The sequence below is a fragment of the Affinundibacterium danionis genome (genome assembly GCF_042432465.1).
Lineage (GTDB): Bacteria > Pseudomonadota > Gammaproteobacteria > Burkholderiales > Burkholderiaceae_D > Undibacterium > Undibacterium danionis.
In genome coordinates this window covers 113590-171260 of the sequence record NZ_JBHLXJ010000008.1, presented here as the reverse complement: position 1 = coordinate 171260, position 57671 = coordinate 113590, and the positions used below count along the sequence as shown (strand labels likewise).

Sequence of the window (57671 nt, the reverse complement as noted above, 5' to 3'; positions counted from 1 at the left end):
GGGCGCAAAACAAGGTCTACAAACATCAAGTGATCAACCGTAATCAATACCTCGAAACCTCGGCCCCCAAACTGTGGGACTATGTGTTGACGCAAATCGATATTGCAACCGACAAGGGTTGGTTACAAATAGAATAAAAACTATCTACGCTGATTTTAAATTCGGTAAGGCGCTATCTTTTGTTATAGCGCCCACCGCATCAATACTAATGCTAATATCAACAACATCAGCAACGTCAACAACATCAACCTCAATTCCCAAAAATACTTTTGAGTAAATCTGTTGCTTTAGATTTTTTCTCTTCCTTCTGTGGCTTAGACTTCCCGCCCATATCGCCCATACCGCCAAGCATGGAGCCGTAGATAGACTTAACTCTCACCTTCGTTTGCCATTCTGGTTCCCAAGCGATTTTGGGATCTTCTGGTCGCGGCGGGTAAGCAAAATACGCATCTGAACCGTAAGCAATCATGCGCAACATACCTGCACCGTTTTCTCCAAAGATACCCTTAGGAACCACGCATTGCGTCGCGTTGGCCGGCAAAATCACCTGTTCTTTAATCCATTTATCGATGTCTTGATTCGATTGATAATCCATTAAACCAAATCCAAAGTCAGGCAACTCACTCGACGTCCAGACTATCATTTCACCGTTGTCGCCACTGGTAGCTTGACCACCCATCACCGATAAAAAATAGCCTCTAGCATGCGGGATACTTTTCCATTGCAAGGCAACGGCGCCCTCTTTTTTGGTTTGCTGCAATTCGATCGCAGGCATCAAATCTTGTGGCGCACCTAAATTCACTTTAAAACTGTCTGGTATACCGCTACCGACAAATTGATGCTGCCCAATTAAAGAGGCCGTATCGGGTACTTTACGATCATCAATTTTATTCGGCCATGCAGGATTACCCGGCTGCCAGCGCGCGCCTTTGGTGGTTTTGCCACGCATCACAAAGAACTTGGCGTAATCTTCCATTGAAGCAGTAGCGACATCCAAAGTACGTGGCTGTCCAGCTCTTACCGTTTCACCACAACCCCAATAGATAGAAATTTTACCTTTAGGCTTTTCATAGGTAGGCTCGATTGGTGTTTCATCGACAGGTACCGCAGTCGTTTTTTCTGGGACGGGGGCATTCAGTTGCAAGCTCTCGCCCAGATTCATCACGCTAGGAATCATTTGCTTGGCATCGACCAAACTGGGATTTTTCGTCGTGTAAACCGATACATCAACATATTTTCCGCTGGCAAATCCCATGCTATGCGTATTTCCGAACACATTACCACGGTCACTGGTACCACCTACTGCGCCCTTGGCCATACCGCTTAGTGCGCCAAAAAATCCTCCGCCGGATTCGCCTCCTTTCATAGCACCCGCCATCAAATTCCCACCGGGAATATCACTGGCGCTGGTTGCAGCATCAATGAAAGCCAATGCTATCGGCGGCTTTACTATCTGTGCTGCCTCTTTTACTGGCGCGTTATTTTTTGCGGCTGGCGTAGCTTTGGCCTTGATTTGCGCCTGCGCGCTCAAGCTAAAATTAAGTAAGCCCGCTGCGCCGAGTACCAAGCATGACGCCACACTGAGTTTGACGGTGAACGGCTGCAACAATCTGATTTTATTCATCTTAAGCTCCTTAAAAACAAAGGCAAATCAACAATGAAAATATCGAGTAAAAACCGGCGAATGCCATAAGCCAATCAATCATAGCTCAAAAATTAAGCAATTTACTTAGGCGTATTTCAATTAAAGATAATTTCTAGGCAGTCAGACCGCATTTCATTGACTTAAGACAAAGACGTGTGCCGCTCGTGTCGCTACCATCTTGCGCATGAAAACAATCGATCTCGTAGCGCCCGCTGGCAGCTTAGTTGCGCTCAAAGCCGCCATCGACAAAGGCGCAGATGCCGTTTATTTAGGCTTACGCAATGCCACCAATGCGCGTAATTTTGGTGGCCTCAATTTTACCGATGGCGACATCCGACTTGGTGTCGAATACGCCCATCAGCGCGGCAAACAAGTGCTGTTCGCCATTAACACCTACCCGCAAGCACAAATGGCGCACGAATGGCGTGCTGCGATTGATACCGCGGTCTTACTTGGCGCCGACGCCATTATTTTGGCCGATCCTGGTTTGATGGCGTATGCACGTCATCGCTATCCCGACGTACGTTTGCATTTATCGGTACAAAGTTCATCCACCACCGTCGATGCGATTGAATTAATGCGCGAACAATTTGGGATACGCCGTGCGGTGTTACCACGCGTATTAACGCTCACAGAAATCGAAAAAATCATACGTCAGACTGAGGTTGAAATTGAAGTATTCGGCTTTGGCAGTTTGTGCGTAATGGCCGAAGGACGTTGCCTGTTATCGAGTTATGTCACTGGCGATTCACCGAATAATAAAGGCGTCTGCTCGCCTGGTCATGCGGTCAGTTGGGAAGAGAAAGATAAGGTCTTATCTGCACGCTTGAGTGGTACTTTGATAGATCGTTATGCGCCGAATGAAGCAGCTGGTTATCCGACTTTGTGCAAGGGTCGCTTTGAGGTCGAAGGTCAAGTGGATTATGCCTTGGAAGAGCCGACGAGTTTGAATGCCATAGGTTTACTGCCACAACTCCTCAAAATGGGCGTGAAAGCAATCAAGGTCGAAGGTCGTCAACGCAGTCCGAATTATGTATCACAAGTAGTCGGCACCCTGCGTGCAGCTTTAGATTCTGCCGAGCGTGATCCTGAACGCTATACCGCACGACCAGATTGGAACGCGACCTTGGCGAAGCATGCTGAGGGAGCGCAGGTGACGCAAGGGGCGTTCGAACGTCCCTGGAAGTAAGAGCAGTTTATAAATCCAATCTCAGGGCGCATTACTGCGTTGCCAATGCTCGCAATACCGACGTATTGCTGCGCTTGGCGCCTTGTACTGCATCCCTGACATTGAATTTCTAAACTACTCTTGGTTATCCTGTAGGCGAAAACTTTAGCTTTAGTACTCGGAATTTGTGCTTTTAGCCCCTTCCCCTTCAAGGGGAAGGTTGGGAAGGGGATGGGTTTTAGTCGTGCGATAGAAACTGCTGATTGCGTCACTAAAATCCATCCCCTACCCGGCCTTCCCCTTGAAGGGGAAGGGGAAGATCGCGACATTGAATTTAATTGAGTTTAATTTCAATTAGCACTGATGTGTTTTATCTACATTGTAGAAAAGTAGCCGATTTAATTTCACGCACTACGCTTTGTTTGGTCATTTAAAACTAAAAACCTATGAAACTCTCCCTCGCACCACTATCTTATTACTGGTCTAAAGAAGCCACGATGCGGTTTTATGTGGAGGCGATGCACTGGCCTGTGGATATTATTTATCTGGGCGAAGTGGTGTGTTCACGACGGCATGTCATGCGCTTACCAGATTGGATTAGTTTGGCGAAAGCATGTCGTGATGCGGGTAAGCAAGTTGTTCTCTCAACCTTGACCTTAATAGATAACGAAGCCGATCGACGTGCCATGCATAAATTAATCGATGCTGCAGCGGCAGAAGATTTATTGATCGAGGCAAATGACTTTAGCGCGGTGCGCGCGATGCAAGGACGGCCATTTGTCGCTGGTCCGCATTTAAATGTGTACCACACTGGCACTTTACAATGGCTGCGTGAATTAGGTGCGATGCGCTTTACGCCACCGATAGAACTTAGTGGTGCTGATTTGGCGGCTTTACAGGCGCAACGACCAGAAGGTTTAGAAACCGAGGTACAAGTTTGGGGACGCATGGCGTTGGCCTATTCTTCACGCTGCTTCACTGCGCGTCATCATCGCCTACGTAAAGATAATTGCGAGTTTCGCTGCGAACAGTATCCCGATGGTCTGGCATTACAGACCCGCGAACACAGCGACTTTCTGACCATTAACGGCATACAAACCCAAAGTGCGAATTGCCTCGATCTCAGCCCACAGATTCCTACGCTGAAGAAATTACAGGTGGATATTTTGCGCTTACAAGTGCAATCCAAACATATGGAACAAATCGTTCATGCCTTCGACACCGCGCGCCGACGGGAACAAGCAGCGGTGATTGAGCCAACATTCTTGCCACCACAAGCCGAGCGCTGCAATGGTTATTGGAATGGCAGCTCTGGCATGCAATGGCAAACCATACCGATTCAAGCAATTTAATTTCGAGTTTATGATGAACCTCACTGAATTTCGCTTTCCCACGGTCTTTGAAAAAATCGGCCAACATCTGCCCTCTCCGATCGCAAGTGCGCCTTTGATGTTGATGCTAGAACTAGCACGCCAACGGAGCTGGCTGATCGCGCCAGAAAATCTCTACGACAGAACCTTTCAAATTCAAGTCGAAGACCTGGGCTTACGTCTATGTTTCCGTTGCGACCAAGGCCGTTTTAAAGCGATTCCACTGCAAACAACCGACGTTAGTCTGAGCGCCTGTGCAATGGATTTTTTAAAGCTGGCAACGGCTTTGGAAGATGCAGATACGCTGTTCTTCCGTCGCCGCTTAAAAATCGAAGGCGATACGGAACTAGGCATCGCAGTGAAATACTGGATTGATGCCAGTGAACGTCCGGCATGGCTGAATCGCCTTGCGGAGAAAATCAACGCACAAACGGTGTGAGTCTGACACCAACCGTAGGGTGCGCCATGCGCACCATATTCATAAACATAGATCGATGCGTAAATGTGGTGCGCACGGCGCACCCTACGAGGCAACATCTAAAAAACATTTGACAAATTTTTAACTTAGAAGCACTCTTCATGCTTTTTAAGCAATTAATACATGCCCAACTATCGACGCGCATACACTCCTGGTGCGAGCTATTTTTTCACCGTCGTCAGCCACGCTCGTAAGCCCATTTTTTTGCAAGACCAAGTCCGTCAAGCATTACGCGCAGCAATTATATCAACGCGAATCCATTATCCCTTCGCTATAGATGCATGGGTATTATTACCCGATCATATGCATTGCATCTGGACTTTGCCAAACAATGACCATCAATTTTCTAACCGATGGGGCATGATCAAAAGACAGGTTTCTCAAGCATGGGTTTGCGATGGTTCACTTCTACATTTATCCAATTCCCGCAACAAACGCAGAGAAAGCGGCTTATGGCAAAGAAGGTTCTGGGAACATCAAATACGTGATGAAGATGATTTCCAACACCATATTGACTATATCCATTGGAATCCTGTTAAACACCAATACGTGAGCAAAGTAATCGACTGGCCTTATTCTAGCTTTCATCGATATGTAAAAACTGGACTATTACCACCCAATTGGGGCGCGTCTTTTGAAGATCCAGGAAAATGTAATTTTGGTGAATAAGGTAGTCCCTATCGTCATCCTATTCATAAACATCGGCCGATGCACAAATGCGGTGCGCACAGCGCACCCTACGAGCAATATCTTTGGATTTTAATAGTTTCCTCCAAAACTTCTCCGTTTTCGATTTTCCTTGCTCTTTGTCAATACACAATTGAGCGATTGAGCTTAAGCTGACATAACTTAATTTGCCATGCTCATTGCCATGAAACGCCTTACCCTAGCCCCTCACCGCCTGTATTTTTTCCTTGGCGCGATCGCCGTATTGATTTTATTTTCATGGTGGTGGTTACATGTGCAAAGCGGTCGAACGCTTGCCGTACCTTTGCATGCTTTGTTAATGCCGCTTGGCGTCTTCCCATTATTCATTTTGGGTTTTACTTTCACGGCTGGGCCAAAGTGGTTGGCAGTAGATGAACCGCCGCATAATTTCTTGCTGCATGGTGGTACTTATTTCGGTGGTTTGGTATTGGTCTTAATTGCATCCACCTTAGAACTCCCTCCTTTGCGTATGTCGGGCTTTGCCTTGATGTTGGCCGCTTGGTGTGCGGTGACTTTACGTTGGGCGCGTCTGGTTATTCATAGCCAAGTAAAAGATAAACGCCATCCGCAGGCATTATTGTTGGCAATGGGTGGCGGCGTGTTGGCGATATTCTTAGCCTTGTTGTGGAGCACTGGCTTAAGTGATGCTTGGATTGCAGCGCGTCAGTTAGCTTTTTTTGCCTTCCTGCTACCGGTATTTCTGACCGTCTGTCATCGTATGCTGCCCTTCTTTAGTAGCAATGTGATCAAGCCTTACACCATGTGGCGCCCATACTGGTTATTGGGCTCTTGGATCGCTGCTTGTTGGGGCTTGGCAATTGCTGGTATTTTAGGCGCGCACGTGGTCGAAGCTATGATCGCGACTTTGCTCAGCTTTAGTTTTGCCAATACCTCATGGCGCTGGGGTTTATTCCGCAGCTTACAAAATCGTTTGTTGGCGATGTTGCATTTATCCTTTGCTTGGCTTGCGATTGTGTTCGCATTACAGGCGGCAAGCGCGTTTGGTGCGCAAATAGGTTCGGCCATGGTACATGCCTTGGCGTTGGGTTTTATGGGCACTATGTTAGTTGGCTTCGTGAGCCGCGTAAGCTTTGGGCATAGTGGCCGTCCGCTGCAAGTGAATAATTTATTGTGGACCATCTATCTTTCTTTGCACGCAGCAGCCTTGTTGAGGGTTGCTGCTAGCGTGACATCGATTCCCCAGATGATGACTATTTCAGCGAGCGTTTGGTTACTTTTATTATTGACTTGGGTAGGTTTGATGGTGCCTATCTATTTAAATCCTCGCGCTGACGGTCAAGCTGGTTAATTGAGTCCCATCTCCGGTGTCTATCGATGCCGGAATCATGTTATGTTTATGCCCATCTCCACTTGGGTATTTCATTGAACATGCAAGCATTCTCAGACTCAGAAATAAAAGCGATCCGTGCCGAATTTCCGGCACTTCAAATTCCCGGCCAAACTATCTTTTTGGATAATGCTGGTGGTTCTCAAGTTTTAAAGCTGGTCGCAGATCGTATTCACGATTATCTGTTAACGACCAGCGTGCAATTAGGCGCGAGTTATCGCACCTCTACAAAAGCCAGTGAGCGAGTTCTCGACGCCCGAAAAGCCATCGCAGAATTGATCAATGCCAATGATGATCGTGAAGTGGTCATGGGTGGCTCCAGCACGGGTCTCATTTTTCTCTTAACACAAGCGATCTTGCCTAGCATAAGTGCCGGTGATGAAATTATCGTCACCAACACCGATCACGAAGCGAACATTGGTGCTTGGAAACGCCTACAACAAGCTGGCGCACTCATCAAAATCTGGCGAGTAAATCCCGCTACTTTGCAATTGGATCTCAACGATTTAGACCAATTGCTCAGCCCCAAAACCAAATGGCTAGCAATCACTTATGCGTCAAATGTACTCGGTACAATTAATCCCATTCCTGAGATCTCTCGTCGTGTGCACGCAGTTGGCGGTCGAGTTTGCGTCGATGCAGTGGCCTATGCGCCACATCGTTTGGTCGATGTACAAGCGAGCGGCGCTGACATGTTGGTCTTCAGCTTTTATAAAGTATTTGGTCCTCACTATGCGGTGTTATGGGGCAAATACGAACTCTTGCGCAGCCTGTCCAATTTAAATCATTTCTTTATCGAAGAAGACAATCTGCCTTACAAGCTACAACCAGGCAATGTGAATTTCGAATTATCTTATGGCTGCCAAGGAATTGCCGACTATTTAGTGGCGATGGGTGAGCGCATGGGTGGAAGCGGGAATCGACGTCAACTCATGCAATATACGTTTGATAAATTTGAAGCCCACGAAAATTATCTAGCACAAAGACTATTAGATTTCTTAAATGCGCAATCCACCGTGCGCATCATAGGCATGTGCCAAGTCCACCAAGGCAATACTAGTCGCGTACCGACGATTAGTTTTATCGTCGAGAATATGCAATCGGAAGCGATCGTCAAACATATTGACCAATTTAATATTGGGATACGTTTTGGAGATTTTTATGCTCGTCATTTAATCGAGACTTTAGGTTTGGAAAAACAAGGCGGTGTCGTGCGCGTCTCGATTGCGCATTACAATACGGTGGAAGAAATTGACGCGCTTATTGGTCAACTCAAGCACATTATTCAATAACAAAATCGAAATACTTACTATGCCCTTTTCTCTCGATAAATTACTGGTTGTCGGTATTTCATCCCGTGCGCTGTTTGATCTAGAAGTTGAAGAAGCAATTTTTCAAGATCAAGGTTTAGACGCCTATCGCCAGCACCAACTTAATCATGAAAATGAGATACTCAAGCCGGGTGCGGGTTTCGCCTTAGTTAAAGCCTTATTAAAGCTCAATCAATTGACGCCGGGACAGAGATTGGTCGAGGTCGTCATCATGTCGCGCAACTCCTCAGAGACCTCATTACGCATCTTTAATTCCATCGAACATTATGGCTTAGATATCAGTCGCGCGGCCTTGGCTGGCGGCGCGCCATTAGCACCATACTTACAAGCTTTCAATGTCAGTCTATTTTTATCTTTGCATGAAGATGATGTGCAAGCTGCGATTAATTCCGGCATTGCGTCGGCACTCTTATATCAATTAGCGGAGAACACCGCGGACCTTGATCAAATTCGAATTGCCTTCGACGGTGATGCGGTTATTTTTTCAGATGAAGCAGAAAAAATCTATCAAACGCAAGGCATAGAAGCCTTCGAACAGCACGAACGCGACAACGCCAAAAAGCCATTACCAGAAGGTCCGTTCGCTCGCTTATTAGTAGCCCTATCGTATATTCAAAATAATTTTAAAGCGCCCGATGGTCGCGCTCTGCCCTTACGCACTGCCTTAGTCACCGCACGTTCTTCACCTGCCCATGAACGTGTAATTCGCACGCTACGCGCTTGGAATATCGCGATTGATGAAACTTTCTTTATGGGCGGCGTGAATAAATCGGCGGTACTCGCTGCGTTCAAACCGCATATGTTTTTTGACGATCAACATGGACATTGTATGCATGCTTCTAGCGTCGTGCCGACCGGTCGCGTACCCTACAAGCAATGACTATATAAAAATTTTCGATCTTTCTTCTTACCGAAAAAAGGCAAATCATGACTAAGCCTCTTAATATCCATACTTTACTCGCCGAACTCGGCGTACCCGTTGCTGACTATCAAGGATCAGACATCCACAGCATCTCGCCGATTAACAATCAGACTCTAATGAGTTTGCGCGCTGACTCGGCCGAACAGGTCAAACACAAGATAGACCGAGCACACGCTGCTTTTTTAGCATGGCGCAAAGTACCTGCACCCCGTCGTGGTGAATTGATCCGCTTATTTGGCGAAGAACTGCGCGCACATAAAGCCGCGCTAGGACAAATCGTAACTTTAGAAGCAGGAAAAATTCTGCAAGAAGGTTTAGGTGAAGTGCAAGAAATGATCGATATCTGTGACTTCGCGGTCGGTCTATCGCGCCAGTTATACGGTTTAACCATCGCTTCGGAACGCCCTGGCCATCGCATGATGGAAGTCTGGCATCCACTCGGCGTGGTAGGCGTCATTTCCGCATTCAACTTCCCAGTCGCAGTATGGGCTTGGAATGCCGCACTCGCCTTTGTGTGCGGCAATAGCGTGACATGGAAACCATCGGAGAAAACACCATTAACTGCACTAGCAACGCACTCCTTATTTATGAAAGCCGTCGCTCGCTTCAATGCAACGAGCGATGATGCGCCAGATGGTTTAGCGGAATTGATTATCGGTGCACGTGACACCGGCGCACAAATGGTCGAAGACAAGCGCATTGCCTTGATCTCCGCCACTGGCAGCACACGCATGGGCCGCCAAGTCGCAGAAATCTGCGCCAAACGCTTGACGCGCACCATCTTAGAATTAGGCGGCAATAACGCGATGATCGTGGCACCAAGTGCCGATTTGGAAATGGCGGTACGGGCAATTACCTTTTCAGCAGTTGGTACCGCAGGCCAACGCTGCACGACCTTACGCCGCTTGTTCGTGCATGACAGCATTTACGATACGCTAGTGCCACGCTTGAAGAAAATTTACGCAGGTCTGCCGATAGGCAATCCGCTAGAAAAATCCACCTTGATTGGCCCGTTGGTCGATCAAGCCGCCTTTGAAGCGATGCAAACTGCGTTAAATGCAGCAAAGGCTGACCAAGGAATAGTATTTGGCGGTGAACGTGTGATTGTCGCTGGCTCAGAGGGCGGCTATTACGTGCGCCCTGCCATCGTAGAAATGCCAAGCCAAACTGCACACATGCACCATGAAGTATTTGCGCCGATTATGTACATTGTGCGCTACCAAGATTTGCAACAAGCGATCGACTGGAACAATCAAGTACCGCAAGGTTTATCGTCCAGCATATTCACCACCGATATGCGCGAGGCCGAGTTATTTATGTCTGACGTAGGCAGCGATTGCGGCATTGCGAATGTCAATATCGGCCCATCAGGCGCAGAAATCGGCGGCGCATTTGGCGGCGAAAAAGATACCGGCGGTGGACGTGAATCTGGATCGGATGCATGGAAAGCCTATATGCGTCGCTCGACCAATACCGTCAATTACAGCCACTCTTTGCCTTTGGCACAAGGGATTAGTTTTGATATTTGATTGTGGGGATGTGAAAGAGCTTGAGCCGCAGAGGACGCAGAGATTTAGCTCTCAATTTAAATTCCAAATAAATACTATTAATTTGTGTGGTCGTTGAGTTGCACCTTTTTTCCGCTGGGGACGATGTAATTTGTGCGTGGCAGAAAATGGGATAAGAATTGCGAATGTTTGAGCGAAGCGAGTTTTCGCAATTCCCCATTTTTTGACATGCACAAATTATGCTGAAGCGCAGCGTAAGCACCCGAAGGGCAAGTCTGCGGTCGCCTTTCTTTTGCTTCCTTTTCTTTGGCGAAGCAAAGAAAAGGAAGTGGCTGCCGGGCCACCCCCGGCTAAGTTCTACGAAGTGCGAACAGATTAAGTAACATCAAAAGTAAACCAACAATGCAAACCATCACCCCAGCACAAGCCTCAGTCTTGGTCGCACAACACTGGCAGATCAGCGGTACCGCCAAAGAGCTCCCCTCTTACGCTGACCGCAATTTCAAGATCCATACGCCACAAGGCGATTACGTTTTCAAAATTGCCAATCCCAACTGGTCGTATGCTGATCTGGATATTGAAAATGCGGCGCTACGACATCTTGCTAAAACTTGTCCAGAGCTGAGCTTGCCGCAAGTGATGTTGACGCAAACTGAGCAGCACATATTACCGATCACAACCAGCAGTGGTGAAGCGTGTCACATGCGTCTGCTCAGCTATGTCGAGGGCGATATTTATGCGAATATCGCAGTCCGTCAAGATATTGATCAACGCTATCTACAAACCAGCCTTGGCATCGCGATAGGAAAATTAGATCGCGGCTTGCAAGACTTTGTTCATCCCAGCATGCACCGCTTTGTCGATTGGAGCATTAGCAATCTGCCTGATTTGCGCGATGAAATCAGGCACGTAACAGATCAAGATTTACGCGAGTTAATCACGCGTCATACAAACTATTTTGCCGAGCACGAAGCGACTTGGAAGCAAGTTTTACCGATGTCGGTCATCCACAATGACGCCAATGATTTTAATGTGATTGTTACTACTGATGGCAAAGCACATGTCAACGCGATCATTGATTTTGGCGATATGTGCTATCACCTACGCATCGTCGATCTCGCGATTACCATCGTGTATGCACTACAGCATGTCGAAGACGATCTGGCCGTGCGAGAATGTATGCTCGCGATATTGCGAGGCTATCACTCGCAATGCCCCTTAAGTGAACAAGAAATTCTGGTTGTATATCACTTGATTATGGCAAGGCTAAGTCAAAGCATTTTAATGTCGACGCGCGCTTATCGACACAATCCTGCGAATGACTATATTCTTGTTTCACAAAAAGGCGTGCGCCGCCTGTTACGTCAGTTGCATGCGATGAACTACCCAGCACTCCAACAACAATTTTTAAGCGTACTTTACATTCACGATTAGTCCCATCATGCCAACATCCGCCGCCCCTATTCCTAATCGCAGTGCCGAAGACATCATCGCGCTGCGCCGCCAGCATTTAAATCCCAGTCTAAGTATGTCCTACCGCCAACCGCTCAAGATGGTGCGCGGTGCGGGTGCATATTTATATGATCAAGATGGGCATGCCTACTTAGACATGGTGAATAATGTCTGCCACGTTGGGCACTGTCACCCGACGGTAGTCGCGGCAGGTCAAGCTCAAATGGCACAGCTCAATACCAATACGCGCTACTTGCATGACAATATCGTCGAATACGCACAACGATTAAGCGCAACTTTTCCAGCTGAATTGTCGGTCGTCTTTTTGACCAACTCCGGTACCGAAGCCAATGATCTGGCCTTGCGCATCGCTAAAACCTATACCCAAGCAAACGATGTTATCGTGGTCGATCATGCGTATCACGGCAACTCACCGACCATGATAGAACTGAGTCCGTATAAGTTTGATGGCAAAGGTGGTCGCGGTCGTCCACCCCACATACAAGTTGCCGAGATTCCTGACGATTATCGTGGACGCTTCCGCAAAGAAGATCCTAAAGCGGGTGTCCATTACGCCGATGACTTACATTGCGCGATAGCGGCAATCCGTGCACGCGGTGAAAAACCTGCGGCTTTTTATTGCGAATCTGTCTTAGGCTGCGGCGGCCAAGTGGTGCTTCCCGCTGGCTATCTGCAAGCCGCTTACGCCCATGCGCACGCCGCTGGTGCGGTCTGTATCGCAGATGAAGTACAAGTCGGCTTTGGCCGTGCAGGTGATTATTTCTGGGCTTTTGAAGCGCAAGGAGTGATCCCAGATATCGTCACCATGGGCAAACCTATCGGCAACGGACATCCTATGGGCGCCGTCGTCACACGTCCAGAAATTGCGCAAGCCTTCATGACGGGCATGGAATACTTCAATACCTTTGCAGGTAATCCTGTCTCCTGCGCGATTGGCTTAGCAGTGTTGGATGTCATTCAGCAAGAAGGCTTACAAGCCCACGCTAAGCAAGTTGGTGACTTTCTTTTGCATGGACTGAACGAGATGAAAAAAAACCACGCTCTGATCGGTGATGTGCGCGGTACCGGTTTATTCATCGGTGTGGAATTAGTCAGAGATCATGCTAGCCTAGAACCGGCAACAGCAGAAGCCAATGCGGTGATTGAATTTTTAAAAGCGCATCGTATTTTATTATCGACCGATGGACCGCATGACAATGTCTTAAAGCTCAAGCCACCTATGGTGTTTAGCATGAACAACGCGCAAGAATTCTTGATGCGATTGGATCAGGCTTTAAGTCAAATTTCTTGACCGTTCTGCCATAAAAAAAACGGATTCTCACATGTAGTCAGAATCCGTTTTTACATCGTTCCTATTTATCTGTATTTTTTAGTTCCAAGCAAATCACTTCAACGCAAGTTCAACCACGCACGTTCTTCGACTCTCACCGTCTGCGATCTACCGCCATTAACGGTATAAGTAACCCATAAGGATTTAGCGACATTGGGCACAGGATCAGCGCCACCCAGTGCATCATTTTCAACCCTAAGGTCCAATCTGCCATCTCTGACCAAGGAACGCAGATGTCGTGTGACGTCAATCTTGCGAGATTCGATACCGTAATAAGCATTAATAATGGTCAGTTGTCCATTGTCTGAATACCGATCACGGTTATCACTACGATTATCATTTCTGTTGTCATTGCGGTTGTCATTGCGATTATCACTGCCCCAGCCGCCTTTATAATCGCCACGATTCCCCCAATTGCCACGGCTCCAGCTCTTAAATAAAGCGCCGTCCACTAGACTACCTTCGCTGTATTCGAACGTGCGCATTTCGCCGCGTGGGCCGCGTGCAAAAATTCGCAAGGTCTTAATACGGTTTGGATGAGGATCGATACCAAAACTACGATTCCCCATACGGAATTCACGATCACTACGCGCTAATTCTTTTAAACGCTCCGTCACATCGACATTGCGTTCAGCCGTACCATACAATGCACTTAGAATTTGGTAATCACCATCATCGTACTTAGAACGCTCTGCCCTGTCAATATCATGAGCATCACGATTATCCCAACCACCGCGATAATCGCCATCACGTCCCCAATTACCACCACGCCAGGCTTTGAACAATGCCCCATCAACCAAACTGCCTTCCCGATATTCAAAGGTACGGGTTTCACCGCTATCACTGCGAGCATAGATCCGTAAAGTTTTAACTCGATTTGGATGTGGATCTATTCCAAAACTATCATTGCCCATCCGAAAATTAATGTCACGTCGGGCTAACTCTTTCAAGGTTTGCGTCACATCGACATTACGCTCCGCGGTGCCATATCGCGCATGCAAAATCTCAAACTGGCCGTCATCACGCTGAGCACTCGCCAAGTTCATCACACCAAGCAATAAGGAAAACACGGAGAATAGAACAAAACGCTGAAAATAGATTTGAGGAGAAAACATTATGGGCTCATTGAAAGAATAAGGTAAGCAAACAACGCTTTAGAACAAGACTTGGTGTACGTGCCTAGCAATAAAAACATCTCTATTAAATTTTGCAGGCACTTAGTAAACGCTTATTAACTTCAGTAATAAAACCGGTCCAACAAAATTACTGTCCAAGTGGCCAGCGCCAACAAGAAAGTCAGTAGCACAGCCGCACTACCAAAATCTTTCGCGTTCTTAGACAAAACATGGCGCTCCAGTGAAACACGATCGACCACCGCTTCAATCGCAGAATTCAATAACTCAACGATTAACATTAACACCAAAACCGCGATCATCATTAATTTTTCGAATGAGGATACCGGTAAGCACAAAGCAATCACCGCACCTACCACCACCAAAATTAATTCTTGGCGAAACGCGTGCTCCTGACGCCATGCCGCCTTTAAGCCGTCTAAGGAATAAAAAAAGGCAGAGAAAATACGTTTCAATCCACTTTTGCTTTTAAATTCACTAATCTCTATGGCAGCACCAGTTTGGTCGCTAGGTTCTTTCTCCTTATTGGGCGTAGCGTTTGGCTTGGGCTGATCTGGTAACGTCATGGACAGGTCCTTACGAATAAATGTGTGGCCAAATTCTATCAGGTGTATATGACTATTTGAATAAATCCCACATCTGGATTTCCATTACGGAAAATTTAGTCTAAGCTTGGTCTTCATTGAGTTCGCGCAACACCGAAAAAAACACCTAAGGAAGTCCCAATGGAAACTCGTCTACAGCGCCTAGAAGCCGTGCAAGCGATGGTATTAGAAATCGCTAAAATCTCTTCCAATACCAATGATTTACGTGAATTTTTGCATGCAATTCATATGGCATTGAGCCGCATCATGTATGCCAAGAATTTTTATATTGCGCTATATAATCCAGATGACGATTCGATACAGTTTGCTTATTTTTTAGATGAAGTCGACTCTCCCCCTGACCCCGAAAAGCGCTTTAAACTAGAAGCACCAGGCTCATCATTTACTAAATGGGTCATTTTAAATCGCAAGCCCTTAGTTGCCACCGCAGCAGAAATGGCTGCCATCCGGGCGGAAGAACAAATTGGCGTGACTGGAGCACCTTCTGAGCATTGGATGGGGTATCCGCTGATCGATCACAATAAGCGCATCTTGGGCGCCATGGTGATACAGAGTTACGACAAACAATATTTATACAGCAGCGAAGATCAGGCGCTTTTTGAACTAATCGCTAGCCATATCTCCAACGCCTTAGAGGTGTTTCAAAGCGTCGATCGTTTGGAGCGAGCCGTACAAGATCGTACTGCTTTGCTAGCCCATGAAATCGCCGAGCGCCGCCGGTCAGAAAAAATTCAAGGCGCCTTGTATGCCATTGCAGAGTTATCTTTTTCTGGTGAAGAAGGCAATCATCTATATAAAAAATTGCACCTAATCGTTGAAAATTTAATCGTCGCCAAAAATTTTATGGTGGCGATTTACCACCCCGAAAACGAAGAAATCAGCATACAATATTTTGTGGACGAGAAAGACCCCGTCCCTAGCCATACGCACTTCCCTCTAGGTGTGGGCATGACCTCGTTTGTGATAAGGACAGGTAAAGCGCAGTTAATTGATAAAGTACGCTTACAGCAGTTGATTGAGGATGGAGATATTCGTCAGGTTCTGGGTGGCAGCGATATAGAAAGCTGGATCGGCGCGCCTATCTTAATTAAAAATAAAATCTATGGTGTGATCATTGTCCAGAGCTATGATTTACATCACACCTACACCCATGCCGATCTCGATTTGCTGGCTTTTGTCGCCAGTCATATTGCCGTAGCGATCGCACGTATGAATGCTGATCGAGAACTAAGGCAGGCCAAAACAAATCTGGAGCAACAGAATAACGCGCTCAATGAAGCGCTTTTGGCATTACAAGAAGCGCAAAGTGAATTGGTCAGGCAAGAAAAACTTGCGTCCTTAGGCGGATTAGTGGCAGGTGTCGCCCACGAAATTAACACCCCTCTAGGTATTTGCGTGACCGCGACTAGCCATCTGATTGAAGAGCTACGCTTAACCCGTAAGGACATCGCGGCGGCACAATTTGACGAGCTTCAACGCGATCAGTTTTTAGACATTCTAGATCAAAGTCTGCGCATACTCAGTACCAATACCAAACGAGCGGCCGCATTAGTACGCAGCTTTAAACAAGTCGCGGTAGATCAAACCTCGAACGACAAACGCAAATTTCAATTATTCAGTTATCTCAACGAAATCTTGGTCTCATTACAGCCTAAATTAAAAGGCCGTCAGATCGAGATACAAATTGATTGTCCAGAAAACTTATTCATAGATAGCTATCCCGGTGCATTTTCACAAATCTTAACGAACTTCGTCATGAACTCACTGACACATGGTTTTGAAAACCTGAGTCAAGGGAGAATATACATACAAGTTGAGGTCGATGGAGATGATCTGAAATTTCAATACCAAGATAACGGACACGGTATGGATAAAGAAGCCTTGGGTAAATTATTTGACCCGTTTTACACCACCAAGCGCGGTCAAGGCGGTAGCGGCCTAGGCACCCATATCGTATACAACCTCGTCACGAGTTTATTGGGTGGCAGCATCAAAGCGCAATCATCACCGGGAGCAGGTCTCAGCTATCAATTACGTTTTCCATTGCATGCCAAGACTAAAGAACTTAGTCTCAACTAATTTCCAACTAAACATCAATAGCGAACATTAAATCTAATCAGGATAACGCTGATTGATGTCCACGGCTTTATCCACATTTTCTATCAGTAATTCGACAAAACGTGGATCGAGATGGCTGCCACTCACACTCTTCAAATGTGAAATAACTTGCTCGACCGGCCAAGCTTGTTTATAAACTCGCGCATGCATCAAGGCGTCGAATACGTCAGCTACCGCAACGATCCGTGCATACACATGAATCTCATTGCCGACCAAACCTTGAGGGTAGCCTGATCCATCGAATTTTTCGTGATGCTGGTGCGCGATAATAGATGCGGCGCGCAAAATCGGGCGATGTGACCCATCCAAGATCGACATGCCAACTTCGGGATGCATTTTCATAATGTCCCATTCACCTTGATCCAATTTACCCGGCTTTAGCAACACCGCGTCTGGTGTCGCTATTTTGCCAATATCATGCATAGGCGCAGCCTGCTTCAATATTGCCGCTTCGTCTGGGTCCATACCAGAGGTAATCGCGATCAGATAGCAAACTTCGGACATACGCCTGACGTGATTGCCCGCTTCTGAGGAACGAGACTCCACCACATCACCAAGGCGCATAATCAATTCACCTTGGGTGTCACTGATTTCTTGATTCAATAAAATATTATCGAAAGCAATGGCAACGCCCGAGGAAAAAACTTCCAATAATTTGGCATCAATTTCACTCACGCTTTCCACACCTTTCAATACCAGCAAGGACGCTTTTCCACTTTCGTTAGGAAAATAGCCTACGTAGGTATCACCAAATAAATGGGAGATTCGATTGGCGGTGACCTGCTGTAAGTGATCGAGTAACTCTTGGTTGAACAACTGATCGTCGTCGTCAAAGTTACCTATCTTTGCCAACACTTCATAGGAATTTTCACCTGACACACCACTGGCGCCGCGCAGGCGCAATAGCATACTTTTTTCGAGGCGCAAAAGCGCCACAACTTGCTGCAATAATCCATTCGCAAAGTCATGCATATTTCTTTGCTGGTAAATATGTGCGGATGCTTCAATAACACGCTCTAAACCTTCACGATAAGTCACTTGAAAGCGACGTGCCTCCTCTACCGTATAAATGTCGCGATAGGCACGTAAAGCGGCGAACGTCGTAGTAAATAGTTTAGTCCGATCAAGCTCGGTTTTTTCTTTGTAATCATTGATATCGTAATCAACGATGACACTTTCTTCCGGCGCTTGGCCAGGCTGACCGGTTCTCAAAACGATGCGGGTAAATTGATTTTTTAAATCCTGACGCATCCAACGAGCAACTTCCAAACCACTATTCTCGGCCTCCATTACAACATCCAGAAACACCAATGCAATATCAGGCTCGCGGCTCAGAATTTCTTTTGCTTCAGGACCGCTGTAAGCATCAAAAAACTGCAAGCGGCGACCATCCAATTCAAACCGGTGCAAAGTCAATTTGGTGACGTCATGAATATCCGGCTCATCATCGACCAAGAGAATTTTCCAGGGAGCTGACTTGGATGACATTAGTGAGATAGGCGACATGGACCGCTTTTCCTTCAAAAATAAAGTGAAAATATGACTCAAGCTGTAAATTTTTTTGTGACTGCTGTCATCGCGTCAGAAAAGTGTTAACAAACACGAATTCGATAGTACACCTAAGAATTAAAGATGCGGAAAAAAAATTCTGTCCAGCAATACAACTTGTCGCCAATTAACGATGCTAACGGAATAGCGACGAAAAAACGATGAAATTTAACTTTAACAATTAGGTAACAATGTCGTTTATATGTTGTTTATCGTTAGATAAAATCTTACAAAAACTAGCTAAATAGAATCTTTAGTTCAACACAGTCATTTCACATCATGGTATAAAGTGATTTATTGCAATGCACCATCCACATTATGAAAAACGACGCTCCAATTTCTACTGAAAAAACTTCGATTCAAGTCATCGAGCGCATGGTCTCATTATTAGATGTGCTGTCTCGCTATCATGACCCTGTTAGCCTCAAAGAACTTGCAAGCGTTACCGGGTTACACCCATCTACCGCACACCGTATCTTAAATGATCTGTGCATTACCCGTTTTGTAGACCGCGCAGATACAGGCACCTATCGACTTGGTATGCGCTTGCTTGAGCTAGGCAATATTGTTAAAAGCCGTCTCGACGTACGTGAAGCCGCCTTAGAGTTTATGCGCAATTTGCATCGCATCACCAATCAAACCATTAATTTATCGGTGCGTCAGGGTGACGAAATCGTATACATAGATCGCGCATTTTCCGAGCGCTCAGGCATGCAGGTCGTACGTGCCATTGGTGGTCGTGCACCTTTGCATTTAACGTCGACTGGTAAGATATTCTTGTCGATTGATGAGCCAAAGGCCTTGCGTGCCTACATCACACGCACAGGCTTAGCCGGACACAATAAAAATTCAATTACTGACGTCGCGAAATTAGAGCGTGAATTAGCTGCCGTGCGCAGTAATGGTTACGCACGTGACAATGAAGAGTTGGAGTTAGGCGTGCGTTGCATGGCGGCGGGAATTCACGATGACAGCGGTAAAATGATCGCAGGATTGTCAATCTCCGCGCCGGCTGATCGCCTACAAGAAGCGTGGTTAGGTGATTTAATCAGCACCGCTGAACAGATTTCAGCGGCACTAGGTTATGTGCCTAAAACGACGAAATAAAAAACCTCATTTGAGTTTTGCGGCATCCTATTAATGATCTGATTGCGTTAATTTCGCACCAAACCGTTCAACACGCGGTAAATAATAATTATCGTAGTCTAGTGAAAACATCAGGCGATTAACACGTCCTGTAATCAGTTCACGCTTCACCAATCCATAAAAACGAGAATCGTTACTATTGTCTCGATTATCACCTAACATCATGTAATATCCCGCTGGCACAGTCACAGGATCAAAAGTCCGCAATGCAGGACGTTCTGGCATGACTAAAATATTGTGCTGAAAACTACCTAATTTTTCTGTGAACATTAATTGCTGATTAGGGTATTCTCGTTTCGGCGTTAAATGTGCGGGATCAGGTTCGACCACCTCAGCATAGTCAGCTATTAGTCCATTAATAATCAACTTCTGATCACGCATTTCCACGACATCCCCAGGCAAACCGATTACACGCTTAATCAAACGCACACCGTCCGCAGGCGAACTAAAAGTTACGATATCACCTCGTTGCGGATCACCGACCTGCTTCAAAATCACATCGGTAAACGGCAGCTTAATATCATAAGCAATGCGATTAGCTATCACCCTGTCGCCTTCTAATAAATGTGGATACATAGAACTAGACGGTACCACATACCAATCCGCTAAGGCGCTACGCATCAAAATCATGCCCGCAACAAAAAATAAGAAAGTCTTATTATCAGCAATTAATTTGCGTAAATTAAAGTTCATGGCAGATCTCCAAGAATAAATAACACCGAGCTAAGACAGACAAAAGCCCCGAAAGTTCGGGGCTTTTGTTTACAACTTTTTAGCGAGCGCTAGCAAGTACCAATTACTTCGCACTCATCAATGCAACAGTGGTATCCAACATACGGTTGGAGAAGCCCCACTCATTGTCGTACCAGCTAGATACCTTGACCAAACGACCATTTACTTTGGTCAATGTTTCGTCATAAGTAGAAGATGCTGGGTTGTGGTTGAAGTCAACAGAAACCAACGGTGCTTTGTTGTAATCCAAAATACCTTTCAAGGCACCTTCGGATGCTTCTTTCAATACTTTGTTGATTTCTTCAACTGTCGTGTCGCGCTTAGCGATGAACGTCAAATCGACAACGGATACGTTGATGGTTGGAACACGCATTGCGTAGCCATCCAATTTGCCATTCAACTCTGGCAAGACCAAACCAACCGCCGCTGCTGCGCCAGTTTTCGTTGGGATCATGCTCATGGTTGCGGAACGTGCACGACGCAAGTCTTCGTGCATCACGTCTGTCAATACTTGGTCGTTCGTGTAAGCGTGGATCGTCGTCATCAAACCACTTTCGATACCGATCGCGTCGTTCAATGGTTTCGCTAATGGTGCTAAGCAGTTAGTGGTGCAAGATGCGTTAGAAATAACGGTATCAGTTGCCTTCAATACGCCGTGGTTCACGCCGTAAACAACGGTTGCGTCCACATCTTTGCCGCCTGGTGCGGAGATGATGACTTTCTTTGCGCCGCCAGCCAAATGCGCAGATGCTTTTTCTTTGGTAGTGAAGAAGCCTGTGCATTCCAACACGACGTCTACATTCAATTCACCCCAAGGGATATTCGCTGGATTACGTTCTGCGAATACTTTGATCTTGTCGCCATTAACGATCATCGTGTCGCCTTCAACACTCACCGTGCCAGGGAACTTACCGTGCGCTGTATCGTAACGTGTCAAATGCGCGTTCGATTCTGCGTTACCCAAATCGTTAATCGCCACGATTTGAATTTCATTTTTAAACTTACCACCTTCGTAGTGTGCACGTAGGATGTTACGACCGATACGGCCATAGCCGTTAATTGCGACGCGAATCGTCATGGTTCAATCTCCAAAAAGACAAACAGCAACAAAAAATAAAACACAAAAAAACTTAAAATCTACACTTTGAACGAGGTTTATAGAAACCTCCTAGTCGGGATGCAGCGCTAGGCGCAATCCGGAGCAATATGTCGATATTGCGAGGAATTGCAACGACGCGATGCGCCCGAATATGAGGTTTATATAAACCGCTATTGCATAGCACGCGGAAACGGCAAAGCATCCGCCGATGCCAGCATCACATTCAAATCATTCCAACCGTAACCTACTTCGGTCAGATCTAATCCATCCCAACTAAAATCTTGCTCGATGAGGATCTCTCCACCGAGTTCTTCGTAAAAATTGCGTGCTTGTGCATTGCCGTCAATCACCCAAATCACGCAACTGGTGCAGCCCATCGCTTGTAGAGAACGAGCTGCCTTGTGTGACATACGTTTACCTATCCCACAACGTTGCCATTGCGGACGAATATAAATCGCATTGATTTCACCATCTTTGCCCAGCTTAGGCTCAGGCAACTTCATTGCCGAGACAAACCCAACAATTTCATCTTCACTAACGGCAACATACACACACAGGCTATCTTCTTTTGCCGGCAATGCCTGCAAAATGGTACGCCAATGCAGTACGTTTTCATTCATGTCCATCTCATCGAGATAGCTATCAGGAATCATGCCACGATAAGTCGTGCGCCAACCTTCGATGCGGATTGCGGCAATCGCTTCCGCATCTGCGACTGTGGCACGACGTAATTGGATTTCCTTGATTTTATTCATATTGATTTAGGCTTACTTGCGCAGCGTCAAATTAAGCAAATTTAAGCCAAAACAGCTTTCACTTTAGACACCACGTTTTCTACCGTGAAGCCAAAGTGTTTAAACAGGACAGGAGCAGGCGCTGATTCACCGAAAGTATCGATACCAACTACCGCACCTTCTAAGCCAACATACTTATGCCAGAAAGCAGTCACGCCGGCTTCGATTGCCACACGTGGCAAGCCTTTACCCAACACGCTCAATTGATAAGCTTTATCTTGACGATCAAACACGTCAGTCGAAGGCATAGACACCACACGTGCTGGAATACCTTGTGCAGCTAATTCAGCAGCTGATTTCACCGCGAGTTCAATTTCAGAGCCAGTTGCGATCAGCACCACTTTGGCATCAGCTGCATCTTGCAAGATATAGCCGCCGCGAGCGATATCAGCAACTTGTTGCGCTGTACGTTCTTGGAAAGGTAAATTTTGACGCGAGAAAATCAAAGTCGATGGACCATCGGTACGCTTGATCGCTTCTGCCCAAGCCACGGTTGATTCAGTCGTATCGCATGGACGCCAGTTATCCAAATTTGGAATCAAACGCATGCTGGAAATATGCTCAACCGATTGATGGGTAGGACCATCTTCTCCCAGACCGATAGAGTCATGCGTGAAGACGAACAAACTACGAATCTTCATCAAGGCCGCCATGCGAATCGCGTTGCGGCTATAGTCGGAGAAGGTCAAGAAAGTCGCGCCGAACGGCAAGTAACCACCATGCAAAGCGATACCATTCATGATTGCGCTCATACCAAATTCGCGCACGCCATAGTTGATGTGATTGCCTGCTTGGTTAGCGCGCACCGCGACACATTCTTTCCAGTTGGTTAAATTGGAGCCTGTCAAATCGGCAGAACCGCCCAAAAATTCTGGCAAGCTAGGTGCGAATGCTTGAATCGCGTTTTGGCTGGCTTTACGTGTTGCGATGGTTTCTTTCTTCTCTACCACATTGGCAATCGCTGCTTTGACTACTTCCTCAAAATTCGCTGGCAAGCCATTGTTCATACGACGTGTCAATTCAGCAGCTTTAGCTGGATGCGCTGCGCTGTAAGCGGCAAATGCGGCATTCCACTCTGCTTCTGCTTTCGCACCGTCGGCTTTCGCATCCCATGCGCTATACACATCGGCTGGTACCTCGAATGGTGGATAGTTCCAATCAATGTTTGCACGCACAGCAGCGACTTCTTTGTCACCGAGTGCAGCGCCGTGTACATTGTGGGTGCCTTCCATATTCGGAGACCCTTTACCGATCACGGTACGGCAGCAGATCAAAGTTGGTTTGTCAGATGCTTTGGCCGCGATGATCGCTTGATTGACAGCAGCGACGTTATGACCATCGACACCGCGAATCACATTCCAACCGTAAGACTCAAAACGCGCTGGCGTATCGTCGGTGAACCAACCTTCAACATGGCCGTCGATAGAAATACCGTTATCGTCCCAGAACGCGGTTAATTTATTCAGCTTCCATGTGCCAGCTAAAGAACAGGCTTCGTGCGAAATACCTTCCATCAAGCAGCCGTCGCCCATGAACACATAAGTACGGTGGTCAACAATATTCGCACCATCCACATTGAACTCTGCAGCGAGTAATTTTTCTGCTAATGCCATACCAACCGCATTGGTGATGCCTTGACCGAGTGGACCAGTGGTTGTTTCCACACCTGGCGTGATGTGCACTTCTGGATGACCAGCCGTTTTGGAATGCAATTGGCGGAAATTGCTGATTTCAGACATAGGCAAATCGTAACCAGTCAGATGCAATAAAGAATAATGCAACATCGAGCCATGGCCGTTAGACAAAACGAAACGATCGCGATTCACCCATGATGGATTGGTCGGATTGTGACGATAGTGCCCCGCCCATAATGCCACCGCGATTTCTGCCATGCCCATAGGCGCACCTGGATGACCAGAGTTGGCTTTTTGAACAGCGTCCATAGACAATGCGCGAATGGCATTGGCCATCTTAGAAGTATTTTCAGGCTGGAATGTGGATGTCATAGCGGCAGAGGAGAAAAGTTTATAAAATCGTGCAGGAGAACAAATCGAGTTTCATCTTAGGTATCAGATAAATATATTGCACTAAGATTATCGTTTTATTCTATAAAGTCCGTTATTTTACCAGAGCAGCGCGCCACAGAATACAATTGCGACTTTCACATCATTTTTAGACGGGTTTATGGAAGGCTTACACCTCACTGCGGATTGTTTTGATTGTCTTTGCGATCCCACGCTCTTATTCGAAGAAAAACACTTAAGCGAGCTAGTCCGTCAACAAACAAAACAAGCTGGTTTGACCATCGTAGGCGAAAAATTTCATGCATTTAGCTATCCCGACGGTAGCGCTGCGGGAGTGACAGGTACGCTGCTACTCGCCGAATCCCATGTTGCTGTTCACACCTGGCCAGAACGTCAGGCGGTGACTTTAGATGTGTACGTCTGCAACTTTGAAAACGACAATAGCGCAAAAGCTCGTAGCATCGTCGAGCAATTAATCGCCATCTTTCAGCCACAACGCGTTTCACGTCAAGAACTACAGCGCGGTTTACCACGTACCGACAAAGTGTCAATCGTGACCGAGCATTTAAGTGCGCATACCGTCATGCAAACAGAAATTAGCGAGGTGCTGACAGAAGCTCAAAGTCCTTATCAGCTAATACAGGTAATGGATACGCCGGATTTCGGCAAAGTTTTACGGATTGATGGCGCCATGATGACGTCGGAAAAAGATGAATTCTATTATCACGAATCCCTGGTGCATCCGGCGGCCATTACACACGGCACACCAAGAACGGCATTGATTATCGGTGGTGGCGATGGTGGCTCAACTGAAGAATTATTAAAATATCAGAGCATACAAAAAATCACACTGTGTGAAATCGACGAACAAGTGATTGCGATCTCACGACAACATTTATCAGCAATCCACAAAAACGCATTTGACTCCCCTAAGCTCAAACTGATTCATACCGATGGTTTTGCATACATACAGAACCATAACAACGACCATCAAGAAAACTACGATTTAATTTTATTGGACTTGACCGATCCGATTGCACCCAACGGCAGCAATCTTGCCCAGTCCTGCATGAGCGAAGAATTTTTCCAAGCTTGTTATGAGCGATTAAATCACAAAGGATCGTTAGTGCTGCACTTGGGTAGCCATTTCTATCATGCTGAGCGCCATCAAACCACTTTAGAACGTTTGCAAAAATCATTTGATGTCGTTCATCCCTATGCCGTTTTCATACCTTTATATGGTGCCTTATGGGGCATGGCGATGGCAACAAAAGCAGAGGGATCTCACGATATTGATGATGCAGCGAACTTAAGCGCGGATTTGATTAACGAGCGACTAGATACACAAAACATCAATGACTTGCAACATTACAATGCCCAAACTCATACTGCGATGTTTGCTATCGAGGCGCATACCAAAAAGCAAACATGAATTGAATCGCCATAAAGACAGATAGCCAGACACACAGAAACAAGGCGTGTGCATCAACGGTAAAACAAATCTACGAAGACCATCACAACCGAGCATCGCAGTATTACAATGGCAATTCACATTCATCAAAAAATCTTTGAAAATAACAAGGAGTGCCGATGAGCACACAACAAAAACGCCGGGTTTCACAAAGTTTGCCACTCATGTTAGTCACCTCCGCCGCAGTCGCTGGATTAACCGCTTGCGGCAATGATGACCCCAATGCCAACCTCGCCAGTGTGCGCGACGAATACAAAAGCTTAGAGGACTGCAAAGAAGATTGGGGTAGTACCGATCCCTGCCAGCCACAGCCAGCGCCACCTAACAGTAACGCGATTGCAAACACAGGCAACACCTCAGGTGGACATATCTACACAGGCCGCTACTGGGGGCCAAGCTACTATGAAGGTCAACGCCATGTCGCACAGCGTAGCTTTTTAGGCAGCCGATTTACTGGCAATAGTTCCCAACTCAGTGATAGAGCCGTCAGTCGCAGCGTGACGCGTAGTGTTAGTCGTGGCGGCTTTGGATCTAGCTCACGCGGTTTTTCCGGTGGGGGCTAAACACGATGATTCGTGAATCACTCAAGCCACGCAATGGCTGGCAAAAACAATTTGAAGATTTAGGGTTCAGCTATCACTCGATTGATGGGCTGTACTGGGACGAGCGTTATGCCTATCGTTTTACCGCACAGCAGATAGATACTCTTGAACAAGCAACCATTGACTTGCACCAGATGAGTTTGCAAGCCGTCGATCATGTTATCCGTCACGGCATGATAGAACGATTCGCGGTACCAGAGACCTTCTGGTCACAAGTCGAAGAAAGCTGGCGCGAAAAAGAATTCTCTTTATTTGGTCGTTTCGACTTGAGTTGGAATGGCTCCGGCGCGCCCAAGATGTTGGAATATAACGCGGATACACCAACCGGTTTAGTCGAGTCCTCGGTAGCGCAATGGTACTGGCTGCAAGATGTTTTTCCTGATGCAGATCAATTCAACTCTTTGCACGAAAAACTCATAGAACAATGGAAAAAATTTGATGCGAAAGGCGTCTTGCATTTTGCCTGCGCCGATAGTGAAGAAGACATTGGCAACCTCTCCTATTTACGCGACACGGCGATTCAAGCTGGTTTTGCGACTAAACAAATTTTGATCAGCGACTTGGGCTGGGACGACGCCAACGCAGAATTAGTCGATGACAATGATGTCAAAGTCGATAATCTGTTCAAACTCTATCCCTGGGAATGGCTATGCCGAGAACAATTCGCGCCGCATTTACTGTTGCGTCCGGCTCGTATCATAGAACCCGCATGGAAAATGATTTTATCGAATAAGGCGATCTTACCCGTGTTGTGGGAATTATTTCCTGATCACCCTAATCTATTGCCTGCGTATGCTGAAGCTTGGCGTATCAGCGGTAACTTCGTCAAAAAACCTTTGTTATCTCGAGAAGGTGAAAATATTTCTATTTATGCCGACGGCAATGTCATCCACACAGACGGTGAATACGGGCATGAAGGATTTATTTATCAAGCCTATGCCCCTCAACCGAAATTCGATGACGGCATTACACCAGCCTACACATCGATAGGCTCGTGGGTAGTCGGTGACGAAGCGGCTGGAATAGGCATCCGTGAAGATGAGACCTTAATTACAAAAAATACCAGCCGATTCGTACCACATTATTTTGTGGATTAAATTGACGACTGCTCCCCCAGAAGACACTTTTAATCCAATACTTATTTTCTTCAAAGATCAACGAAAGCCCATCATGAGCGCACAATTTTTAGACTACGGATTTCCTGCCTTTATCAGCCACTTTGGTTCCGCACTCGCTTTTTTATTCGTCTTTATCGCGATCTATATACGCATAACGCCGTATAAAGAAATTGCCTTAATCCGTGAAGGAAATACGGCAGCGGCGGCTAGTTTATCTGGCGCAGTATTGGGCTACTGCATCGCACTCGCGTCCTCAGTGGCTCACAGCGTCGATCTAATGGATATGTTGATTTGGGGCGGAATAGCCTTAGTAATCCAGCTACTCGCATTTTTTGTCGCGCGCTTGCTATTGCCTGACTTAATCAAAGATGTTCCAGAGAATAAACTCGCTTCTGGTATTTTTCTTGGCGCTTTAAGTTTAGGTATGGGCATATTAAATGCCGCATGCCAATCATACTGAGCCAATGTCTTGCACCAGCAATACTCATCGTCAAAAACCAACCAGGCATTTAGCCGTGCCTGCCTTTTAAAGTTGTAATTAAAATCTAACCCATGCCACGTTTCTTCTGCCCACATCCACTCGCCATAGGCGCACACTTTGACTTACCCGCGAACACCGCACACCATGTATTTGTATTGCGGCTAAACGTAGGTGATCAAATTGAAGTATTCAACGGAGAAGGCGGCAGTTACTTGGCGAGTTTGACTTGCGTCGCTAAGAAACAAGTTTCCATCGAGCTTAAAGTTTTCCTCCCAGAGGAAGTCGAATTACCTTTTGGACTCAGCTTAGCCCAAGCGCTGCCAGAAGGTAGCAAGATGGATTGGATTATAGAAAAAGCGATAGAACTCGGTGTCAGCACCATACAACCTTTGGCCGCACAGCGCAGTGTCGTTAAACTTAACGCTGAGCGCGCCGAGAAAAAAATGGTCCATTGGCAAGGCATCATCCAAGCCGCCACAGAACAATGTGGGCGCAAACGAATCGCACATCTAGCCGAACTTATCGACGTTCAAAAGTGGTTAACTCAAAAAGACATACATAAGCGTATATTGCTATCGCCGCGCGCCGAGCTTTCTTTAGCGGACTGGGCTCGCCACCAACCAGCGCAGGCACTCACCATCATGGTGGGACCAGAAGGCGGCTTTTCCGATACAGAAGAAAATTTAGCACTGCAACATGGTGCTTTAATGTTAGGCATGGGGCCGCGTGTTTTAAGAACAGAAACCGCGGGACTCGCCGCAATTAGCGTATTAAGTGCGGCTTGGGGTGGCATGTAGCTCATATACTTACCCGCATTTCCATCTAACGATCAGGCAAACAGCGGACGAAGATCAAGTTGTAATCGCGAACGAGAATAAAGAATAGCAAATACGCTTACAAAGTCTTCGCTGGCAAATGCGGCTTCGAGACGCTACATATATTTTCCATTCTAAATTCTTTGTTACACTTACGGTTTTATACCGCATGTGATCTTGGCTTTGACATAAAGCCCATCTACCTAGGCTAGCACCATGAACTCCCACTCCCCTGTCATATCCTGGACAGAAAATAATATAGAACATTGTGTAGACTGGCATTCCGAAAATGGAACAAGCGCCCCTAAACGGGTGCAAATTGCCGACGACACGATGAATGCCGAAACCGCCTATCGTCTCGCTTGCGAAGGTACGGCTTTGCTATGGCGCGGCGACTTTCAAAATGCGAAGAATTTGTTACAGGCGATTGCCCGTAGGATTGATAAAAAACCTCAAAAAAAGACAAAAGCCGCTCAAGCACCAATAACACCGGCACAAGCCTTTCATCTACATAGACAAGCGCAATCCCAACGGGCACGTGTCTTGGCGATGCTGTTAATTTCTGTTGGCGAAAACTTCCATATCCCACTAAGGCGTGCGCCCAATGTTGTCCAAGCTTGCACCGAAGTCTATGGTGAATATAAAGCGCCTTTTGTATGTGCTTTACGCGAATTATTAGGCATCATCGGTGCCCATGAATGGCGTAAAAATGGCGTAGAAATCACTACTCTTGGTGGGAAAATTCACCCACATTACGGGGTCTTCTCGCCAATACGTGGTGAGTATTTAGAATTAATAGCCAAAGCCCCATTGCCATCGACAACGCTGGCATTCGATATTGGAACGGGTACGGGTGTCATCGCCGCTCTGTTGGCTAAACGTGGCATACAAAAAATTCTCGCTACCGATCAAGATACGCGTGCTTTGACGTGTGCAGCAGAAAATCTGCAAAGGCTCAACGTTACAGAGCGAGTGGAACTCATCAAAACCGATTTATTTCCGCCTGGACGCGCACCACTTATCGTCTGCAATCCCCCTTGGATACCCGCCAGACCCAACTCTGCGATTGAACACGCCGTTTATGATCCAGACAGTCGTATGTTACGCGGCTTTCTTAGCGGGGTCGCTGAGCATCTAGAACCAAATGGCGAGGCATGGTTAATCATGTCTGATTTGGCGGAGCATTTGGGCTTACGTAGCTCTCAAGAATTCTGGCATTGGATTGACAGCGCGAATTTGGAAGTCGTCGGCAAAATGGATATTCGTCCTCAGCATCCTAAATCAAAAGATGTAAACGATTCTTTGCACCAAGCTCGTGCCGCGGAAGTTACTTCACTCTGGCGGTTGAGGCTTAAATAAAAATAGAGTGCGGACATAAACCGAAAAAGTGACGCTACATACAAAAAAAGAGCTGTCAATTACTCGACAGCTCTTTGTCTATGACGAGAAAATCAAATCAAAGAACTTAAGCACTCGATTTGACTTTCTCTACGTCAAACAAGGCATTTGCAAAATATTTCACAGTGATGCCTTGCTTACTTACGTCGCTATTACTGAACTACCGCTTTAACACTTGCGCTACCAACTGCTGTATAGGCATTAACTAACAAGTAGTAAGTACCAGCTGCTGGTGCACTGAAAGTAATCGTTTCAGTATTAGTCGCACCATCAGATTTCTTAGTGTAGCTAGTCGTTGTTGGCGCAGTTGTCATGCGAGCATACAGATCACCGTCACCAGTACCTCCAGACAATGTGAATGTCAGGCTAGTTTTACCGGCTGGAACCGTGATGTTGTACACCTTAGAACCACTTGCTGCCAAACTCACTGATTGCGCGACGCCACTCACCAACACATTACCTGTTGGAGGTGTAGTACCAGTTTGGTAGCTAGCCACAATTGACGCACCGTTCACTGCGGCATAAGCATTAGCCAACAAATAGTAAGTTCCTGCAGTCGGTGCCGCAATTGTGATCGTTTCTGCATTGGTAGAGCCGTCAGATTTGGCTAAGTAAGATGTCGTCGTTGGTGCGGAACCTAACTTCGTATACAAATCGCCGTCACCAGTGCCGCCGGACATTTTAAATGTCAAATTCGTCGCACCTGTTGGTACTGCGAATGTGTAAGTTGCACCTTGACCGGTGGCCGCAGAGAAAGTGACAGATACATCCTTAGTCAATACGCCACCACCTGGAGGTGGCGTAGTGCCACCGCAGCCACCAGTCACACCCACGGATGCAAATGCTGCAGTTACGTCAGCCACAGCGTAGTTACGGTTAATCGCTGCTTTTTCTACACCACAAGCACCTTGGTTGAATGTGCTGTTTGCAGTCCAGTACAAACGGTTTGCATCAGCCATGACTTCAAAGGCTTTACGTACTGTCCAACCAGATTTAGTAGCCAACAAATAAAAAGCTTTGTTGAACACGCCGCTGGTGTGATGTACGTCCATGCTGCTCGTGTACTTACTTGCATGGCCAATGGAAATTCCATCTAATTCTGGGTTATACATATAACGCATCGCGCCAGAACCTTTTTTGATATCGTCACCGACCATGAAAGTTCCAGTGCCACGCATGTACCACGCAGCCGCTTCACCCGCCATATCTGAGAACGCTTCATTCATACCGCCAGACATACCAGAGTACACCAGACCAGAATTTTGCTCAGTGAAACCATGGCTGACTTCATGAGAAGTGACGCCCAAAGAAACCAAAGGATGGAAAGTAGAACCGCCATCACCATAGCTCATTGCCGTACCATCCCAGAATGCGTTTTCATAGTTAGTACCATAGTGAATACGCATTTGTAATTTGCCTGAAATTGGACGCAAGCCTAACCAGTCTTGGTACATATTAAACACAACGTTACCGAAGAAATGACCGTCATTCAAAGGAGAATAAGCACCATTGATTGCTTTGTAGGTATTCGTTGGGCAAGTAAATTTATACAATGTGCCGGAGCCAGAAGTAGCACCATTCATGTTGTAAGTATCAACATTTGGACTAGTCATTTGGCATGTGCTAGACACATTCAAAGGACCATAAGTTGAACCGCTACCTGCTGGACCGTAAGTGTATTGACCAATACGTTGGTTACCGCCTGGGCCGCCAGCATCTAAATGCGTAATGCCTTCCCATTGTTCCAGAACGGCACCGGTGTTGGCGTCAATCAATGCATGTGGACGACTTGGTGCGCCATTGGCGCCGATAGTCACATAGGATGTCAAATACACCAATTTAGCAACGTTATTGGCACCCAATTTCACGAACAATTTTGATTGTTCGTTACTTGTATTGGCAGGACGCTTCGCATTTTTCAACAAGCCTATGGCTTGTGTTTCTGAGTACAATGGTCTTGCGCTAGGAATATCGTTACTCAGATTACTCAACATTGTGCCGTGGAATGAACGCGCCGCAGAAGCAACGATAGATTGACTAGCATCTTTATGCTCGACAATTGCTTCACCCCAAACTGGGACGCCCTGATGTAATTGCTCATAACGAGTAACGACTTTGCTACCATAAGCCTGACTACGAACTGCCCGCAAATCAGATGCGCCTAAACCTAAAAACTCATACGCTTGTGAAGATGAACCAGCTGCGAATGATTTATTTTGCGCACCTTGAAATTTTGCCAAATCAACACGATCAGCTGCAGAAGCACTGAAAGTAGCAGCGATCATGGCTGCTAACAATGTTGGGCGTACTACTTGTAACTTGATACTCTTTTTCATCTTTTTCTACCTTTTTGTCGAAAAACTCCCTAAGTACAGAATTGACCAAAGCTTTTGACCCCAGTCCCCATTTTGTGATTGCCAGTTTTGCTTCAACTCAATGTGTATGAAGTGGCAATCCGCTCTTCTTATTTAAGACCGTCAGTAATTTTCGAAACATCCAGTGTGGATGACAAATCGAATGACGAATCTCGCGTGGCGAGTGCCAGTAGAACAGAGGATATTGATCTTGAAAACATTCAAATTTAACTATACAAGTTAATTTAGAGACAATTTGGCTCACCTATTCCAAACTAAATTTAGTTCTGAACGGGGCATTTAAACAAAATTAAACAAAAAAACACCTAAAAGCACGGAATAAACTTCACTAACTAATAATTTATCACAAGTGTTTAAATAATAATTGCGGAAGCTTTTTTACAACACAAAAGTGGTATTACACAAAAATATTTCCCAGCATCACTTTCCCAAAGAAATTTTGTGTTTCTTAGGGACATTTTTTAAGTGGTATTGAAAATATATGCTTAATAGCGAGCAATATTCGCCCTTGAACTGCCTGAATTGAGATGAGAAATAACTACAAATAATGTGGGAATACTTGAGAATAAATTCAGATTAAAACCAATTCAGGTCAAAAACAGACGAAAAAAAACCGCTAACCAAAAGCTAGCGGTTTGAATTGGAAATTAAAAACTAAAATTTAATTGCTTAATCGAGCAAAATCATAAACCTAACAAATTAACGCTGTGCAACAGCATCCACCACGCACAGTGCTGTCATATTCACAATGCGTCGCACCGTTGCGGATGAGGTCAAAATATGTACAGGCTTAGCACAACCCAAGAGAATCGGGCCAATCGCAATATTATTACCGGCAGCTGTTTTCAACAGGTTATAAGCAATATTGGCGGCATCAATATTTGGCATGACTAGCAAATTGGCATCACCTTTCAATGTCGATGTCGGCATCATTTTTTGACGATAACAAGAATCCAATGCGGTATCGCCATGCATCTCGCCATCAATCTCTAAATCAGGCGCATCGCGTTGCACAATACTCAAGGCGCTACGCATTTTCTTGGCGGAGTCACTGTTACTGGAACCAAAATTTGAGTGTGACAATAATGCCGCTTTAGGTTGCAATCCAAACCTACGCATTTCTTCCGCCGCCAAAATGGTAATTTCTGCGATTTGCTCGGCCGTTGGATTTTCATTGATGTGAGTATCCACCAGCACCAATTGACGATCAGGCAAAACCAAACCATTCATCGCAGCATACACATTGACGCCCGCACGTTTGCCAAGCACTTGATTAATATAGAATAAATGCAGACTACCGATACCAAAAGTACCGCAAATCATGCCATCAGCATCACCTTTATGCACCATCATCGCACCGATTAAGGTATGACGGCGACGCATTTCTAATTTCGCGTATTGTTCAGTAATACCTTGACGACAGGTCATTTGATGATAAGTCTGCCAATAATCACGATAGCGCGCATCCATCTCTGGATTAATCGCTTCAAAATCAACGCCTGCACGTAAACGCAGGCCAAATTTTTCTATACGTTTTTCTAGGATATGAGGGCGACCTACCAAGATAGGTTTAGCCAATTTTTCGTCCACCACGACCTGGACTGCACGGAGTACACGCTCTTCTTCACCCTCGGCAAAAACAATACGCTTGCGTGAATCGGGCGCTTTTTTCGCGATCTGGAACAAAGGTTTCATGAACGTGCCGCTGTGGTACACAAACTGCTGCAAACGGTCGCTATATGCCTGCATATCCTGGATGGGTCGAGCGGCAACTCCGCACTCTTCCGCCGCTTTAGCGACAGCAGGTGCAATCTTAATCATCAAGCGCGGATCAAATGGTTTAGGGATTAAGTATTCAGGGCCAAATGACAGATTGGAGATGCCGTAGGCGGAGGCAACGACATCAGATTGCTCGGCTTGCGCCAAATCAGCGATAGCATGCACGACTGCGATTTCCATTTCTCGTGTAATGGTAGTCGCACCACAATCCAAGGCACCACGGAAAATATAAGGGAAACACAATACATTATTCACTTGATTCGGAAAATCCGAACGCCCGGTTGCCATCACCGCATCGTCACGAACGGCTTTCACTTCTTCCGGCAAAATTTCTGGGGTAGGATTGGCCAAAGCCAAAATCAAGGGACGTGACGCCATGGTTTTCACCATATCTTGTTTCAGAACGCCACCAGCTGACAAGCCTAGGAAAATATCTGCGTCAACGATCACTTCTTTCAAACTACGCGCCGTAGTCTCTTGCGCAAAACGTTCTTTATCCGGGTCCATCAATTCAACGCGGCCCTTATAGACCACGCCCGCCAGATCCGTCACAAAGATGTTTTCAATCGGAAAACCTAAATCAACAATCAAATCTAAGCAGGCCAAAGCGGCAGCGCCAGCGCCAGACACTACGAGTTTGCAGTCCTTTAAATCTTTACCGACTACTTTTAAACCATTCAAAATAGCGGCACCAACGATAATCGCGGTTCCATGCTGATCGTCATGGAAGACTGGAATCTTCATTCGATCACGTAATTTACGTTCAATATAGAAGCATTCGGGTGCTTTAATATCCTCCAGATTAATCCCACCAAAGGTCGGTTCTAGAGAGGCAATAATATCAACCAATTTATCAGGATCAGATTCATTAATTTCGATATCAAAAACATCAATACCAGCAAATTTCTTAAAGAGAACGCCCTTACCTTCCATCACGGGCTTAGAGGCCAAGGGGCCGATGTTTCCCAAACCAAGCACTGCCGTACCGTTTGTAATCACACCGACTAAATTGCCGCGAGCCGTATATTTAAACGCAGCAGCGGGATCCGCCACAATTTCCTCGCACGGAGACGCCACGCCGGGAGAGTAAGCCAAGGCCAAATCACGTTGATTGGTTAATTGTTTTGTCGGCGTTACGCTAATTTTGCCTGGAGTCGGAAACTCATGATATTCCAAAGCAGCTTGACGCAATTGTTTACGAAGTAACTCTTTTTGTTCTGGCGAATCCATGCTGGTCAATTCCTTCTTTATACAAACTTATACAAACGAATGGGGGTTAATGATTCTAGCAGACGGGCAACATTTGCTTCATACGTATTTATACGAGTTCCATTACTTTTTTGCATAAGCACAGAAGAAAAATGTCACAATCAGTCCAAACAAATATCATTTGCACATCAAATTATTTAAATGACCATCATTAACGCTAAGCTGACAAAGTATGGCTGCAACTCCCCTCTTAGCAAACACAATACGCCCCAAATACAAATTAGACACAAAAATATACCTTTGCTATGAAACTTCATTTGCTTAATTACATGTTTTCCAGTATTTTTTCGGAAGCAAAAAATATCTAAAATTTAAAAATAAAAATCGTCGCAGGTAGATGGTATTTAGGCCGCGAAGATCGAGTACCCGAAAGCGATAATAAAAGATGGTAAAGCTGTTCCCTCGAGAAAAAAACCTTGAAGCCTATATCGCCACCAGCGCAGAACAAGCCCAAACTGCCAACATGTTGCACAACGCAAACTGGCGTCTGGGCGAAGAAAAATCTTGGCATTTGGATCAAGCGAACGGTCAACTACTATTAAACTTCGACGACGGCAGCTTTGCACTGGCTCCCGCACAAATTGTCGGCACCTATCACCACCAAGACAGCAGTTTTTTATGGGCTTGGGATCATCCCTCCATACTTCCAGCCTTACAACGCTATGCCACAACGGTAAAACAATTTGGTAAAAAACATAGTGTACGCGAACTCACCAAAAGCAAACTAAAATGCACCGAACACCGCGCATGGGAATTAACGGCATTGACCATGCACTTAAATCAGGCAAAAGGTGCTTACCGTGTTTTAATTAGACCAGGGGTGAGTATGTTCTTGACATTTGGCGACGTGCAAATCGCACACGAAAAACAAAGCTGAATGCCCCACCTTACATCACCCACCTTGCATCAAAGTCAAAGATAGTATCCAGAGGCACAAGCCAAACGCTGTGCCGAACTTATTTCAGCTCCATACTCTATAAGTTGCAGTAATCACTAATTTCTTTTCCCGCCCACATTTCGCTTTCGGTACAATGCGACATGCTCTCCGAATTCGATCTCATCAAACAATATTTTGTGCAAGATTACGCACAAAACTCCCCCCAAGATTCACGCTTTGCATTAGGCATAGGCGACGACTGTGCGCTACTCAATCCTAGTCAGGGCATGCAGCTTGCTATCTCTAGCGACATGTTGGTCTCAGGCAGACATTTTTTTCCCGATGCTGATCCCTATTTACTCGGCCACAAATGCTTGGCAGTCAATCTTTCAGATCTGGCTGCGATGGGGGCAAAGCCACTCGCATTTACCCTTGCGCTATCCTTGCCAGAAGCCAATCGCGACTGGCTAGCCGCCTTTTCGCAAGGTTTGTTAGGTCTGGCAAAGACGCATCAGTGCCGCCTAATTGGTGGAGACACGACCAAAGGCCCGTTAAATATCTGCATTACGATATTGGGTGAGCTACCGCCAGCAGCGGCCTTACGCCGCGATGCGGCTCAAGTCGGAGATGATATTTGGATTTCTGGCACTTTGGGCGATGCACGTCTGGCGCTCGCAGCCTACTGGAAAGAACTAGATTTAGACGAAACATCTCATCAACAAGCCGCAATCCGCATGCATCAACCCACACCGCGTGTTGCATTAGGAATTGCTTTGCGCGGCATCGCGCATGCGGCCTTAGATATCTCTGATGGATTGATTGGTGATCTCGGACATATTTTGGCGGCATCCAAAGTGGGAGCCAGTTTATATGTTGATGAATTACCGGCTGGGTCTATTTTACAAACACAAAGTACTAAGCTTCGCAGAGAATTCACCTTAGCGGGTGGCGATGACTATGAGCTATGTTTCACCGCGCCGGTTGCACAAAGAGACGCTGTCATGCAGGCCAGTAAAATAAGCAATACGCGCGTCACTCGGATCGGCAACATCGATTCCGAACCTGGATTACGCCTACTTGATCAAAATAAGCAGCCCCTAGATTTACACCTAAAATCCTTTGATCACTTCACCTCGCCTTAAAGATTGCACACTATATGGAAACTAATCCACATCCCATATTAAAGCCTGGCTCGAGTTTTATGCTGGCACATCCCGCTCATTTTTTAGCGCAAGGATTTGGTAGCGGCTTATCTCCGATCATGCCAGGCACAGCCGGAACATTATTTGCGTGGCTCAGTTTTGCGGTTTTAAATTTACGCTGGCCCACGCTTTTTACGCCCGTAGTTTGGAGCGCAATCATTGTGATTGGCTACTTCATCGGCGTATGGGCTTGCGCGGTCACAGGAAAAAATTTAGGTGTCGCCGACCACGGCAGCATGGTCTGGGATGAAATAATCGCTTTCTGGTTGGTGCTGGTCTTTATAACGCCAGCACCATTGATCACCCAGTTTTGGGCCTTCATTGCCTTTCGTTTTTTTGATATGGTCAAACCACCGCCGATCGGCTATTTTGACCAACGATTTAAGGGTGGATTCGGTGTCATGTTTGACGATATTGTCGCTGCATTTTTTGCGTTATTGGCTTTTGCACTTTATCGCACTTGGTGAACATCCAATCGATTGGTGCTTAGGAATACAAAAAATCCATCAGATAAATCACCTCAACAAAGACACTAAGTGCTAAAGTATTTCTTAAAATGACAGATACAAATAGCCACTCTAATTTCAAGGAGACATATTATGGCTGACATGTTGGAACTAGCAGAAAAAGTTGGCGACACCCTCAGATCTAAAAAACTATTGTTATCTGTCGCAGAATCTTGTACAGGCGGCGGGATATGTTATGCACTAACGGAAATTGCTGGTTCATCGGAATGGTTTGATTGCGGTTTTGTTAGCTACTCTAATTCAGCAAAGACAGAAATGTTGGATATTTCAGCCTCGCTAATAGCTCAACACGGCGCGGTAAGTGAAGAGATTGCGGCAGCGATGGCGGAAGGCGCATTAGCAAATTCGGAAGCACATGTATCAATTTCAACCACCGGCATTGCAGGCCCTGGTGGTGCCGTTCCCGGCAAGCCTGTTGGTACTGTCTGTTTTGGTTGGCGTGTAGGTGGCGTCACACACACTGAGCGAAAAGTATTTAGTGGTGATCGACATGCAGTGCGTGAACAAACTATTGCGCATGCATTGACTAAGTTATTGCGTTACGTGGATGAAATTTAATTCCTTAAGCTTACTAACTCGCTATTTCAAGACAATATTTCAATACGAACCAAGACCAACATAAAAAAGGCGCGAAGAAGTCAATCTTCGCGCCTTTATATTTTCTACATTTTAGAAATTCGATCATCGAAACCGATTAATCGCATCCCGCGTTTCCAAAGCAACCCGACGTGCTGCTTGTGCATAGCTTTCATCCGCCACAGGCTTTGCATACAAAATCGCCCGTGAAGAATTAATCATCATGCCAGTGCCGTTTGCAGTGCGACCAGCACGCACTGTTGACTCCACATCACCACCCTGCGCGCCAACGCCGGGAATCAACAATGGCATGTTGCCGATCAAAACACGTACTTGCGCGATTTCATTCGGGAACGTAGCACCAACCACGAGCGCACATTGGCCATTGGTATTCCATTTGTCCGCCACCAATTGCGCGACGTGTTGATATAGAGGTTTACCGCCCACGTCCAAAAATTGCAGATCCGAACCACCTGCATTCGAGGTACGACACAGCACAATCGCGCCGCGATCTTTCCATTCTAAATACGGCGCAACAGAATCAAAGCCCATGTAAGGATTGACCGTGACCGCATCGGCGTCATAGCGTTCAAACGCTTCGCGCGCATATTGTTCTGCAGTCGCGCCAATATCTCCGCGCTTTGCATCCAACACGATAGGGATAGCCGGATAAGTCGTTTTGATGTAACGGCAAATCGCTTCCAACTGGTCTTCGGCGCGCAAAGCAGCAAAGTAAGCGATTTGCGGTTTAAAGCTACAAGCCAAGTCGGCAGTCGCATCGACAATCGCTTTACAAAAGGCGTAGATCGCATCTGGCTGTCCTGCCAACTCCACTGGAAATTTATTCACGTCTGGATCTAAACCTACGCATAACAAAGAATTATTCGTAGTCCAAGCGCTGGAAAGTTTTTGCAAAAAAGTCACAGTATATCTCTATCGTTTGAAATGAAATCAAGTCGATGATCTCAATAAAAAAGGGACAAAACTCACCTTATCAGCAAGTTTTTATCCCTCCATTATAAACCATCGCTTTTTCTGACCTTAGGTTGTCAGCCGAAATACGATTAAAAAGCTGCAATCCCCGTCTGCGCACGACCCAAAATCAGTGCATGAATATCGTGCGTTCCTTCATAGGTATTCACCACCTCTAAGTTCACTAAGTGACGCGCGATGCCAAATTCGTCTGAAATGCCATTACCACCCAGCATATCGCGCGCGGTTCTGGCGATGTCGAGCGATTTTCCGCAAGAATTACGCTTCATAATGGACGTAATTTCTACCGCAGCCGTACCCTCATCTTTCATGCGACCGAGGCGCAAACAGCCTTGCAACGCCAAGCTAATTTCGGTTTGCATGTCAGCCAGCTTCTTTTGAACTAACTGATTCGCCGCGAGTGGACGACCAAATTGCATGCGGTCCATCGTGTATTGTCTCGCGGTATGCCAACAAAACTCCGCCGCGCCCAAAGCACCCCACGCGATACCATAACGCGCGGAGTTTAGGCAAGTAAATGGGCCTTTTAAGCCTTCGACATGCGGCATCAAATTTTCTTCTGGGACAAACACTTCGTCCATCACGATTTCACCCGTGATCGAAGCGCGCAAACCCACTTTTCCATGGATTGCCGGTGCGGATAAACCTTCCCAACCGCGTTCCAAAATAAAGCCACGGATACGACCATCATCAGTTTTCGCCCACACCACAAACACGTCTGCAATCGGACTATTTGTGATCCACATCTTAGAACCAGTGAGCAAATAACCACCATCCACCGTTTTTGCACGCGTGACCATGCTGCCCGGATCAGAACCATGATTCGGCTCGGTCAAGCCAAAACAACCGATCCACTCACCCGTCGCTAACTTTGGTAAATATTTGCGTTTTTGCGCTTCACTACCAAATTCATTGATAGGTACCATGACCAAAGACGATTGCACACTCATCATCGACCGATATCCAGAATCGATACGCTCAACTTCGCGCGCCACCAAGCCATAACAAACATAATTCAAACCTGCTCCACCGTATTCTGTCGGAATCATGGAACCCAACATGCCTAATGCGCCCATTTCACGAAAAATCGCTGGATCGGTGCGTTCATTACGAAAAGCGTCCAAAATTCGCGGTGCAAGTTTCTCCTCGCAATACACGCGCGCCGCTTCTTGCACCATACGCTCGTCGTCACTTAATTGGGAATTCAACAATAATGGGTCGTCCCATTGGAATGATGCTTTTGCCATCGTAGTCTCTCAAATTCTTGTGGTTGATCTTTGCGTGACAACATGCAGGGTAGCCGACAAGGTCATCGCTTGTTTTGTTAGACCAACATGCTAACCCATTTATGCTTAGGAGGAAATTTGAACTGTGCCAATTTAGCAATTGAAACTGACATAAATAGAAAAATCTGGTCCCTCCGACAAGAATCGAACTTGTATCCCACGCTTAGGAGGGAGCACCAACAATTCTAAAAAGTCATTGTGCCATATGCACTTACGGCGATCAAGTACGCTATCCTACTAAAAATGTTCCAAATTTGTTCCAAGTTCCAGCTTGGCGACTAGAAAGGAGTGCGGAGGATGGCTGGTAAGTTGATCACTGAACGAACGGGTGTCAATGGCGATGTGTCGTTCCTGGTGCGCATCCGTGAAGCGGGTGTGGCTGTTAGCAAGACCTTCAAGACCAAGAAGGAAGCTGAGAAGTTCATCCGTGAGGTGAAGACAAAGATTGATCGTGGTGAGTCAGTGGACATCACCAAAATCAAGAAGATGACTTTGGCTCAGATTTTTGATGAATACTTGAAGCACAACACTGTTGCCAAAGGCAAGAAATACGACCTTGAAAAGTTGAAGCTTGAAATTGGGAAGGTTCCTCTTTCAAACTTTAAGGCTGGCACTTTTGCTTTGTATTTGAAAACCAAGCTTGAACAGGAAATTCCAGATCAAGCGAAAAAGAAAAAATCCCATCCTCTTTATGATGGTCATCAAGTGGTTGATCCTGACACTGGCAAGCTGAAAAAAAAGACTTACAGCGAAAGCACAATCAGGAAATATTACTATGCAATCAAAACAGCATTGTTTTGGCATGCAAAGCATCACGATTACACTTTTGACCGAAAGCCATTTGATGACAATCCACCTCCCAAGGCATGGGAGCCAAGAGATCGCATTCTTGAAGCTGGTGAATTGGATAGGTTACTAGAAGCAACAAACAAGATGTATGTGAAGCGGGAAGAATGGAAGTGCCTTATCTTGTGGCAATACTATTCTTGTATGCGGGCAGGTGAAACATTGTTGATGAAGTGGGATGAAATTCATTTGGATGAAAAAAATCCACATCATTCATACATTTTTGTTCCAAAGGAAAACACCAAAATTGCAGACAAGAAGAATGCTGAGGATCGCAAGGTTCCACTAAGACCAGAGTTCTTTCATTTCATCAAAGATAGGTTGATGAAGCTGAAAAAAGATGGTCAACAATTGGTGTTTGGTGACTATTGGAGTAGCAGTTCTGTTCTTGCTGCTAGGTTCAAGGTAATCTGTAAAAATGCCAAAGTTGAAGATTTTAAAATTCACGATTTAAGACATTGTGCAGTAAGTTGGTATTTCGTTAATACAAACTTGACTGATATTGAAATAAGTAAAATTTCAGGACATATTGAACTATCAACTTTGAAGAGGTATGCAACTTTGCGCCATAGTGACATTGGCACTAAACTATGGGCAAATGCAAAATAAAAAAGCACCTTCGGGTGCTTTTTTTATGATTTCCAATTTCGTTTCCACTCATCGAATGTCTCTTCTGTTAGTTTCTTACCATAATACCACCATTCTTTATAGCCATTACCCCATTCAACAGCCGGACCATCTTCACGATGGAAAAAGCCATTTATAGACCATTTGTTAATGGTGCACCTCTGCTCTGTTTCTACAAGTTCAATAGCTGGTCCATCAGTGCGATGTAAACAGCCATTCAAACACCAATGCTTGTTGCCATTTCTCCATTCAATGGCTGGTCCATCTTCACGATGAATTTTCCCATTTTTATAATAAGTAATGGTTTCTGAGTTAATAATTATTCCATTTTTTTTCATATTGTCTCCTTGGGTGATTTTGCTTTTCCTTCCTATTGCCAGATGATAAAAATCATCTAACCTAAATTTTTGATCGCTTGTGGTTCTTGATGGTGTTAATGTCATCTTGATGAGCAAGAAGTTTTTCTTCCAACTTTGCTTTGAAAAGAATTTTGTCTACTTCATCATCAGTTAATTCACCAACAATATTTTTAATAAGTCGTTCGTATCGCTGTAATTTGGTGAATGGGCTTTTGGTGTGCTCACACACAAATCCTTGTGAAACTCCCACCTTTAAGGCGATCTCTTGTTGTGTCATTTTTGGGCGTGTGACAAACAGCCTGACTACTTCTCTGATAAGTGGTTTGTATTTTTCTGCTTTGGCAAAACCACCTTTCCTTCCATTCTCTGCCATTATTTCTGAGTAATCCATAACTTCCTTTGCTAGATGATATTTATCTTTTAGCAAATTAAATTAAGGAGTCAACTCATTTCTTAAATTTGTTATGAGTATTATTTTTTAAAGTCTCTTTCATTTTCCTAATTCTTTCAGCAGCAACAGCAACACCAATTCTCTGTTCAAGACTATCAGCTTGTGATTTTAAAGCTTGAGCCTTAGCAGGATTCTTACAATTGCTAATTTGAGTTCTAAGGTCATTCAGTTGAGATTGCATTCCACCAATGGAGCTATCAGAACTTGAACCACCGGAGGAAATTCCATCTGATGATGATGGTGCATTATTAGAGCCAGAAGAATCAGATTTGCCACCTGATGAACTTGAAATATTAGCTGTAATTGGTTTACTTTCAGTCTGGGTTTTATCTGTAATAGGTTGAATAGGTTTGGTTATCGGAACTTCTTTTTCAATAGAAATAGGTTTAATACTTGTAGAACCTGAACCTCCAATACTTCCAGTTCCACCACCATCGTGAACAGGTTTTTCTTTCTTTTCACCATAAACACGATCCTTATTTCTTCTACCAAAAGGTTTAGAAACTAATTTTTTGTTGAACGCTCTTCTGGATTTTGTAAGTCTTTCAAGTGTAGCTCTTACCTTTTCAAAATCAGAATCATTTAACTGTTTTTTGAAGTCAGCATTTTTTGTTTGATGATCAATTTTTATCTGTTTGTAGTCTGCACCGTATTCATAAACGGGACCTTTTAAGCGAAAAGCTTTTTCACTGCCATAAGGTTTTAGTGAAATGAATTTATCATTCACTCTTGTTATTTCTCCAAAATTTTCTAAAAAATCACACAAATCCTGTCTGCTAGAAATTTTTCCATTGATGATTTGGTGAGCAACACAGTCAGATACTTCATCTTTTGTTGGCTTGTTTTTACGAAATTCTTCAGCAGATTTTGAATTGGATTTTGGTAAAACTTTTCTTTCAAATTTTGATTCAGATGCTTTGATTGGATCAGGTACAACCTGGTCGTAACCCATTTGATGATTAATATAGGCATCAAAAGCATCCTTAAAATCTTCCTTAGCTTTACCTGGTGGAAATGGATTCATTTGGCGCGATGTGGTCAACTCAACCAACGGGATAACATAATTTAATTCGATGTTTCCTTTGTCTTCGTGAATATTCCAGTAATCCACGTAATTCACTCCTGGTTCAAGTCCCGCCATAAATGTTTTACGAAATGCGTCAACGATCTTTTGTAGGTGTGCATCAGTTGGTTTTTCTCCATCACGAAAAGATAGAGTTCCAGATACATATTTATGTTTTCTTTCAATAGAATCAGCGACAACAATGCACTCTTCTGCACTACCTGCAAAATCTCTTGGCTTCACACTTCTTCTGTTATTTTTATGATCGAAATCACTTTTTAAGTAGTTAATTGCATCTGCAATTGAGCCAGTGCCGTTATCGTTGATTGCATTAATCATTTATTTATTTTGGATTGTCCCAATGAATTTTTTCTTGATTTCATCATTTTCCTTAAGGGCATTTGCCAAATCCTTCAATAAAAGTCTTGCTTCCTGAGTAGTAAATTCTTTTGTTGTGTTCAATTTTTTTGCGATCTGATTCAAGGTATTTCCACTTCTACTCAACTCAGAAAGTATGCTTCTGTTCAAATTTTTATCTTCTTGTTTTTGATCCCAGTAAAGATCAATTTTTGTTTCTTCACCACAAAAAATTTTATTTCTTACGAACTGCGCAACTGAATTGAAATCTGATTTTTTCCATTCACTTTTTAGTGCGTCGTGTTCAATTGGTGAAAGCTTTACATCTAAAGAATATGTTCTCTTGAACTGATGATCATCATCACTTCCGTTACGACCTGGGTGTTTTTTTGGTTCAACTTCTTTGCTCATGTGTGCTCCTTTTTTATTATTGTTGTTGAGCTTTTTAGGGTTCTAGGGCAGCGCCCTAGCGAGAGATAAATCCATCGGTAAAGCCCATTTATGGGATTTAGCCCGTATGGTTTATTAGTCTCGCTTTTTGGATTTTAAGAAAATCACAAAAAAGATTTTTCCCACATTTTTATTCTACGAAATTAAAAATCAATGTCGAATTTTTCTAGAAAAGTCGATAGCAGATAAAATCAGAATGTGCTCTTGATTTCGCTTTCCGATTTTGTAGGATAGTAAAAAGAAGGAGAAAATTATGAAGGGATGCCAAAAAAAAACCACATTTATTCGAAATGAAGATGCACAGTGGATCGATGAAAATTTACTAAAAACAGGTCTATCAGATAATTTCGGAATGGTCGTTAGAAAGGCTGTATCTGAGTATGTAACAAAGCAAAAAAGAGCAAGAGCTTCTGGATTTGCAAAGCTGATTGGTGATGAAAATTTCAGAGTTCTTGAAGACCATGCTGAGAAAAATAACATAGATATTGAGCAATTACTTAAAGAAACTTTGATCCAAAAGTCAAAATATCTTGCAAAAATTGATGGAGATAAAAATGGGGGTTGAATTCATCTACGATAAAAACCAACTCACTACCATTGATGAAATTTCGGTATCAGTGGCAGACTTGAGAGACTTGGTTCAAGCCTTGAACATCCAGAATGAAGCTCAAAAGCTCCACGAGTTGAAGACTATTCTTGATGGTGTTGTGCGAAAAAATAGACTGCTTCCTGGTGCTGTTGGGGTGAGTGATCCTGAGTAAGTCACCCGGCTGATGCCGCCCCTCAAAGGGGCTCATGTATAGAGAACCAGACGAGCTGGTTTCACTAACGTGGCTCAGTTGTAGGGATGAGGTTTTTCATCGACCTGCTTTGTTTGTGGTTCAGATCCTGGACCATAAACAAAGTAGGTGCTCCCAGCCGGGAAAGATCGCGTTATGCTCACACTATCACATGGAGAAAACGATGAACTCAGGAATCAGAATCAAGTCACTCAACGGAAACACGTTCACTGAAACCGTGATTAGAGATGGAAAAACGTTCATCAATGTTTATGATGAAGATGGAAATCTGATTGATGTAATGGAAGAAGTTGCTTCTTATATTCCATCAAGAGATGATGATAAAAATGAGAAATGAAAAGAAAGCACCGCTAGGGTGCTTTTCTTTTTTCTGCTATTGATTCGATTTTTTGGTTTGCTAAAATTAAATCATAGCTGGTTGTTTTTAGCGATGAACTAAACTGCATTTTTAATTGACGAGAGCACCAATTTCACAACCAAGCTGCTCTAAAAATCTTCGACACCACTGTTAGGTGTCTATTTGGCTTTTTATCGTAGGTGATCGGGTAGTTTTCTAGTTCTACTCTTGTTCCAAGCTATTTTGCAAACTTGCTCAATAACCTGCATGATACTTTCACGATCATAAACAGAAACATTTTCAAGAGCCAAAGCAATTCTTTTTGTCTGTTCTTCTACTCTGAGACTGGTATCAATCACAAGTTGATCCAAACCACATTCAAAAATATCAGCTAGTTGCGCCAAACGGGTGATGGATAGTTCTGCTGTTCCTTGTTCATATCTCGCATAAGAAGCAGTGTTTAAATGGAGTTTTTCTGCTACTTCTTCTTGTGTGTAACCTGTTGCTTCTCTCCTACGTTTGATGCAAGCACCAACCATTTTTTTGATTTTTTCATCCTGAATTTTCTTCAAATCATCATTCATGTAGCTCTCCTGATTCGGTGTTGCTATCAGTATACTGACAAGAGCCGATGCGATCCAGTTGTAGCAAGTGGTGTTGAAGACTGGCATCCAATAAATATCATCTAGCAATCGGAAATGAAAAAGCACCCGAAGGTGCTTTTTTTAATCAAACATAGCATTTAGCTTTCGTTTTTCTTTACTGTTCAAACAGTTCATCAACATTGAGTAGTTTTCTTCTACTGTGCGGACAATTTCTTGGTGAAGATGGTCAAACTCATCAGAGCCCATGAACTTGATAACAGATTGAGGATGTTTAGGAAGTCGTTTCAACCTGATTGCTGCTTCAACCATGAAGTAGCTATTGAAAGCGATCAAGGTTTCCTTGATTTGGTCATCACGGTTGAAGTTCATTTTCTTTTGGATATTGATCAAGGTCTTTCCATCTTTGGTGTTGGCAAAGTTGAAAAGTGGTTTTCCCATTCCTTTGATACAGTATTGAAGGCATGTAGAGACTTTCATTACACACCTCCTTTCTGAGCTTCATTCTTGGCAAGCAAGTTTGAAATAGTGCCACCAATTACCATGAACATTTCAATGAAGTGTGTACTAACAATTTCAGAAGCAAACTTGACTGCGTATTTCTGAAATTCTTCATTATCTAGCAATTCAGGACGACCCGCATGGCAAACTGAATTACAAATTTCTGTAAATTGATATGAACAAAGGAAGGCGAATGGCTTTTCAGCGTCATCATGTTTGCTGGCAACTTTAAGTGCAGCATCACAAGCTCTTGAACTAACAAAATCATCTAGTGAAATTGCACCAAATGGAACGGGTTGAACATTTACTTCAAATTTTGTTACTGCGTTTTTGTTTTTCTTAGACATGGTAATTCCTTTCATAAGTAGTTTGTCTATTTCATGTTGAACCCTCCTAGTAATAGGCAGTTGATGGGTAATCGCTTTAAATTGTTTATTTCGTCGCTGTATTGTGGAGTGAATTTTGCGCCTTATAGAAAAAATTCGACAGACAGTTAAACGTTAGTACCCAACGTCAAACGTATGGTCGTAAAAAAAGCACCAGGTAGGTGCTTGACAACTTAAATATTTCAATTACATTCAGAATTGAACGAAATAAAATCTCCCAAAGATAATTATCTTTGTTCATTAAAAAGCAGATGCATAAACCATCTGCTTTTTTCATTCCTGTATTGACTTTAAATTTTAATGTTTTAAGTTAGTACAGTCATTGTCTCCATAAATTCTAATTATTCACCTTGACGATGAAAGATAAAAGGCAAGTCTTGTACTTGCCTTTTGCTTTTTGTTTGGTAACTTAATTAGATAATTAGAATAAAAAAGGAGATGATATGAAAAGAATTCTATTTACTCTGCTTGCAATGTTGATTCCAACATTAGCAATGGCAGATGTGGCAAGTGGTCCATTTTCACCACCAAGTACCGATGTGAGTATGAAAGTTCTAGATGCACTTTTCGGCAATTTAGGAACTTTTGGTGCAGGCGGATCTGACGCCTTCGGTGCTGTTATGCAGATTTTCAATGGTGCTGTTTTGATCGTTGGTGGAATTCTAGCTACCTACACATTGTTGGCTGGAACTCTTGGAACTGCACACGATGGAGAAATGCTTGGGAAGAAATTTTCATCAGTATGGATTCCAATTCGTTATTCATTAGGAACAGCCTTAGTTCTTCCTGTAATCAATGGGCAGTATGCAACCATCAACTGGATTGTTGGTTGGTTGTTGGTTCAAGGTGCTGGATTAGCTGATAGTGTTTGGACTACTTATATGAGTTCAGGAAACATCAAAAAGCAAATGTCAGTTGGTTTAACTCCACCAAGTGCAAGCGCACTCGGTTATAAGGTTTTTGGCTCTCTTGTTTGCATGAGAGGTTTTGAAGCTTTATTAAAAGATGGTGGTAGTAATGGTCTTGTTGATCCAATTTTATTGGATAAAAGCGCCACTACTTTTGCTGTAAGCAAAACACAAAGCTGGAATCTAAGTAACACCATTTATCAATTTGGATCAACTGCCAATGGTAATGGTTTCAGTCCTACCAGTTGTGGAACGATGACTGTCAAAAATGCTGAGACACCTACCGTTGCTAAAACAGATAGTGCTAGTGTCCTTGGTTTATTAGGTGATCCAAACTTGTATTTGCAATCAGCCTACAAAGTTGCTGAGCAAAACAATGTTGCTGCTGGCGTCTTAGTTAATACCATTGATGGTGTTGCTCAAAAATGGGTTGCCAATCCTACATCTGATCCAAGTAAAGAAATCGATGCTGCTGTTGCCAAATATGAGAACACTATTAAAACCAATGCCGCAGAAATCGTATCTCAATACATGAACCTTGATGAATTAGCTGCTTCTGCGAAACGTGATGGTTGGGCTTTTGCTGGTGCATATTACATGAAGGTTTCTTACCTTATTGATTTGGCTGGAAGAACAACAGCAAGCATTCCAGAAGCAACAGGCATGAAAGCTGACAACACAAAATTCACATCAGCTTTTTACAGTAAATATGGTGAAGGTCTTAAAAACATGAAAATGTCAGATAAAGAAATTGGTGACTTTTCATTGAACAAACAAAGTGATGTTGGTGGTGAAGAATGGTCTTGGATGAGTTGGATTTCATCAGGATTTGACACAACCAGGTTAGTGAAGCACTTCATGCAAGGTGTTGGAACTTTTGTCCTTGATGATGCAACTGATCCAATTCTAGAAATGAAACGTTTAGGAAACTGGCTTTTAGGAACTGCTGCAACAATGGAAGCGGCAAAAATGGCTGGACTAGTTGCGTTTGCTGCTGCACCAGTTTCAGGAACCGCAACACCAATTGTTTTAAGTCAGCAGATAGGAGATTTATTTAATGTCGTATTCCCTGTAATGATTGGTGTTGGATTTACATTGTCATTTGTTCTTCCAATGATGCCGTTCATTATGTGGATGGGTGTTTTCTTAGGATGGTTAATTATGGCTGTTGAGGCAGTAATAATTTCATCAATGTGGGCTGTCTATCACTTACATCCTAATGGTGATGATCTAACTGGAAAAGGAGCCAATGGTTATTCCTTGGTGTTGAGCTTGATGCTACGACCAACGTTTGCAGTTTTCGGAATGATTGCTTCAATCAACATCTTGTATGTGCTTGGAACTCTAATAAATAAAGTTTTTACCTCAGCATTTTTGATGTCTCAAACAGATTCCAACATCATCATGATGCTTATTAGTTTGATTGCATTTCCATTGATTTATTGTGGAATGATGTGGATGATTGTTAGAAAATGTATGTCTATTACAAGTAGCATCGCTGATGAGTTATTGAAGTGGTTCGGTGGTCAAGGTTCTTCACTTGGAAGAACCTCAGAGGAACTTGGTGGTCATGGCGCTGGAACTTACATGGCAGGTGCAGCAGCTACCAATATGGCTGGTAAACATTTAGTCGGTGCTGATGCAAGAGAAAAAGGCTACAAGCAAGAAGCCAAATTGCTTAGTGATCGCAAAAATCAGATTAATGACCACAAAAATAAATTGAATGCAAAATTTGGAGAAGGGACTGCTGAGAAGAAGTTTGCAATATTAGGTATTAATTCCGATGAAGATTTCTATAATAATCAAGCTGCAAGTAATGCTTATGATCAGGGATTGGAACTAGCCAATAGCATTGGTGGTGATCAAGCTGTTGAGGATTTTGAAAGTAGAATGGCTGCTGCTTCACAAGATAACTTTTCAAGTTATGGTGGTGAATCATCAAAGGCATCAAGAGCAATTGGAAATGAGGTTGCACTAGAAAGTACCAGTGAAAAATTTTCAAACCAGTATGGTGAAGCTGCTGCTGATTACTTGAAGCAAGCATCAATGAGGACAAATCAAAACGGAGATCAATTTGTCAGCATGTCCAGAATGAACGAAGCTGGAAAATTCATTCAGGCTGCAAAACAAAACCTTGGTGATGATTTCCAGGCTGTTCTTCAAAACGCTGTTGAAAACTCAGATGATCCTGCTGAAATGAGACAATTAATTGAATCTCAATTTAAGAGTGCAGAAGCTGTTCAAGAGGAAGTGAAGGAAGAAGTTAAAGTTCAGAGTATTCAAGATGATGGAAGTGGTTCTGAGTAAAATAAAAAAGCACCTTCGGGTGCTTTTTACATTTTTCCATCTTTCTTTCTTATTGCAATAATTGCTGCTGCATTTTCTGAAAGAGTTTTACTTGATGATGCATTGTTTCCATGTTCAGTTTTGTTTTCTAAAACTGCATTTACATTTTGTGAGAATTGATTCTTAATTTCTTCTGGTGTTTTTCCCAATTGAAGTCCCAATTGCATGGCAGTTTCTCTATAAGCTTTTTGCCCAAGAATCCAATCAGCAAGAATTTCATTCTGGGCTTCAATTAAAGCTTCGTAATTATTTTTAAATGCTGGATGTTCTTGTGCGATCTGTTTTAACGGACGAGACAAGAGATTTTCTAACTCTTGATTTCTATTTTTTAACGCAAGAATTTCATCAGTAAAACTTTTTTCCTTCTGGTGCTGATCTATTTCATTGCGTCTTTTTTCTTCAAAATTACTCATCCAATCTGAATGATCTTTGGCTTGTTGAGCTAATTTATATGCGCTGTTGTCAATCATGACTTTCTCCATCTAATTTAGTACCACTTTAACAAATACTTGACAAAAAGCAAGTTTTGTGGTGTAGAAATGAAAATTCGATATCTTTTCTGAATGATGTTGATCCAAGTGGTACACGTCAACTACTTATCGTTCATAAGCTACAAAAAAAGCACCTGGTAGGTGCTTACGTTGTAAATTTTTAGCTTTTGAAAAGCCAATGTGGTGGATTTCGTTTCAAAAACTCTTGAAGATCAAGTATACCTGACTTGCTTTCAAAGACTGCTGCCTTGGGGGAGGTGTATGCCACACCGGTACCATCAGGATACTCAATAGCAAGTCCTTTTTTCCTATGTCTATAACCAGCAACCCACCATTCCTTTGTTCCATCAGAATGTTCAACAGCAGGACCATCTAGGCGATGTTTCACGCCGTATTGATACCATATTTTAGTTCCATCTTCTGTTATGACAGCAGGTGATTCAACTGCATGTGGAACACCATTTAGTTTCTTTGTTTGATAAAAGTTATTCATATAATTTCCTGTTTTTTCTAAATTATCAAATAGAGGTCAATAGTCAAGTTGATTTGACTTTCAAACTCATTTTGTCAAAATTAAAATAAAAGGAGATAAAATGAATAATTACTTAGAAACAATAAAAGGTAAGGTGGTTGGCTATGGAAAGTCTTCAAAAGAAGGTTTCTATGATGTGTATGAATATCTTGAAGTGAAAACTGCTGATGGAGTTGTAGAGGTTGTTCAGAATGTTGCTGTTAATCCGAACTTAAATAATGAGATTGGCAATGCAGTTGCATTAAAATTTGCAGATGCAAAGAAATTCAACTCACATTATAAGTATGTCTTTTTGTGTGGATTGCAGAAAAAGAACGGTGATGTTTTAACTGACGACAGAATGTTGAAGGCTGTTTATAAGGCGAAATATGCGATTGCTTATCTTTCGTTAATTCCTCCATTTACTATCATTTCACCACTTGTTTTCAGTAAAGCCAAGAAGTTGAAGCAAGCATACGAAGAAATTGGTCAGTTTGATCCATTGGAACCCAGTTTTGTAAGCCCAACAAAAAGAAAGAGATTTTAATTAAAGCACCAGTTGGTGCTTTTTTTTGAATAAAAATTCGATCCGCCAATTTTTATTCTAATTCTGGTTGTTGTTGGATTTAATTCTGATTTTGAATTGTGTTTTTCCAAAAATCCTGCACCCCATAAATGGGGTAATTATCTGATATGCACCATAATGGCGCTACATAACTAGTTATGTAGACGCAAATTCTCATGCAAGAATTCTGATCCAGTTATGCGTTGCTTCTTTATATTTTCTATATGTGCTGTCAGCAAGTCCACATTTTTCCAGATTGCCTGGATTAACAACCAGTCCTCTTTCTTTGCACTTATGAATGGCAAGTTTTATCTTGTCATCTACCTTTTCAGTTCTTACTGTGTGAGAGTATTTGGCACCAAGAGACTGCCTTGCATGTAGATCCATTGTTTCATCTATCTGATTTGCAAGAACACCTCTATTCTTCGTTCCATTGCCAATAGTGTATCTATGCTTCCAAGTCCATTTACCAACGGATTTTGCTACTGATAGAGCTTCTTTCGCTGCTAAAACGCCATTTGAGTAAGCTAAGAACATCTTATTGATAGATAGTGCCTGATCATCAACCGCACTTTGAAATGTAATGTATGAACCATGTTGCTTAACTTCCTTGTATGCCCAATGTCGTAAATTGTGGAACAAGGTAGTATTTCTACCTTCTAAACTCGCTTCATATTTCTGCTTATTCTTATAATATTGCAGATCAATGTATTCGTTAAAATCCTCTAAATCATAGATTGCATTATGTTTTATAACTCTCCATGATTCATGTAGTGGATTCTTCACAAACAATCCAACATAGCCTAAATCGGCTTTTAAAACAGTGGTTAATGCACTATCAATGCTTTCGTAGAATTTTTGTGGTGCTCTTCTGGCTTCTTCGGTGTAATAGACTGGTGTTTTCAACTCATAGAGATAGTGACAACGTGCATTTCTTGGGTTGACGATTACTATTGTTGGTGGTGGAAGGTTCTTTTCTTCCCACCAGTAGGCTGAACCTGGTTCATCCAAATCCAATGCAATGTATTTTTTGTATAGCTGATTTACTTCAACGTATCTGCGTTTTAAGGCATTTGATTTTTTTCTGAATTTTGTTCCATAGTCAAAGTCATCGGTGCTTCTAACCTTTTCAGGTAAGTGATTAATAAAATTATCTAACATAAATTTTCCTATTTCTTGCGAAATTCTGGAATATTTAATAGTTAGAATATTGACATTTAAGATAAAATACGTTTTAATAATTTCATCTGGCAAGTCTCGACAACTTTTTCTCCAGAATTTCTAAATGCCTAAGTTTCCAGCTTGGGCATTTTTCATTTCTGTACTGTTATACGAAATTATTTTTTAAAGTCAAATGAAAACAAAAAAGCACCCGAAGGTGCTTTTGGTTGATAGCTTATTTATTTAAAAACAAGCTATCAGATGGCTTCCAATTTTTTGCAAGTGAATCAGCCTGAGCTAACCATTCTGCAATTCTTTGATTTTTCGGAATAGGTCTGCCCCAATATTCAATAAATAGAGCATCATCTAATCGTTGTGCTGCTTCGAGAATTTCATTTTCTATGAGCTTAAGCGCCCTTTCTATATATAAACCACCATTATCATCATTATCGGGATTTGCAACACTACCAGCGCTGAACATATCACGGACATTAGTTGCAAGAACACCATGATATGTCAGTAGATACAGGGCTACATCATCATATTTGTCTTTTGCTCTACCAGAGCGAACAATTCCTGGGCACAAAAGGACTGCTTCTGCTCGAAGTTTTTTCTTCTCGTGGTCTGAGAGTTTTGTATAGATTCGAGCTTGTATCGGAAGACTGTGTTCTTTTTCAGGATTATCTTCCAACCACCACAAACGTTCACCCGGCTTCAATCTTCCTCTAGCATATTCACGAATATGCTTCATCTTTTCATCCATTCTTAATCGACGGAATTCATCATATGGAACGCCCATTTGTTTAAAAAGAGGCACTGTTCCACCTGTTGGAGGGAGTTCTACTTCAAATCGGGGGACGTGAGATGTTCGGACATGTACAACACAATCTTCGTAGCTACTCCATCTTACTTCTGGACTGCCACCTAATTTTCCAAATACCACAAAGATTTTTTCGACGGTTTGAACTCTATTTGTTTCTTGAACGCTGTTAGCGATACTTAACCAAGTATCGTTCGTTGTAAATTTGACTTCAATCCCATATTTTCCAGCGGCAATATCTGGGAATCCTTGTGCGGGTGGATCGGGGTCAATTTGAATTGATGGATCGGTGATTAAGTTACTGGCTACTTGCCGTACACGACTTTCAAAAGCTTTTGCTGATGAAAAACCAACTGAGCGAGCCTCAGTGGTAAGTTGACTGCATAATGTTTTTAAAATTTCAATAAAATCAGATTCTTGCATACTGTACCCTTGAAGCTGTGCGTGAGCTTCAAGGGTACACGGCAAGTACTTAATAGATCAACTAGCAACCTTACTTTATTTCAAAATTTTCTTGACAGATTGAGCAACATGCCAAGCCAGAACTGGCGGCACTGCATTTCCAACCTGACGTTCTGTTTCCCTTAGTTTTGATTCAAATGTGAAATCATCAGGAAATGATTGAAACCTTGCTGCTTCACGCATAGAGATGCGCCGTGGTAGGTCATAATGAAATTGAATGTTTCCATGACATTCAGCACGAATGGTGTAACCTGGTCGATTCGCAATCAAGCGGCGATTTCCTTGTTCACCACTAATGTTGGCACGGCTCCATACATGATTAAATGACTCATCTTCATCAACATTTGCGAGATCATTAATTGCTTCGAAAGCAGTGATATGTTTTTCTTTGGAATGTGTAGCTTTTGGGGGTTCAAACTTTGGAACACTCGGAAGAGTTCCTACAATAATAACTCGTTCACGAGTCTGAGGAACTCCATAATCAGCGGCATGATAAAGTTGAAAAGATACTTCATATCCCAGTGCTGAAAAGTCAGTTAAAACACGGCGAAGGGATTCTTCGTTGTGTTTCATTAATAAACCTTTTACATTTTCAGCTACGAATACTTTTGGTTTTGTACGTGAAACTACCTCTACCATTGCACGATATAAACCGCTCCTTTTTCCATCTACACCGGCACCTTTTCCATTTACGGAAATATCTTGACAAGGGAATCCACCAATAACTACATCTGCATTTTCCGGAATTTTATTGGCATTAATCATTTCCCAGATGTCGCCATGATGTATATGTGATCCAATATTTTTTGCATAAGTTCGGCAAGCGGCTTCATTGAAGTCGTTAGCCCAAATAATGTCAAATGGATTTTTAGTATACTTCTTTCCAAGAAACTCGAATCCACCAGTAAATCCCAAATCCATGCCACCACATCCAGAAAATAAAGAAATTACTTTAATTTTCTGTTTTTTATTTGAATTCTTCCTTTTTTGTGACATTTCAGTTTCCTTCGCCTCAAAAATTAATGTGGAACTGATCGGATTTTGAGGTGACAACATAGTTTCTTGGTTCCCAGTATTTCAAATGCATAAGTGATTTTGCCAAAGCTTCTGCATCGGCGTCAGACTCGATACTGTTCAATGTTTTCGCCGGCGTCAAGAGCTTCTTTAACTCTGTCAGACTTCTACTGCGTACAACCAGAGCAAATCAATTTTTATTCCTTGAATTTGTACGATACAATTTATTAAATTTTGGTTTCATCACTTGTATTACTTATTCCTTTAGGTTGGAACTTCTGTTCAAACCTATCTTTTAATTCATTCTTGTCTGCATAATTTTTTAGAATTTCAGACAATTGCAACATTCTTGTAGCTCGATCTTCCAATGATTGCGCAAAACTACGAACCATGAAGATGTGTGAAAGATCAGTAACCTGCTTACTTGTTTTGGTAACTTTGGGCTTGATTGATACTGTTGCAACTTCTGCTGCTGGTACATCTGATGGCGTTGATTCACCATTTAACAGGAAATTTGCAACATCATAAATAGAGTAGTAGACCAACCTGCCTATGTTCTTGAAAGGGATGGGAAATCTTTTTTCCTTGCGCAACTTGGACTGTTGTTTTGCTGGAATACCAATTTCTTCAGCAAGTTGTTCTGGTGACATCAACAACTTACCTTTTGTTTTTTCTTTCAAATAATTAAGTAATTGTTCTTGTACCATACACCTTGTTCCAAACACTCGTTGGTTGCTATACTAGCAGGCTGTGTTAGAGCCGTCCCTGTAGTTCAATGGATAGAACAGGTTCCTCCTAAGAATCAGATCTGGGTTCGATTCCCGGTGGGGACGCCACTATCACAATCAAATAATTGATAGCACGATACTATCGATTCACCATAAAAAAACAGGTAGCCTTGTGCTACCTGTTGTTGTTTCCGAGTCCAGAAAATCCAGTCTCACGTTCCATTTTTGTTCCAAGAACACCTTGGATCAAGGTGGATTTGGATGGATTACAACAACCCCACTTCCTATAAAATCAACAACTTAGGCAGTTAACACTACCACCTGAAATCGCTTAGGAGGCATGTGCACTATCCATTGTGCTACGGAGAGACTCTTGAAATCCGTCTCAGGATTTTTGCGACTTTTCGATGCGCTGGCTGTATTAAAAAATTACCAGCGAACGAAGGCCGCCATCTTACCTGAGCGACCAATAACAATCAAATGCAATCCCGTTAAAACGATGAAGCGATGAAACGACTGGCAACTAGCGTACAATAGTGCCTTTCCTCGTTTTTAACGATATTCCTCTACACGCATCGGCTCTCTTTAGCTCGACAGAAGTTTTTTATGGCAGTCATCTCTCTTAGCAATGCGCAAC

General features: G+C 43.8%; 55 protein-coding genes and 1 tRNA gene (2 of these 56 only partly in view). 31 read left to right on the top strand and 25 right to left on the bottom strand.

The genetic code is table 11. The features are described from left to right. On the top strand, positions 1-137 hold the final stretch of the coding sequence (locus tag ACFFJH_RS08175; protein WP_390211560.1) for an HD domain-containing protein. Its footprint begins 460 nt before the window's first position; only the last 137 of its 597 coding nucleotides appear in the window; the start codon falls outside the window, past its left edge; the stop codon is at positions 135-137. Between the two features lie 113 nt (positions 138-250). Here the strand turns inward: ACFFJH_RS08175 and ACFFJH_RS08170 are convergent, their stop codons facing one another. Then, the gene (locus tag ACFFJH_RS08170) at positions 251-1624 is read right to left on the bottom strand and encodes a hypothetical protein (protein WP_390211559.1); all 1374 of its coding nucleotides are present in this window, start codon (positions 1622-1624) and stop codon (positions 251-253) included. A gap of 205 nt (positions 1625-1829) precedes the next feature. On the opposite strand from ACFFJH_RS08170, the gene ubiU reads away from it, so the two are divergent. From ubiU to ACFFJH_RS08120, 10 genes are all read left to right on the top strand, one after another. After that, positions 1830-2834: a ubiquinone anaerobic biosynthesis protein UbiU gene (gene ubiU / locus ACFFJH_RS08165; RefSeq protein ID WP_390211558.1), complete on the top strand. Its 1005-nt coding sequence runs from the start codon at positions 1830-1832 to the stop codon at positions 2832-2834. A gap of 425 nt (positions 2835-3259) precedes the next feature. Next, positions 3260-4165 carry a ubiquinone anaerobic biosynthesis protein UbiV gene (gene ubiV, locus ACFFJH_RS08160; RefSeq protein ID WP_390211557.1) on the top strand — a complete coding sequence of 302 codons (906 nt, stop codon included), beginning with the start codon at positions 3260-3262 and terminating at the stop codon, positions 4163-4165. A gap of 10 nt (positions 4166-4175) precedes the next feature. Beyond that, positions 4176-4622: a ubiquinone anaerobic biosynthesis accessory factor UbiT gene (ubiT, locus tag ACFFJH_RS08155; protein WP_390211556.1), complete on the top strand. Its 447-nt coding sequence runs from the start codon at positions 4176-4178 to the stop codon at positions 4620-4622. 162 nt (positions 4623-4784) lie between these two features. Further along, positions 4785-5330: an REP-associated tyrosine transposase gene (locus tag ACFFJH_RS08150; RefSeq protein WP_390211554.1), complete on the top strand. Its 546-nt coding sequence runs from the start codon at positions 4785-4787 to the stop codon at positions 5328-5330. A gap of 202 nt (positions 5331-5532) precedes the next feature. Continuing rightward, positions 5533-6678, top strand: a complete 1146-nt coding sequence (locus ACFFJH_RS08145) for an NnrS family protein (RefSeq protein ID WP_390211552.1) — start codon at positions 5533-5535, stop codon at positions 6676-6678. Positions 6679-6758: 80 nt separating this feature from the next. Continuing rightward, positions 6759-8009 (top strand): cysteine desulfurase-like protein, encoded by a 1251-nt coding sequence (locus ACFFJH_RS08140; RefSeq protein WP_390211551.1) that lies wholly within the window; start codon positions 6759-6761, stop codon positions 8007-8009. Between the two features lie 19 nt (positions 8010-8028). Next, positions 8029-8928, top strand: a complete 900-nt coding sequence (locus ACFFJH_RS08135) for a 5'-nucleotidase (protein WP_390211549.1) — start codon at positions 8029-8031, stop codon at positions 8926-8928. Positions 8929-8975: 47 nt separating this feature from the next. Then, entirely contained in the window at positions 8976-10499 is a 1524-nt protein-coding gene (gene amaB / locus ACFFJH_RS08130) for an L-piperidine-6-carboxylate dehydrogenase (protein ID WP_390211547.1), read from the top strand. Between the two features lie 381 nt (positions 10500-10880). Then, positions 10881-11912 carry a phosphotransferase gene (locus tag ACFFJH_RS08125; protein ID WP_390211546.1) on the top strand — a complete coding sequence of 344 codons (1032 nt, stop codon included), beginning with the start codon at positions 10881-10883 and terminating at the stop codon, positions 11910-11912. A 7-nt stretch (positions 11913-11919) separates the two neighbouring features. Continuing rightward, positions 11920-13242, top strand: a complete 1323-nt coding sequence (locus ACFFJH_RS08120; RefSeq protein ID WP_390211544.1) for an aminotransferase class III-fold pyridoxal phosphate-dependent enzyme — start codon at positions 11920-11922, stop codon at positions 13240-13242. Between the two features lie 98 nt (positions 13243-13340). Here the strand turns inward: ACFFJH_RS08120 and ACFFJH_RS08115 are convergent, their stop codons facing one another. Together ACFFJH_RS08115 and ACFFJH_RS08110 are read right to left on the bottom strand one after the other, a co-directional pair. Continuing rightward, entirely contained in the window at positions 13341-14396 is a 1056-nt protein-coding gene (locus ACFFJH_RS08115) for a DnaJ-like protein C-terminal domain-containing protein (protein ID WP_390211542.1), read from the bottom strand. 122 nt (positions 14397-14518) lie between these two features. Beyond that, the gene (locus tag ACFFJH_RS08110) at positions 14519-14980 is read right to left on the bottom strand and encodes a diacylglycerol kinase (RefSeq protein ID WP_390211541.1); all 462 of its coding nucleotides are present in this window, start codon (positions 14978-14980) and stop codon (positions 14519-14521) included. A 159-nt stretch (positions 14981-15139) separates the two neighbouring features. Between ACFFJH_RS08110 and ACFFJH_RS08105 the strand changes: the two genes are divergently transcribed. After that, positions 15140-17098, top strand: a complete 1959-nt coding sequence (locus ACFFJH_RS08105) for a GAF domain-containing sensor histidine kinase (RefSeq protein ID WP_390211540.1) — start codon at positions 15140-15142, stop codon at positions 17096-17098. A 33-nt stretch (positions 17099-17131) separates the two neighbouring features. On the opposite strand, the gene ACFFJH_RS08100 is transcribed toward ACFFJH_RS08105, so the two are convergent. Next, a complete protein-coding gene (locus ACFFJH_RS08100; RefSeq protein WP_390211538.1) occupies positions 17132-18643 on the bottom strand; it encodes a DUF3369 domain-containing protein in 1512 nt (503 codons plus the stop codon). Between the two features lie 360 nt (positions 18644-19003). Between ACFFJH_RS08100 and ACFFJH_RS08095 the strand changes: the two genes are divergently transcribed. Continuing rightward, positions 19004-19792, top strand: a complete 789-nt coding sequence (locus ACFFJH_RS08095) for an IclR family transcriptional regulator (RefSeq protein WP_390211537.1) — start codon at positions 19004-19006, stop codon at positions 19790-19792. A gap of 30 nt (positions 19793-19822) precedes the next feature. Here ACFFJH_RS08095 and lepB read toward each other — a convergent pair whose 3' ends face one another. The 4 genes from lepB to tkt all read right to left on the bottom strand — a co-directional run bounded on the left by lepB (position 19823) and on the right by tkt (position 24462). Further along, a complete protein-coding gene (gene lepB / locus ACFFJH_RS08090) occupies positions 19823-20524 on the bottom strand; it encodes a signal peptidase I (RefSeq protein ID WP_390211536.1) in 702 nt (233 codons plus the stop codon). Between the two features lie 103 nt (positions 20525-20627). Then, a complete protein-coding gene (gene gap / locus ACFFJH_RS08085; RefSeq protein WP_212674224.1) occupies positions 20628-21641 on the bottom strand; it encodes a type I glyceraldehyde-3-phosphate dehydrogenase in 1014 nt (337 codons plus the stop codon). 191 nt (positions 21642-21832) lie between these two features. Then, positions 21833-22417: a GNAT family N-acetyltransferase gene (locus tag ACFFJH_RS08080; protein WP_390211535.1), complete on the bottom strand. Its 585-nt coding sequence runs from the start codon at positions 22415-22417 to the stop codon at positions 21833-21835. Positions 22418-22458: 41 nt separating this feature from the next. Next, positions 22459-24462, bottom strand: coding sequence for a transketolase (gene tkt / locus ACFFJH_RS08075; RefSeq protein WP_390211533.1), 2004 nt, complete (start codon positions 24460-24462; stop codon positions 22459-22461). Between the two features lie 178 nt (positions 24463-24640). Here tkt and speE point away from each other — a divergent pair, with 178 nt between their 5' ends. From speE to ACFFJH_RS08045, 6 genes are all read left to right on the top strand, one after another. Next, the gene (speE, locus tag ACFFJH_RS08070) at positions 24641-25912 is read left to right on the top strand and encodes a polyamine aminopropyltransferase (RefSeq protein WP_390211532.1); all 1272 of its coding nucleotides are present in this window, start codon (positions 24641-24643) and stop codon (positions 25910-25912) included. A gap of 158 nt (positions 25913-26070) precedes the next feature. After that, complete coding sequence (locus ACFFJH_RS08065) at positions 26071-26514, top strand: hypothetical protein (protein ID WP_390211531.1); 444 nt, start codon at positions 26071-26073, stop codon at positions 26512-26514. A 5-nt stretch (positions 26515-26519) separates the two neighbouring features. After that, positions 26520-27650, top strand: a complete 1131-nt coding sequence (locus tag ACFFJH_RS08060; protein WP_390211530.1) for a glutathionylspermidine synthase family protein — start codon at positions 26520-26522, stop codon at positions 27648-27650. A gap of 73 nt (positions 27651-27723) precedes the next feature. Continuing rightward, positions 27724-28131 carry a DUF350 domain-containing protein gene (locus tag ACFFJH_RS08055; RefSeq protein WP_390211529.1) on the top strand — a complete coding sequence of 136 codons (408 nt, stop codon included), beginning with the start codon at positions 27724-27726 and terminating at the stop codon, positions 28129-28131. A gap of 92 nt (positions 28132-28223) precedes the next feature. Then, positions 28224-28949, top strand: coding sequence for a 16S rRNA (uracil(1498)-N(3))-methyltransferase (locus tag ACFFJH_RS08050; protein ID WP_390211528.1), 726 nt, complete (start codon positions 28224-28226; stop codon positions 28947-28949). 234 nt (positions 28950-29183) lie between these two features. Next, entirely contained in the window at positions 29184-30326 is a 1143-nt protein-coding gene (locus ACFFJH_RS08045) for a methyltransferase (RefSeq protein ID WP_390211527.1), read from the top strand. Between the two features lie 191 nt (positions 30327-30517). On the opposite strand, the gene ACFFJH_RS08040 is transcribed toward ACFFJH_RS08045, so the two are convergent. Both ACFFJH_RS08040 and ACFFJH_RS08035 read right to left on the bottom strand, forming a co-directional pair. After that, the gene (locus tag ACFFJH_RS08040; RefSeq protein WP_390211525.1) at positions 30518-32701 is read right to left on the bottom strand and encodes a M4 family metallopeptidase; all 2184 of its coding nucleotides are present in this window, start codon (positions 32699-32701) and stop codon (positions 30518-30520) included. Between the two features lie 738 nt (positions 32702-33439). Further along, positions 33440-35749 (bottom strand): NADP-dependent malic enzyme, encoded by a 2310-nt coding sequence (locus tag ACFFJH_RS08035; RefSeq protein ID WP_390211524.1) that lies wholly within the window; start codon positions 35747-35749, stop codon positions 33440-33442. A 424-nt stretch (positions 35750-36173) separates the two neighbouring features. Here ACFFJH_RS08035 and ACFFJH_RS08030 point away from each other — a divergent pair, with 424 nt between their 5' ends. The 4 genes from ACFFJH_RS08030 to ACFFJH_RS08015 all read left to right on the top strand — a co-directional run bounded on the left by ACFFJH_RS08030 (position 36174) and on the right by ACFFJH_RS08015 (position 38952). Beyond that, entirely contained in the window at positions 36174-36665 is a 492-nt protein-coding gene (locus tag ACFFJH_RS08030) for a DUF6882 domain-containing protein (RefSeq protein WP_390211523.1), read from the top strand. Positions 36666-36826: 161 nt separating this feature from the next. After that, positions 36827-37807 (top strand): thiamine-phosphate kinase, encoded by a 981-nt coding sequence (gene thiL, locus ACFFJH_RS08025; RefSeq protein ID WP_390211521.1) that lies wholly within the window; start codon positions 36827-36829, stop codon positions 37805-37807. 14 nt (positions 37808-37821) lie between these two features. Next, on the top strand, positions 37822-38334 hold the full coding sequence (locus ACFFJH_RS08020) for a phosphatidylglycerophosphatase A family protein (RefSeq protein WP_390211519.1): 513 nt from the start codon (positions 37822-37824) through the stop codon (positions 38332-38334). A gap of 132 nt (positions 38335-38466) precedes the next feature. Then, entirely contained in the window at positions 38467-38952 is a 486-nt protein-coding gene (locus ACFFJH_RS08015; protein WP_390211517.1) for a CinA family protein, read from the top strand. Positions 38953-39075: 123 nt separating this feature from the next. Here the strand turns inward: ACFFJH_RS08015 and pyrF are convergent, their stop codons facing one another. Together pyrF and ACFFJH_RS08005 are read right to left on the bottom strand one after the other, a co-directional pair. Further along, a complete protein-coding gene (gene pyrF, locus ACFFJH_RS08010; RefSeq protein WP_390211515.1) occupies positions 39076-39894 on the bottom strand; it encodes an orotidine-5'-phosphate decarboxylase in 819 nt (272 codons plus the stop codon). 140 nt (positions 39895-40034) lie between these two features. Continuing rightward, complete coding sequence (locus tag ACFFJH_RS08005) at positions 40035-41210, bottom strand: acyl-CoA dehydrogenase (protein ID WP_390211514.1); 1176 nt, start codon at positions 41208-41210, stop codon at positions 40035-40037. Positions 41211-41546: 336 nt separating this feature from the next. On the opposite strand from ACFFJH_RS08005, the gene ACFFJH_RS08000 reads away from it, so the two are divergent. Then, positions 41547-42704: a tyrosine-type recombinase/integrase gene (locus ACFFJH_RS08000; protein ID WP_390211512.1), complete on the top strand. Its 1158-nt coding sequence runs from the start codon at positions 41547-41549 to the stop codon at positions 42702-42704. A 23-nt stretch (positions 42705-42727) separates the two neighbouring features. Here ACFFJH_RS08000 and ACFFJH_RS07995 read toward each other — a convergent pair whose 3' ends face one another. The 4 genes from ACFFJH_RS07995 to ACFFJH_RS07980 all read right to left on the bottom strand — a co-directional run bounded on the left by ACFFJH_RS07995 (position 42728) and on the right by ACFFJH_RS07980 (position 45363). Continuing rightward, a complete protein-coding gene (locus ACFFJH_RS07995; protein ID WP_390211511.1) occupies positions 42728-43060 on the bottom strand; it encodes a hypothetical protein in 333 nt (110 codons plus the stop codon). Positions 43061-43121: 61 nt separating this feature from the next. Then, positions 43122-43472, bottom strand: coding sequence for a hypothetical protein (locus ACFFJH_RS07990; RefSeq protein WP_390211510.1), 351 nt, complete (start codon positions 43470-43472; stop codon positions 43122-43124). Positions 43473-43527: 55 nt separating this feature from the next. Beyond that, positions 43528-44934, bottom strand: a complete 1407-nt coding sequence (locus tag ACFFJH_RS07985) for a relaxase family protein (RefSeq protein WP_390211509.1) — start codon at positions 44932-44934, stop codon at positions 43528-43530. Next, entirely contained in the window at positions 44935-45363 is a 429-nt protein-coding gene (locus tag ACFFJH_RS07980; RefSeq protein WP_155436641.1) for a plasmid mobilization protein, read from the bottom strand. It lies immediately after the preceding gene. Positions 45364-45655: 292 nt separating this feature from the next. Between ACFFJH_RS07980 and ACFFJH_RS07975 the strand changes: the two genes are divergently transcribed. The 3 genes from ACFFJH_RS07975 to ACFFJH_RS07965 all read left to right on the top strand — a co-directional run bounded on the left by ACFFJH_RS07975 (position 45656) and on the right by ACFFJH_RS07965 (position 46539). Beyond that, positions 45656-45967, top strand: a complete 312-nt coding sequence (locus ACFFJH_RS07975) for a hypothetical protein (RefSeq protein WP_155436640.1) — start codon at positions 45656-45658, stop codon at positions 45965-45967. Then, positions 45957-46163 carry a hypothetical protein gene (locus ACFFJH_RS07970; protein WP_155436639.1) on the top strand — a complete coding sequence of 69 codons (207 nt, stop codon included), beginning with the start codon at positions 45957-45959 and terminating at the stop codon, positions 46161-46163. The genes ACFFJH_RS07975 and ACFFJH_RS07970 overlap by 11 nt, the downstream gene beginning before the upstream one ends. A 202-nt stretch (positions 46164-46365) precedes the next feature. Further along, positions 46366-46539 (top strand): hypothetical protein, encoded by a 174-nt coding sequence (locus ACFFJH_RS07965; RefSeq protein WP_155436638.1) that lies wholly within the window; start codon positions 46366-46368, stop codon positions 46537-46539. 191 nt (positions 46540-46730) lie between these two features. Here the strand turns inward: ACFFJH_RS07965 and ACFFJH_RS07960 are convergent, their stop codons facing one another. The 3 genes from ACFFJH_RS07960 to ACFFJH_RS07950 form a co-directional block, all read right to left on the bottom strand. Next, positions 46731-47123: a helix-turn-helix domain-containing protein gene (locus ACFFJH_RS07960; protein ID WP_196308820.1), complete on the bottom strand. Its 393-nt coding sequence runs from the start codon at positions 47121-47123 to the stop codon at positions 46731-46733. Positions 47124-47264: 141 nt separating this feature from the next. Continuing rightward, the gene (locus ACFFJH_RS07955; protein WP_390211508.1) at positions 47265-47621 is read right to left on the bottom strand and encodes a hypothetical protein; all 357 of its coding nucleotides are present in this window, start codon (positions 47619-47621) and stop codon (positions 47265-47267) included. Beyond that, positions 47621-47989 carry a hypothetical protein gene (locus tag ACFFJH_RS07950; RefSeq protein ID WP_390211506.1) on the bottom strand — a complete coding sequence of 123 codons (369 nt, stop codon included), beginning with the start codon at positions 47987-47989 and terminating at the stop codon, positions 47621-47623. Before ACFFJH_RS07950 ends, ACFFJH_RS07955 begins: the two co-directional genes overlap by 1 nt. Positions 47990-48471: 482 nt before the next feature. Here ACFFJH_RS07950 and ACFFJH_RS07945 point away from each other — a divergent pair, with 482 nt between their 5' ends. Continuing rightward, the gene (locus tag ACFFJH_RS07945) at positions 48472-51243 is read left to right on the top strand and encodes a DotA/TraY family protein (RefSeq protein WP_390211504.1); all 2772 of its coding nucleotides are present in this window, start codon (positions 48472-48474) and stop codon (positions 51241-51243) included. Between the two features lie 26 nt (positions 51244-51269). On the opposite strand, the gene ACFFJH_RS07940 is transcribed toward ACFFJH_RS07945, so the two are convergent. Next, the gene (locus ACFFJH_RS07940) at positions 51270-51752 is read right to left on the bottom strand and encodes a hypothetical protein (RefSeq protein WP_390211503.1); all 483 of its coding nucleotides are present in this window, start codon (positions 51750-51752) and stop codon (positions 51270-51272) included. A gap of 181 nt (positions 51753-51933) precedes the next feature. Continuing rightward, a complete protein-coding gene (locus ACFFJH_RS07935; protein WP_390211502.1) occupies positions 51934-52266 on the bottom strand; it encodes a hypothetical protein in 333 nt (110 codons plus the stop codon). A 100-nt stretch (positions 52267-52366) separates the two neighbouring features. On the opposite strand from ACFFJH_RS07935, the gene ACFFJH_RS07930 reads away from it, so the two are divergent. Next, positions 52367-52831, top strand: a complete 465-nt coding sequence (locus ACFFJH_RS07930; RefSeq protein WP_390211500.1) for a hypothetical protein — start codon at positions 52367-52369, stop codon at positions 52829-52831. 192 nt (positions 52832-53023) lie between these two features. Here ACFFJH_RS07930 and ACFFJH_RS07925 read toward each other — a convergent pair whose 3' ends face one another. The 4 genes from ACFFJH_RS07925 to ACFFJH_RS07910 form a co-directional block, all read right to left on the bottom strand. Then, positions 53024-54010, bottom strand: a complete 987-nt coding sequence (locus ACFFJH_RS07925) for a replication initiation protein (protein ID WP_390211498.1) — start codon at positions 54008-54010, stop codon at positions 53024-53026. Positions 54011-54245: 235 nt separating this feature from the next. Beyond that, complete coding sequence (locus tag ACFFJH_RS07920; protein ID WP_390211496.1) at positions 54246-55253, bottom strand: hypothetical protein; 1008 nt, start codon at positions 55251-55253, stop codon at positions 54246-54248. A gap of 75 nt (positions 55254-55328) precedes the next feature. Beyond that, the gene (locus tag ACFFJH_RS07915; RefSeq protein ID WP_390211495.1) at positions 55329-56348 is read right to left on the bottom strand and encodes a DNA cytosine methyltransferase; all 1020 of its coding nucleotides are present in this window, start codon (positions 56346-56348) and stop codon (positions 55329-55331) included. A 185-nt stretch (positions 56349-56533) separates the two neighbouring features. After that, positions 56534-57013 (bottom strand): hypothetical protein, encoded by a 480-nt coding sequence (locus tag ACFFJH_RS07910; RefSeq protein WP_390211494.1) that lies wholly within the window; start codon positions 57011-57013, stop codon positions 56534-56536. A 54-nt stretch (positions 57014-57067) separates the two neighbouring features. Between ACFFJH_RS07910 and ACFFJH_RS07905 the strand changes: the two genes are divergently transcribed. After that, a tRNA-Arg gene (locus ACFFJH_RS07905) sits at positions 57068-57142 on the top strand. A 498-nt stretch (positions 57143-57640) separates the two neighbouring features. Beyond that, on the top strand, positions 57641-57671 hold the start of the coding sequence (locus ACFFJH_RS07900) for an ATP-binding cassette domain-containing protein (protein ID WP_390211492.1). The gene runs 1886 nt beyond the window's last position; only the first 31 of its 1917 coding nucleotides appear in the window; it begins with the start codon at positions 57641-57643; its stop codon lies off the right edge, out of view.

Coding starts and splice junctions, on each gene's coding strand:
- ACFFJH_RS07950 (WP_390211506.1), bottom strand. CDS start 47,989: ATGTCTAAGAAAAACAAAAACGCAGTAACAAAATTTGAAGTAAATGTT.
- ACFFJH_RS07985 (WP_390211509.1), bottom strand. CDS start 44,934: ATGATTAATGCAATCAACGATAACGGCACTGGCTCAATTGCAGATGCA.
- ACFFJH_RS08065 (WP_390211531.1), top strand. CDS start 26,071: ATGAGCACACAACAAAAACGCCGGGTTTCACAAAGTTTGCCACTCATG.
- ACFFJH_RS08135 (WP_390211549.1), top strand. CDS start 8,029: ATGCCCTTTTCTCTCGATAAATTACTGGTTGTCGGTATTTCATCCCGT.
- ACFFJH_RS07990 (WP_390211510.1), bottom strand. CDS start 43,472: ATGGATTACTCAGAAATAATGGCAGAGAATGGAAGGAAAGGTGGTTTT.
- ACFFJH_RS07930 (WP_390211500.1), top strand. CDS start 52,367: ATGAATAATTACTTAGAAACAATAAAAGGTAAGGTGGTTGGCTATGGA.
- ACFFJH_RS08035 (WP_390211524.1), bottom strand. CDS start 35,749: ATGGATTCGCCAGAACAAAAAGAGTTACTTCGTAAACAATTGCGTCAA.
- ACFFJH_RS08015 (WP_390211517.1), top strand. CDS start 38,467: ATGGCTGACATGTTGGAACTAGCAGAAAAAGTTGGCGACACCCTCAGA.
- ACFFJH_RS08110 (WP_390211541.1), bottom strand. CDS start 14,980: ATGACGTTACCAGATCAGCCCAAGCCAAACGCTACGCCCAATAAGGAG.
- ACFFJH_RS07940 (WP_390211503.1), bottom strand. CDS start 51,752: ATGATTGACAACAGCGCATATAAATTAGCTCAACAAGCCAAAGATCAT.
- ACFFJH_RS07925 (WP_390211498.1), bottom strand. CDS start 54,010: ATGTTAGATAATTTTATTAATCACTTACCTGAAAAGGTTAGAAGCACC.
- ACFFJH_RS08080 (WP_390211535.1), bottom strand. CDS start 22,417: ATGAATAAAATCAAGGAAATCCAATTACGTCGTGCCACAGTCGCAGAT.
- ACFFJH_RS08045 (WP_390211527.1), top strand. CDS start 29,184: ATGAACTCCCACTCCCCTGTCATATCCTGGACAGAAAATAATATAGAA.
- ACFFJH_RS07995 (WP_390211511.1), bottom strand. CDS start 43,060: ATGAAAAAAAATGGAATAATTATTAACTCAGAAACCATTACTTATTAT.
- ACFFJH_RS08005 (WP_390211514.1), bottom strand. CDS start 41,210: ATGGCAAAAGCATCATTCCAATGGGACGACCCATTATTGTTGAATTCC.
- ACFFJH_RS08060 (WP_390211530.1), top strand. CDS start 26,520: ATGATTCGTGAATCACTCAAGCCACGCAATGGCTGGCAAAAACAATTT.
- ACFFJH_RS08040 (WP_390211525.1), bottom strand. CDS start 32,701: ATGAAAAAGAGTATCAAGTTACAAGTAGTACGCCCAACATTGTTAGCA.
- ACFFJH_RS07910 (WP_390211494.1), bottom strand. CDS start 57,013: ATGGTACAAGAACAATTACTTAATTATTTGAAAGAAAAAACAAAAGGT.
- ACFFJH_RS08095 (WP_390211537.1), top strand. CDS start 19,004: ATGAAAAACGACGCTCCAATTTCTACTGAAAAAACTTCGATTCAAGTC.
- ACFFJH_RS08120 (WP_390211544.1), top strand. CDS start 11,920: ATGCCAACATCCGCCGCCCCTATTCCTAATCGCAGTGCCGAAGACATC.
- ACFFJH_RS08140 (WP_390211551.1), top strand. CDS start 6,759: ATGCAAGCATTCTCAGACTCAGAAATAAAAGCGATCCGTGCCGAATTT.
- ACFFJH_RS08115 (WP_390211542.1), bottom strand. CDS start 14,396: ATGTTTTCTCCTCAAATCTATTTTCAGCGTTTTGTTCTATTCTCCGTG.
- amaB (WP_390211547.1), top strand. CDS start 8,976: ATGACTAAGCCTCTTAATATCCATACTTTACTCGCCGAACTCGGCGTA.
- ACFFJH_RS08100 (WP_390211538.1), bottom strand. CDS start 18,643: ATGTCGCCTATCTCACTAATGTCATCCAAGTCAGCTCCCTGGAAAATT.
- ACFFJH_RS08030 (WP_390211523.1), top strand. CDS start 36,174: ATGGTAAAGCTGTTCCCTCGAGAAAAAAACCTTGAAGCCTATATCGCC.
- ACFFJH_RS07965 (WP_155436638.1), top strand. CDS start 46,366: ATGAACTCAGGAATCAGAATCAAGTCACTCAACGGAAACACGTTCACT.
- ACFFJH_RS07970 (WP_155436639.1), top strand. CDS start 45,957: ATGGGGGTTGAATTCATCTACGATAAAAACCAACTCACTACCATTGAT.
- ACFFJH_RS08125 (WP_390211546.1), top strand. CDS start 10,881: ATGCAAACCATCACCCCAGCACAAGCCTCAGTCTTGGTCGCACAACAC.
- ACFFJH_RS07960 (WP_196308820.1), bottom strand. CDS start 47,123: ATGAATGATGATTTGAAGAAAATTCAGGATGAAAAAATCAAAAAAATG.
- ACFFJH_RS08050 (WP_390211528.1), top strand. CDS start 28,224: ATGCCACGTTTCTTCTGCCCACATCCACTCGCCATAGGCGCACACTTT.
- ubiT (WP_390211556.1), top strand. CDS start 4,176: ATGATGAACCTCACTGAATTTCGCTTTCCCACGGTCTTTGAAAAAATC.
- ACFFJH_RS08150 (WP_390211554.1), top strand. CDS start 4,785: ATGCCCAACTATCGACGCGCATACACTCCTGGTGCGAGCTATTTTTTC.
- ACFFJH_RS08020 (WP_390211519.1), top strand. CDS start 37,822: ATGGAAACTAATCCACATCCCATATTAAAGCCTGGCTCGAGTTTTATG.
- speE (WP_390211532.1), top strand. CDS start 24,641: ATGGAAGGCTTACACCTCACTGCGGATTGTTTTGATTGTCTTTGCGAT.
- ACFFJH_RS07945 (WP_390211504.1), top strand. CDS start 48,472: ATGAAAAGAATTCTATTTACTCTGCTTGCAATGTTGATTCCAACATTA.
- ACFFJH_RS07935 (WP_390211502.1), bottom strand. CDS start 52,266: ATGAATAACTTTTATCAAACAAAGAAACTAAATGGTGTTCCACATGCA.
- ubiV (WP_390211557.1), top strand. CDS start 3,260: ATGAAACTCTCCCTCGCACCACTATCTTATTACTGGTCTAAAGAAGCC.
- ubiU (WP_390211558.1), top strand. CDS start 1,830: ATGAAAACAATCGATCTCGTAGCGCCCGCTGGCAGCTTAGTTGCGCTC.
- lepB (WP_390211536.1), bottom strand. CDS start 20,524: ATGAACTTTAATTTACGCAAATTAATTGCTGATAATAAGACTTTCTTA.
- ACFFJH_RS07955 (WP_390211508.1), bottom strand. CDS start 47,621: ATGAAAGTCTCTACATGCCTTCAATACTGTATCAAAGGAATGGGAAAA.
- ACFFJH_RS07920 (WP_390211496.1), bottom strand. CDS start 55,253: ATGCAAGAATCTGATTTTATTGAAATTTTAAAAACATTATGCAGTCAA.
- tkt (WP_390211533.1), bottom strand. CDS start 24,462: ATGACATCCACATTCCAGCCTGAAAATACTTCTAAGATGGCCAATGCC.
- thiL (WP_390211521.1), top strand. CDS start 36,827: ATGCTCTCCGAATTCGATCTCATCAAACAATATTTTGTGCAAGATTAC.
- ACFFJH_RS07975 (WP_155436640.1), top strand. CDS start 45,656: ATGAAGGGATGCCAAAAAAAAACCACATTTATTCGAAATGAAGATGCA.
- ACFFJH_RS08105 (WP_390211540.1), top strand. CDS start 15,140: ATGGAAACTCGTCTACAGCGCCTAGAAGCCGTGCAAGCGATGGTATTA.
- ACFFJH_RS08000 (WP_390211512.1), top strand. CDS start 41,547: ATGGCTGGTAAGTTGATCACTGAACGAACGGGTGTCAATGGCGATGTG.
- ACFFJH_RS07915 (WP_390211495.1), bottom strand. CDS start 56,348: ATGTTGTCACCTCAAAATCCGATCAGTTCCACATTAATTTTTGAGGCG.
- ACFFJH_RS08145 (WP_390211552.1), top strand. CDS start 5,533: ATGAAACGCCTTACCCTAGCCCCTCACCGCCTGTATTTTTTCCTTGGC.
- ACFFJH_RS08055 (WP_390211529.1), top strand. CDS start 27,724: ATGAGCGCACAATTTTTAGACTACGGATTTCCTGCCTTTATCAGCCAC.
- ACFFJH_RS07980 (WP_155436641.1), bottom strand. CDS start 45,363: ATGAGCAAAGAAGTTGAACCAAAAAAACACCCAGGTCGTAACGGAAGT.
- ACFFJH_RS08170 (WP_390211559.1), bottom strand. CDS start 1,624: ATGAATAAAATCAGATTGTTGCAGCCGTTCACCGTCAAACTCAGTGTG.
- gap (WP_212674224.1), bottom strand. CDS start 21,641: ATGACGATTCGCGTCGCAATTAACGGCTATGGCCGTATCGGTCGTAAC.